Below are 57,671 nucleotides of genomic sequence, written 5' to 3' on the forward strand. Positions count from 1 at the left end.
GTGATGCGAAAGAGGCGGTCTTCATGGGCGCGGATCGGTATCAGCTCAGGCACGCGGTCATAGAACGGCAGTGCCTGCGCGGTCGCGCTGCCGGCCGTTATCGGCCTCTTCGCACACCCGGCCAGGCCAAGCATACCGACTCCTGCAAATGCACTTGACTGCCGCAAAAAATCACGCCGCTTCATTCCATCCACCCCAGGCAAGAGATAGAGACATCCGCGAACGCCGCGCGGTGCGCCAACTTCAATAACAGGTTTTCCGGATCGAGGTCGGGTCTCACCCCGATTACACCACATTCCGAGGTGTGATCAGATCTAATAGAGGGCCGGTCATGGCGGTGGTCACCACCGCCATCAACACCAGCAGGGTGAAGACCTGGGCATTGAGAATTCCTTCGCGGAAGCCCGCATTCAGCACAATCAGCTCGACCAGCCCACGAGTATTCAGCAACACACCGATCCGCAGTGCCTTCGACCATGGCATACCTGCGATGCCGGCGCCGAACATCCCTCCCACGATCTTGCCAAGCACGGCTGCAGCCAGTATCAGGAGCAGATCGGTCCAGCCGCCCGCATGAAAGAGTTCCGGCCGCATCCGCAGGCCGGTCAGGGCAAAGAACGCGGGCAGAGTCCACGTGGAAACAATCAGGAAGAGCCGTTCCATGGTGCCGGCGACATGTTCGGACGGGACACAGATGCCTGCCAGAAAAGCACCGAAGAACAGGTGAATCCCGAGCGCATTGGTGACCCAGGCGCTGATGGCAGGCAGCAGTACCAACATCACAGTCCACACTGGACGCTCCAGCGAGACACGACGCAACATTGGCCGCACGCCGACCATCATCACGATGGTGAAGGCCACCAGAAGCCCGAGCCGCACCACAATCTCAACCGCGCCGCCGCCGTGCAGCACCGCCAGCAACGCTGCCAGAACGCACCATGCAAGCGCGTCGTTCAGTGCAGCGCTCAGCAGCGACTGCTGCGCGACCTCCGCATTCACCGGCACGCCCGCGGCTTCGCGATCCCGCAGAATTCGTGCCAGTACTGGCAGCGCCGTGATGCTCATGGCCACGGCGAGAAAGATACTGAAGCCCCAGCGAGCGCCTTCGGGCACACCATAGTGCCTCAGAAGGACCGGCGCCACTAACGCTCCAAGCAGGAACGGCAGCAGGATACTGCCTGCTGTCGTCGCCACCACCCGCCGCACGTGACGCGTCACCTCGCGCAGATCCAGCTCCGCGCCGACCAGGAACAGAAATGCCACCAGCCCGACGTTACTAACCAATTCGAGCCAGGAGAGCCGTGCGGGAGCAAATAACATCGTGGTCACCGCCGGCATCCAGCGGCCCATCGCAACCGGCCCCAGCAGAATTCCGCCGGCGATCTCGCCAATGACGCGCGGCTGACGCAACCGCTGCGCCAATGCTCCGCATGCCCAGGTCACCACCAGAATGACCGCCAGTTGCAGCGGCAACAGAACGAGCAGGGTCATCGGGACTTCCGCTTCCGTTCACGGCGTGCGCTCACCACAATCGCAGCCTCAGTTAACAGCAACACCACGCCTACAGGAAGCAAACGCGCCGCCAGCATACCTGCCCAGTTGATGGTGAAGCCCGAGATGATCTCCGCCAGCCCGAGTGCGGCGCCGACACCAAACAGACCGCCGCCGGCCCATCGTCTGAACCGCGCCGAGATCTCGCTGCGATTGGCTTTGGCGCCGTGGGCCTCAAGGAGCGGAGCGCCCACCATGCCGCGGCGATCATAAACACGGGCGATCATCTCCGGGTGCTGCACCACTGCTTCGTTGGCATAACGCTCAGCAGCAACCATATCCGCAGCGACCACACAGAAAGGCCCTTCTGGAGTCGACTCTCCCTCAACCGTCGCGGGTCGGTCACCGCTAAATAGAACGGCAAACTCCCCTTCGGTCATCCGCTCATTCCAGTTTGATGGGCGATGCGAAGGGTCGTACAGAGGAAGAATGCGAAGGGAACTCACTCGAAAAGTATAGGTGCCCGACGCTACTCTTGCTCTTCGTCAATGCATCCGCCTGCTCAACAATTTCAGACGATCCCCGCATGTGCTCTCTGTAGTTTCAAAGAGAGCTCCGTCTACAGGAAACCCGTCAGCTGATGCACTTGAGGGCGTTGCGCCGGTTTCGTGCAAATACGCGTACACTTGTTCGCGGTGGCATCGAGTTGCTCCCGGTGTCTTGGAGACTTCCGAAATCCACGTCACATCCGCGATGGAAGTTAGCATGCGTTGAGAACAGATTCGTCTCGCAAGCGCATGGAGAGCTCTCCCACAACCCGGCACGCCTGAGAAGCACTTTCCTTACGCTGATCGCCGGGATATGAAACCGGCGAATAGATCCGTCCGACCGGCAGTCACCGCCTTCGGATAAAGGCCATGAAGATGAATCCCAGAGTGGTTGCGTTCGTTCTTGCCGGCGGTATGGGGAGTCGGCTGTTACCGCTGACCGAAGCCCGAGCGAAACCTGCGGTTCCGTTCGGAGGCAAGTATCGGATCATCGATTTTGCCCTCAGCAATCTCATCAACTCCGGTCTTTGCTCGATTTATGTACTCGTTCAGTACAGAAGCGATTCCCTGTTGCGTCACTTACGCGATGGCTGGCAGTTCGGAGGTCTTCTGCAGGATCAATTCATTGTTCCGGTAGCTGCCCAGCTGCATTCAGAAGAGGATGGCTGGTATCGAGGCACCGCTGACGCGATCTTCCAGAATTTGAATCTGCTGGATATCGCAGACGATAGTCTCGTCGCCATCTTTGGAGCCGACCATATCTACCGCATGGATATCCGGCAGATGATCGATTTCCACCTCCGCATGCATGCTGAGGCAACGGTTGCCGCGATTACTGTTCCCGCGCATCAGGCCATTGAATTTGGGGTCATCGAGTGTGATCCACAGGGCGTCATCAATGGTTTCCACGAGAAGCGAGAGGACGCACCCAACATTCCGGGCAAGCCAGGCAAAGTGTATGCCTCGATGGGAAACTACATCTTTTCTGCGCGAGCCCTTTTCCGAGAGCTGCAAGCCGACGCTACGCGAGCGGAAAGCCGATTTGACTTTGGCCGCGACATCCTGCCGGCGATGCTCGCCCATAAAAGCGTGTACGCCTATGACTATCAGACGAACGTGATCCCGGAGGAGTTCGACGAGACACCTGTGTATTGGCGCGATGTAGGAACTTTGGATGCTTATTTCGAGGCACAAATGGATTTGTGCGGGCCATTACCCTCGCTCAATCTCTATAACCGGCGCTGGCCTATTCGCACGGCCAGCTATCCTGATCCGAGCGCCAAGTTCAGCATCGACCAGCATGGAGAGCCGGGCAGTGCAACTCGTTCGATCATCTCGGGTGGTTGTATTCTTTCCGGCGGCACTGTTCGAAGCTCTGTTCTCGGACGTTCGGTCAAAGTCCATTCCGGCAGTGTTATCGAAGACTCGATTGTCTTCGACAACTGCGTCATCGGAGCGAACTGCAAGATTCAACGTACTATTCTCGACGAGAATGTTGAGGTCCCGGATGGAGAATGCATCGGCTACGATCTCGACCGCGATCGATCCCGGCACCATGTCACCGATACAGGTATTGTCGTTGTCACGAGCAAATCGCTGCGTTCCCCATAGAGCATTTCCCCTGTGGGTGCAGAGTAGGGCTAACGCATCTATGGGCGTTTTCCGCAATGAAAACGCCCATGCACATCACTTTCGGGCTACCCGGCAACAGAGAAAATGCTCCTGGATGTTCTGCATTTCCTCACCGCCTTGGAACGTGTCCCCTGCACACCGCTTCAACAATCAGCGAGGAATTCCTTATCCACAGGAATCTGCATCGCATTGGCCAGATTGTTCGTCTCGGCCGCCATACCGACGACCGCAAGAAACTCCGCGTATTGCTCGTCGGAAAGACCCTTCGTTCGCGCGGCGGCGGTATGTGAGTGGATGCAATAAGTGCAACTGTTGGCCGTCGAGACGGCGATATAGATCAGTTCCTTCGTAAGGGGATCGAGTGTTCCGGGCGCAACCATCACCTCTTTGATGCTGGCCCAGGTTCGCTGCAGCAGCGCGGGCTGGTTCGCGAGAGCGCGCCAGAAGTTATTCACGAAATCCGTCTTGCGGACAGCACGAATATCGTCGAAGACGGCTTTGAGTTCCGGCACCTTGTTGATCTCCTCGTCACTCCAGAGCTTTACAGTGGCCACGGCAGTTCCTCCATCCAGGAGCTCACAAAAGAGGCTCCTGTCTCATTTTCCCACTCGATGAGCAACGATCGGGCAAAACAAAAGGCAGGCCCGAAGGCCTGCCTTTCTGTGTTTCTATGCAGCCTGGTTTACGCGTGGGTTGCGGCTGCCTTGGCTGCGGCTTCCCGCAGCTCGGCAGTGTTGGCTCCGAGCTCGGCGGCGATCTTCTCGGTGGTGTACGCCTCGATCATGTCGCCGACCTTGATGTCCTTGAAGTTGAGATCGATACCGCACTCGTAGCCTTCGCGAACATCGCTGACATCGTCCTTGAAGCGCTTGAGGTTGGTGATCTTGCCCTTCCAGACCTCCTCGCCGTCGCGCTTGACGCGCACCTGCGAGTTGCGGTGGATGACGCCGTCGCGCACCGTGCAACCGGCAATCTGGCCCACCTTCGAGATCTTGAAGACATTGAGCACTTCGGCGCGGCCCTGGTACTGCTCGCGGAAGACCGGCTCCAGCAGGCCGTACATCGCCTTGGTGATCTCGTCCTGCAGCTCGTAGATGATGGAGTGCATACGGATCTGGACGTTTTCCTGCTCGGCCAGTTCGGCAGCCTTGCGCTCCGGACGAACGTTGAAGCCGATGATGATCGCGTTGGACGCGGTCGCCAGCAGAACGTCGCTCTCGGTGATGGAACCTACGCCCGAGTGCAGCACCTTCACACGCACCTTCTCGGTCGACATGCGCTGCAGCGAATCGGCCAGAACCTCGACCGAACCCTGCACGTCGCCCTTGAGGATGATGTTGAGGTCCTTCACACCGGCCTGCTTGATCTGTTCCGCCAGGCCTTCCAGAGACACGCGGCTCGACTTTGCAAGCTGGGCCTCGCGCTCCTTCATCTTGCGGTACTGCGCAATGCCCTTGGCCTTGTCGCGGTCCGCCATCACCAGGAAGGTATCGCCTGCGTCCGGAATACCTTCAAGACCGAGGATCTCCACGGGTGTCGACGGCCCAGCCTCCGGGATCGAACGGCCACGGTCGTCGAACATGGCGCGCACCTTACCGAAGGTGTTGCCGACGATGTAGCTGTCGTTGACGCGCAGCGTTCCGTTCTGTACCAGGATCGAGGCCACGGCGCCACGGCCGCGGTCGAGCTTGGCTTCGATAACGGTACCAACTGCCGGACGCTCCGGAGTCGCCTTCTGCTCGTTCGTGTCGGCGACCAGGCAGATCATCTCTTCCAGGCCGTCGAGGTTGATGCGCTTCTTCGCCGATACCTGAACGAACGGCGTATCGCCGCCCCAGCTATCGGGCTGCAGGCCGCGGTCAGCAAGCTGCTGCATCACGCGATCCGCGTTCGCTTCAGGCTTGTCGATCTTGTTCACCGCAACGATGATCGGCACCTTCGCCGCACGTGCGTGATCGATGGCTTCCAGCGTCTGCGGCATCACGCCGTCGTCTGCCGCGACCACGATGACGACGATATCCGTCACCTTGGCGCCGCGGGCACGCATGCGCGTAAAGGCCTCGTGACCCGGCGTATCCAGGAAGACGATCTCGCGGCCAAAAGCGGGCGAGCCTTCCTTGGTGACATGCACCTTATACGCACCGATGTGCTGAGTAATACCACCGGCTTCGCCGCTGGCGACATCGGAATCACGCAGCGCATCGAGCAGACTGGTCTTACCGTGGTCGACGTGACCCATGACGGTAACCACCGGCGGACGAACGATCTCCACCATGCCGGAGGTATCTTCCAGCAGGCCCTCGATGGCCTCGTTCTCAAGCTGTTCTTCCACCGAGATGATGCTGACGTCCGCGCCAAACTGGCGCGACACGTCCTTCACCAGTTCGTTGTCGAGCGACTGGTTCACAGTGACCAGAACGCCCTTCATCAGCAGGGAGGCGATCAGATCCTTACCGCGGACTTCCAGCTTCTCGGCCAGGTCCTTAACGCTGATGCCTTCAGTCACGGTGAGGTTCTTCGTGATCGGCACCGGCTCACGCGCGACCGGCATACCGCCGAAGCGCGGAGCGTTGAAGCCCTTCATCGGGCCTTCTTTGCTCTTCTCGTACTGCTGGCCACGGCGATTTCCGCCGGGGCGCTGTCCAGGACGGCCGGTCGGCGCGGCTCCTACCTCACCCGGGGGCGGGAGCATGCCCGGCGCTCCGCCAGGACGTGGACCACCGCCGAAACCGGGACGCTGTCCGAAACCAGGACGACCGCCTCCCGGACCACCGGTCGGATGCGTACGAGTCGGGTGCATGGGACGGCGCTCGCCGGGACGCAGGGGAGGACGGCCACCACCGCCACCGCCAGGACCGCCAGGACCACCACCGCCCGGTCCGGAGGGACGTGGGCGCTCAAAGATAGGCCGGCCACGCTGCACGCCGAGATTCGCCGCGCCGACAGGAGCGGTATAGGTCGGACGCGGTCCAGTCTGCGGCATGATCACGCGGCGCGCAGGCGCCGCAGGGGCAGCCGGAGCCGCTGGTGCTGCCGCGGCGGGGGCTGGAGCAGGTGCCGAAGTCTCGAGCGCCACCGGAGTAGCTGCCGTTTGTTCCACCGGAGCTGTATGAGCGGCGGTTGTGGGAACAGCCGCGGCAGGAGCTGCCGCGGGGGTTGCTGGCGCCGCCGGCGTTACATGCTGCCTGGCCACAACACCGCCCGCCGGAGGTACACCGCCCACCGCAGGACGCGGAGCCGCTACTACCGGACCAGCCGGAGGACGGCCGGCGATGGCAGGAGCAGGGGGCGTTGCCTTGGGAGCGATGATCTGGGGGCCGCGACGCTCCATCTGGGGCATGATACGCCTGGGAGCCGTCACTTGTTGTGAATGTGAAGAAGATGTTGCAGCCGGTGCGCTGGGGGAGGCCGCAGCCGGAGCTGCGGGAGCGACAGGGGTGGACGGCGCCGGTGTTGTAGCCGGGGGCGTTGCCACCGAAGGGGTGACAGCCGGGCGGGTTACCACCACGCCGGGGCGCGGCGGCGTTGCGACCGCCGGACGCTGCTGCGGCGGCGGAGCCACAGCCGGGCGCGTGTGCGCCTGCTGCTCAGCCTGTTTGCGCTCCAGAATCGCCTTCAGCGCATCGCCAGGCTTCGAGATCTTCGAAAGATCGATCTTGGGTTCGCTGGCGGCAGAGGCGGAACGCCCCCCACCTGAGGTGGAGCCACCGCGGAGGTATACGCGCACACGCTCAGCTTCATCTTCTTCCAGCGAGCTTGAATGCGTCTTCTTTTCGGTCACACCCACTGCGGTCAAAGCGTCGAGAATCGACTTGCTCTTGACCTCCAGTTCGCGCGCCAGATCATTGATTCGAACTTTACTCATCCGTCCCCTATTCGCTTCCCCTTGCAGACTCAGCCGTTCATACGCAGCCTCAACCCTTCGGGATGTTTAAAACTGTCAACACACCATTTTACCGCCGTTCGGCGCATGCCGAACGGCGTCCATAGCCTAACCACGATCGCGACCATCTTCGTCGCGCTCGTTGTCAATCGTCTCGTTCGAGATATCCTCCGACTCCGCAACCAGCGTATCCACGCTGTCGTTGTCGAGTTCAATCTGTTCTTCCCGGGCATCCGCGTCCGAGTAGGCATCCGTCCCGGAGCCTGCCTCTTCAGCATCCTGAAGCTCCTCGGTCGACTCCTCGGCCTCTTCCGCCATCAGCCCTTTTCCTTCGTTTTCTGCCGCGAGAATCTCTTCCGGTGTCTTGGTCACTGAAGATTCCTCCTCAGTGGCTTCTGATGCCGCCTGCACCAGGGCAGGACGCTCCTCACCTTCGGCATATTGACCGAAATAATGGCGAACCGCGACCGAGATCTTTTCCACGGTCTTTTCGCCGATTCCCGGAACCTCTTCCAACTGCTCCGGTGTCATGTCGGCCAGCGACTCCACCGTCGTAATTCCGGCAGCAATCAGCTTCTCCAGGATGGTCTCGCCCAGCTCGGTGACCTGTTCGATCGGGGTCGACGGTCCGCCGGAGAGTGCCTGCATGGCCTGCTCGACCTCCTGGCGCTTCTCTTCCTCGCTCTTGATGTCGATCTTCCAGCCGAGCAGCTTCGCCGCCAGACGTACGTTCTGGCCTTTCTTACCAATGGCCAGCGACAACTGCGTGTCATCGACGATCACCTCAAGCTGCTTCTCGGTCAGATCCGTAATGGAGACGCGAGAGACCTTGGCGGGCTGCAGAGCCTTCTCCGCAAACGTCGTGATCTCATCGGAAAACTCGATGATGTCGATCTTCTCGCCGCGCAGCTCGCGGATGATCGACTGAACCCGCATACCCTTCATACCGACGCAGGCGCCGACCGGATCCACATCCTTGTCGCGTGACTGTACGGCGATCTTGGTGCGCTCGCCGGCCTCACGGGCAATGGCCTTGATCATCACCGTGTTGTCATAGATCTCCGGAACCTCCGCCTGGAAGAGGCTCTGCACCAGGGCCGGAGCGGCACGGCTGACAATGACCTGCGGCCCCTTGGCGGCACGGTCCACGCGCAGCAACACGACCCGCACGCGCTCACCGACGGAAAACTGCTCCAGCCGGCTCTGTTCGCGCTTCGGCATGCGGGCTTCAGCCTTGCCGATATCGAAGATCACATCCATCGGCTCCAGGCGCTTCACCATCGCCGTGATGATCTCGCCGATGCGGTGGTTGTACTCATTGAAAACCGTATCCCGCTCTGCTTCGCGCACCTTCTGGAAGATGACCTGCTTGGCCATCTGCGCGGCAATGCGGCCCAGCGGGCTGGTGTCCTTGTAGAAACGCAGCTCACCGCCGGCCTCGACCTCGGGCGCAAGTTCACGGGCCTGCTCCAGCGTGAGCTGGTTTAGCTCGTCCTCGAGCTGATCAGGACCTTCCACCACAGTCTTGTACACATAGGCCCGAATCTCGCCCGTCTCCCGATCCAATTCGGCGCGCATGTTCTCCTGCGTGCGGTAGTACTTGCGTGTCGCCAGCGCAATCGCGTCTTCCACGGCGGCGACCACAATCTCCGCATCGATACCTTTTTCGCGGCTCAGAACCTGAATCGATTCGTACAGTGCACTTGCCATCTCTGCTTACCTCAACTTCCTCAATCTCATTCACTGCTTGCGCCAGACACTACTTGCCCCAAACACCATTTTCCTCAGACAAGCTAAATCTCTGCCACCAGTTGCGCCTTCTCTACGTTCGCGAGCGCTATCTCTACTGTGTCCAACCCGGCGGAGGCCTTCTTCGCCTTGCCCTTCTGCTTCACGGCCGACAGGTCAAGCTTCACCACACCCTCCGCGAAGCTCATCCGCCCGGTCCAGTGCCGGTTGTTATTGACCGGCTCAAAGGTCTGCACCTTCACCAGACCGCCGGCAAACCGTTCATAATCCGCCGCACCCCGCAGCTTACGCTCAAGGCCCGGCGATGACACCTCCAGCGTGTATTCCGCACCGGGAATCAGATCTTCCACGTCGAGAAGAGTTCCGAAGTCCCGTGCGAAGACTTCGCAATCCTCATGTGTGATGCCCGAGAGAGCTTCCACGGGTACGCCGCTCGGCAGGTCTTCCAGTTCCCCTGCTTTGGCCGCAGCCACAAGCTTTGCCCGCCCCTCGGCGTCCTTCTCCAGGTACACGGCGAGCGCACGGTGCTTGCCCGCTCCCTGGAAGGTGATATCCACCACCTCCAGATGATGCGAGGCCGCTACCCGCTCCGCCGTAGCCCGAATCTGGTCCATCTGTAATGCCATTGCCAAAACCTCTTTCCACCGTGGGGAGGGCGGTTTTCAGAGCAAATAAAAAGTGGGCTCATCGCCCACTCATCTCTCTCGCCAACGGCCGGCCATATCCACGGTCCCGCGCAAGATCAACGCGTCGCTATCCATTATGGTACGCTCGCCACCCCCAAAACTCAAATATTGGGGCCCGGGCAACCGGATTTATCGGATATGGAAGGTCGTCACCGAGATCTTCCCGGCGGCAATCTGGGCTTTCTTCCAGCCGCTCTTATCGTTCAGCGCCACCCAGCGGCGTTCCTCCGCCCGGTAGTGCCAGTCCTTATCGAGCTGGAAGAAGATCTGCAACCCATTGGCCTCCATGATGTTCGAGATGGAGTTGTCATGGGCATTGCGGGCGTCATAGTCGACATAGGCGTTCTGCCCCATCTCGGCATACACCGCGTTCAGCTCGAAAAGCAGATGGTTCACACTGTCTTCCATCGACTCCGCGTGCAGGCCGATGCGCTGGGCCTCCCGCAGCGTAATGGGATAGCTGTGCGAGGGATAGCCCGAGTTCAGCACATTACTGATCTTCTTGGCTTTCTGCGCATCCTTCAGGTGATACGACAGAATCTCCAGGCAGAGCTTGGTCGAAAGAGCGCTCGACCGGTCCACGGCGCCAATCACCAGCGGATGGACGTACTGAAATAGGGCTCCGTACGGATTGCTCTTTTCTCCCCTCGCCTGCCGCCGCCATAGATTGATCACGCGCTGCAGCTCGTCCTGACTTACGCTGACGCGGTCGTTATCGCGGTCGATCGGAGAAAGGTCATGCGTGAGCGAGGTGTCCACGGCGGAGAGATGGGCCAGCGGCCCCATCAGGATGTTGTCCGCGCCCAGCGCCAGCATGGTGGCGGCACTCTGACACTCGAAGGGAGCCAGCACCGTCAGTCTCTTGACGTACTGGCGCAGCAGATTCACCATCCGCAGCGAGGCCTGACCGTTGCCGCCATCGCTCTTGATAAACAGGCAGAGCCGGTCCACCTTGCCGACGCTCTGCAACAGGCCATACAGGCCAGAGACGTCGTTGTGGCAGATCGACCCCTTATTGGAGTTCCAGTAGGTGATGACCGGCTGGTCGAGCGCCACCTCCAATTGCTTGAGAATCACCTGCGTCTTCTCCAGCAACATGGGAGGCTTAATCACCTTAGGCTTCGCCTCCTCCGGGTTGGTCGCTTCCCTTTTCCTGGCCATTTAGAGCATTTTCCCTGTTACTGGGTATCCCGGAAAGATCGTGCAGCGGCGTTTTCATTGCGGAAAACGCCCATAGATGCAGAAGCCCTACTCTACTACCTACAGGGAAAATGCTCCATCTCTTATCCCGCCTATCCCGCCGCTACGATCTCCGAGAAGTCAGCAATACGCGAGAAGTCCTGCAGCACGCGGTTCAGCAGCCCCAGGCGGGCGGCACGCAGGCGCGCTTCCGGCGCCATCACCATCACCTTGTCAAAGAAAGCGTCCACATGAGGACGCAAGGTTGCGATGGTCTGCAACGCCTCGACATACTGCTTTTCACGGCGCTGACCTTCCACCCATGCAGCCAGACGACCGCTCTCCTCAGCCAGAGTGCGCTCAGCCGGTTCGACGAGGAAGTCGGGAGTCCAGGCGGCGTTCTCGCCCTTCTCGCGAGCCTGCGTCAGGATGTTCTTCATGCGCTTGAAGGCCGCTGAGATGGCCGCGAAGTCCTCCGAGCCGCGAACCTCGGTCACTGCCTGCGCGCGCGCCACGGCATCAGGCACATCGTCGGCGCCTGCAGACTGAACCGCCTTCACGACGTCGTAGGCATAGCCCTTCACGTCCTTCAGGTAGAACTCGACTCGCTCCGTAAAGAACTGTTCCACCTTGGTCGCCGTTGCCGAATGCTCGGAGCCAAGTCCGGCGATCTCGCTCAATAACAGCGGAAGCTTCGCCTCGGCCAGCATCTTCACAATGCCATTGGCGGCGCGGCGCAGGCCGAAGGGATCTTTCGATCCGGTTGGCTCCAACCCAAGACCGAACATGCCACCAATGGTGTCAGCCTTATCGGAGATGGAGAGCAGCAGACCTTCTACTGTGCGCGGCACAGCATCTTCCATCGATGCGGGCAGATACTGGTCATAGACCGCCAGCGCGACCGCCTCGCTCAACCCCTGAGCGCGGGCATACAGGCCGCCGACAACGCCCTGCAGTTCCGTAAACTCCTTCACCAGCTCGCAGGTCAGGTCGGTCTTGGCGATGGTTGCTGCTTGATCCAGAGCCGCCGCATCGGCATCGGTCTTCCGTTCCTCACACAGACGCACCAGTTCCGCCGCGACCTTGCGCACTCGTTCCGCCTTGGCGAAGTAGCTGCCGAGGTCCTTCTGGAAGGTGACGTGCTTCAGATTCTCCATGCGGTTGACCAGCGTCGTCTTCTGGTCGAACTCCCAGAAGAATCGCGCATCGTTGAACCGTGCGGACAGCACACGCTCATTGCCGGTGCGGATGATCTCCAGCCCTTCGGCATCGGGTTCAATGTTCAGCACCGTCAGGAAGTGTGCGGCCAGCTTGCCGCCTGCATCCTCGACGGCGAAGTACTTCTGGTGGTCGCGCATTACGGTCACCAGCACTTCTTCCGGAAGCTCCAGGTACCCGGTCTCAAAACTACCCAGCACCACATACGGCCATTCGGTCAGGTGTGTGACGGTCTCAACCAGTTCCAGATCTTCGCGCCAGCGGGCGCCCGAAACCGTACGCGTTACCGCATCCAGAGCCTTGCGAATCTTCTGCCGACGCACAGCGACATCGGCGAGCACAAATGCCTTCTCCAGCGCCGCGAGGTACTCAGCAGGCCGTGCGATCGTGATGGCTTCTGCTCCAAACAGGATGCGATGACCGCGGGTCGTATTGCCAGCAGAGACACCGGCGAACTCGACTGGAACGACAGCTTCGCCCAGCAGGGCGATCATCCACTTCACCGGACGGACAAAACGCTCCGGCTTCCCGGCGCGCCAGTACATGTTCTTCGCCCAGTAGACGCCCGCGATCTCCTTCGGCAGCTCAGCAGCTATGACTTCCACCGCAGCTTTACCCGGACGCGTCACGGTTGCGCCGAGGTACTCGCCTTTGGCATTAGTCACCGTCTTCAGCTCGCTGAGGCTAACGCCTGCCTTCTTTGCAAAGGCTGCGGCCGCCGGAGTGGGCTCTCCGTCCTTGTAGGCCACCTTCAGCGATGGACCAAGCATCTCTTCCACGGCGTCAGGCTGTTGTGTGCGCACACCGGTGACCACTACGGCCAGACGGCGCGGCGTCGAGTAGCTCGTTACTAACGAGCCCTCCTCCAGCAGCCGTTCACGGCCCAGCAGAGCCTCCACACGCGTTGCCAGCTCCGCCTGCGCGGACGCGATCATGCGCGCCGGGACCTCTTCCAATCCAATTTCAAATAGAAAATCAGCCATCATTCTCTCTCGCCGCGTTATGCGGGCAATGCCTCCGCCGGCGCGGTGAGTTCCTGCTGCTGTGCGTACGCCTTCGCTACGCCTACGACCAGGGTACGAATGCGAGCCATGACGCCCACGCGCTCGGTCACGCTGATCGCGCCACGCGCATCCAGCAGATTGAAGACATGCGAGCACTTCAGCGCCAGCTCATAGGCTCCCAATACGGGGAAACGGCGCTGTGCCTTCAGGCTTTCCAGCTCCGGCATGCCCTTGGAGGCGTCCAGCAACGCCAGGCACTCGGCCTCGTAAGCATTCAGGTGCTCCCACAGCTTGTTCACATCGGCATAGTCGAAGCTGTAGGTCGAGTACTGCTCTTCCTCATACAGCCGGATCTCGCCGTAGGTAGTCTGCTTACCAGTGTCGGGCTCAATCGCCCAGACGATGTCATAGATCGAGTCCACGCCCTGCAGAAACTGAGCGATGCGCTCCAGGCCGTAGGTAATCTCGCCGCACATCGGCTCCAGGTCAAGACCGCCGCACTGCTGGAAGTAGGTGAACTGCGTGATCTCCTGGCCATCGAGCATCATCTGCCAGCCCACGCCCCAGGCGCCACCAACCGGCCACTCCCAGTTATCCTCTTCAAACTTCAGGTCGTGCTTCTTCAGATCGATTCCGATAGCCCGCAGGCTGTCCAGGTAGACCTCCTGCACATCGGCCGGCGGCGGCTTCAGGATCACCTGAAACTGCGTGTGTTTATACAAGCGGTTCGGATTTTCTCCATAGCGCCCGTCGGCAGGACGACGCGACGGCTGCGCATAAGCAATGCATACCGGCTTCGGTCCCAGAACACGCAGGAAGGTATCCGGCGACATTGTTCCCGCGCCGACCTCCACATCATATGGCTGCTGCAGCACACACCCACGCTCCGCCCAGAAGCTCTGGAGCCGGAACAGGAGCTCCTGAAACGTGAGCGCCTCTTTCCCATTCGCAACAAACGGCATGCCTCAAGTCTAACTGAGGTGAAACAGGAAACCGGGAGAGGGGCAAGAGCCTCTCTCCGGTATGGCAACCATCTTTTCGGAGATTACGCAGCCCTGGACTTCCCCCGCGACGGCTTCTTCGGCGCCGTCTTCGATGTATGTGGCGTCTGCTTGCGGGTCATGGATGCCTCCCCCGCTCCCTCTTCGTCGGAGACAGTCTCAACATCTTCATCTTCCAGTTCCGCCTCATCCTGGGACAGGCCGGCTGCTTCCCCAATCAGCTCCTTTGCCATCGCCAACAACTTCTCGCTGGCAGCCTCTTCTTCCTCAAGCGTCAGGGTCAGCAGATCGACGACCTCATCCTCACCGAGCCCTCGAGCGATCTCGATGGCCGCCGAATACCCGGCGATCTCGTAGTGCTCTACGCGCAAGGCAGCGCCTGTGATCATCAGATCTCCGAATGGAGCTTCTTCGCCTTCTTCGATGGCCTCATTGCCTTCCTTCAGAAGGCCTTCCATGCCTTTGCACTGCTTCGCGGCCGCCTTCTTGCCAAGCTGCTTGAAGACCTGCTCCAGGCGCTCTACATGTCCTTTTGTCTGTTCAAAATGCTGGTTGATCGACTCAGCCAGTTCATTGTCTTCACACGCTTTAACGATCTTCGGCAGCGCCTTCACGAGCTGGCTTTCGGCGCTGTAGAGATCCTTCAACTCTTCCACCAGAACTTCTTTCAAGCTCATCGCATTTCTCCTTGAGACTCCGACGCTGGCCAGACTGGCCTTATCCGATCCTGGTCCGTCAGCGTGCACGATGAGAGATCGAGGCCCCTCTCAGGGTTGCCCCGCGGTCCTGTGGATCAAACAACAATTAAAAAAAAACGGGCCCGACTCCCCAAGAGATCGGGCCCGGGTCTACCGCGACTGCGTTACTGGCATTGAGTAAATGCCAGCGCAGACGTCACGGAGATTGTTGCCCCTCCGGCGGTCAGGGCATATGCCTGACTCTTCATCTCGGACGGTGTGCAGTTCAGCGTGCCGCCGGAGGACGGAACAAATGCAATGCCATCGACAATATAGGTGGCATAAGGAGACGACTGCATCAACGTCGCCCCCGAGGTTGAGTAAGCGCCGATGTAGACTCCAGCTGCCGGCAGCAACACCGAGTAGGTGGCGCAGTCAGTGTTATTCGGGCAACTGGATCCTGCTGCCGTTGTTACGGTAGCCGTTGCGGCGTTCTGCAATGCATTGGGGACCAGGGGAATGGTGTAGGTCGTGGCGGAGATGGTCTCCAGTGCACTCAGTGAGACATCCGTTACCGTTCCACTGTTGCTTGCATTCTGGCTGGTTACCTTTCCGGCGAGGGTTGCAGTACTCGTCCCTGCGAGCAACGGTGCGGACAGGGCAATCGTGCCGGTAGTCTCACCGTTCGCAACACCGGTCACAATCGCAGGCGCATAGACGGTGCCGGTCGATGTGATTCCCACCACCACAACGTCGTACATACCGGTTGGCAGCGGGCAAAAAGTGAACGTGCCGTCGGCATTCGTCAGGGTAGACATCACGATGCGGTCGACACCGGTCGAATCTTTCTGTTCCAGTGCAACGAGAACGTTCCCCGGAATCACCTTGCCGGAGACCTTGTCGATCACTGTTCCGTTGATGGAAGTCGCCGTCGTCGTTACTTCACCTGCGTGCAGCACCGGCTTCAGGCGGAACTGTCCGTTTCCGGTCTGCACAATCGAGGCGCAGGTGTCGAAATCGATGTTCAGATCCTTCGTCTGTCCTGCCCCAATGGTGAAGCCTCCCGATGCAAGCTGGCCGGAGGGAATCTTGATCCCGGTCTTCGCTTCACTGGAAAGCTGCAGCGCATAAGCTTTGCTGTCTGCGCTCAGCACGACGCAGTTCGCCGTACCGGCGGCGCTGCACTGATTGCTGGAGATCGACGCCGAATTGTCCGCGAGAATCACACGAATCTGCTGATACGTACCTGCCTGTAATTGTTTTGCATCTCCCAGTGTCGCCAGAAAACACTGGTTATTTGCCTGGCCAAGAAGATCAATTTGTTTGGGGGAGGAGGAGAGGTTGGGGGTTAGATCCTGCCAGCCGGAGTCGGTAGCCGAAGCCGTGGCGCTGGTATGGACCTGCACATCGACGACCGTTACGTAAACATGCAGGAAAGGACCGGATGGGCCGGCACAGGTGGCTGGATCGCTGATAGAAACGGTAGCCATTCCCATTCCTGAGGTGGAACCGGAACCTGATCCGCTTCCACAAGCGATAAGAAAGAACGTCACGAGGGATAAAAGTGCCGCACATGCGACATAAACGCCAGACTTCGACATGACTTACTCCGGGGACTTTTTTGTAGGTGAATCGCTATTAGTCCCTGAGAGGTTAGTTGCGACATAATGCGCCGTACGTTGCCAGATGAGCTGTTGCACAATGAAATACCTTTCCAATGTTGGGTGCCGTACGCAACCTTCGCCCCTTCAGAGGTGAATCGCCGGGGTGCCATACTGAAACGCGTATGATTCGCTTCACGACGCTCCTTCTGGCACTTCTCACAGGTATCACGTTCCCTCTTGCGGCACAGAACCAACAGGCAGCCGGGCGTAGTGTGCGTGTTCCGTTTGTTGGCTGCAAAGCCGATGGACAAGGAGGACCAAAGGATGCCCCTACGGGCAAGCCAATCGATATCGTTCTTCCGGCAGATCTGAGCGGGAATTTCGCCTACTACAAAGGTGAGGATGGCTTTGGGGTTCTCGGGCCAAAAGGCTGGAATTGTTTCCAGATCTACGGCCCAAACGGGGGTTCCTTATTTGTTACACCCGAACCGATTGGTCCCGAGAAATTCTTCTCCGACGCACCAACAGGGTTCTCTGGCCCAGCTATTCAACTCTCAATCGCCACCGGCGATACGTCGGGACGATTTGAGGTCGCACGCGTTATTGCACGAGTTTTCCCGCAGCGGCAGTCCTTCGTTCGTAGGCTAATAAATGCCCATGACGGCCTGCTCAGCAATTCTGACGTCGTCTACGGCCCATATAAGTCCGACAAGCTCGTTCGTCCCGATCGTAATACCGTCGAATTTCAGACTCCGGCTAACATCGATGGGCTCGGCACGATGTCACGGCTTCTCAAAAACACGCAGCCAATTGCAGGCGTAGTTGTGCTAACTGGTGAGACTCCTGACGCGGTCCAGCTTTCCATTCGTCTCAAACCGGATCAGGCTTCGCTCGCTCCTTACATCATTCATAGGCTCGAGAGAGAAGTACGATCGACCAAATGATGAATCTCCTGCTGATGCAGATTCCCTACCCTACAGCCGCGCCAACACCCGGGCGCTCCGCATCTGCCGCTCCAGGTGCCGCTCCAGAATTTCCACGGCAAACCGCCGCACCATTGCCAGAGGGCCAGCCTTTCCCCATTGCTCCTTCAGCAACTCCGCTAAAGGCCGGCGCAGCATTCGCTCGGCCAGCATTACAGCCTCCGGCGGCAGGGCTACTGAACCGGGGCGCTTGTGCACGCCGCAGGTCACGCCATCGGCTCCGGCGGCAAACCAGACTGGCTGTCCGCGCAACGCTTCCCCGCACACGATGCACACGCCAAGCTCCGGCAGCCAGCCCATCAGCCGCGTCATCCAGAGCGTGAAGTAGGTTACCGGCATCCATACCTGCCCGACCTTCACCTCGGTTAGTGTCGCCACGGTCAGGCGAAAGACATCATCCTCCACAGCGCGCTCCGGCAGTGCCTCACCCAGCACCTCGGCCAGAAACTGGAGCGCGCTCACACGGGCATAGTCCACCGGCTCGCTCATCGGCGACCAGACGATCTCGAATGAGTCCATCCGAACCAGGTCCTGCTTCGGTTTTTCGGCATAGGTGGCACGCACGTGGGTCATCGGCTCCAGAGCTCCGCCGAAGCGTTTGCGTGACCTCATGGCGTGCCGCGCCACACCCTTCACCACGCCCTGCTCGCGCGTGAAGAGGCTGACCAGCAGATCCGCCTCTTCAAAGGGCCAGGTCCGCAACACGATCGCCTCTGTCTGGTATGTGGTCACGCTGGGAAAGAGTCTTACACAAAGCAAACGCGCAGCCCCTGGGCTGCGCGTCTGTCTTGAATCCGTGCCGTCCCTCAACGGCAATTAGAGGGTTATGCGGCAATGCGCCGGATGCTCCGGTTAGCGGCCGAAGTGCGTCTTCGCCTTCTCAGCAAAGATGGCGAAGTTCTCGGGCAGGTCGTCGCCGGCATAGATTGCCGACACCGGGCAAACCGGAACGCAGGCGCCGCAATCAATGCACTCCACCGGATCGATGAAGAGCTGCTCAGCCTCGGCGTGACCAGTCTCATCCTTCTTCGGGTGAATGCAATCCACCGGACAGGCGTCCGTACAAGCCGTGTCCTTGGTGCCGATGCAGGGTTCTGCAATTACGTATGCCATCTCTTAACTCATGCCTCCAGATTGTCTCGCGTGAGTTCATCATAACAGCCATCTCGCCCGCGTCAGTACTGGCGAAATGCATTTCTATATCGGACTAAAGAAGTACGAATTCTGGTTGCCCAGTGCGTCCCGAATCAGCCTTATTTCGCCGCCTCGCGCCGCTCCCGGAACTCTGCCGGAGTCGGAATCGGCTCCAAATCGCGCCCGGCAAACATATCCGTAAACACAGCCTGCATCTCCGCCGAAATGCGGCCGTTCGTCGCCAGGACCTCACGGCTATCCAGCTTGAAAGGTGAGCCGTCAAAGCCGGTTACCGTACCGCCGGCTTCGCGCACCATCAACACGCCGGCTGCCGTATCCCAGGGGTTCAGGTTGAACTCCCAGAAAGCCTCCAGACGGCCGCATGCCGTATATGCCAGATCGATGGCGGCCGCTCCGGCGCGACGCACACCGTGCGAACGCAGGGTGAGCTGGTGGTAGAAGTGGATATTCGGATTCTCGTGGCGCTTATGGCTGGGAAAGCCGGTTGCGACCAGGCTCTCCTGCAACAGCCCAGTCTTCGAAACCGAAATGCGGCGGCCGTTCAGCCAGGCACCCTCTCCCTTACCGGTGACAAAGCATTCATCACGCAGCGGTTCGTAGATCACGCCGGCAACCAGCTCACCATCTTCCTCGGGCTTCAATCCAGGAGCGCGCCGCTCCAAACCCATGGAGACGCAGAAGTACGGAAATCCATGAGCAAAGTTCGTTGTCCCGTCCAAGGGGTCGACATACCAACGAAACTCCGCCTCCAGAGCCTGTCGCGTGCCTTCTTCCCCGTAGATGCCGTGGTCCGGGAAGACCTGACGCAGGCGCTCGCCGATCAGCTTCTCACTGGCACGGTCGGCGACCGTCACCAGGTCCACATCGCCCTTGTATTCCGCGGCGATGCCAGTCTCGTAGTAGCTCCGGAGCAGCGCCCCGGCCTCCTTGGCGATCTCAGCGGCCTTCTGCGCGACTTCCAGAGACATTACTCCACCACCTCACGGTTGCCGCTGCGCGGCTTGGTGCGGCGCTCTTCGGCTATAGTGCGAATCTGCTGCTTGTAGATGAAAAGATTGGGCTTCCCTTCGCGCGTCAGACGGATCATCGTATCGTCGAAGTACTCGATCCATCCGTTCACGCGCTCCCCGTCGCGCAGTTTGACTGTAACGGGCACCTGGCGTTCGCTCAGGCTTTTCAGGTACAACGCCTCCTGCCCGGTCTCTCCCGGCGGGGGCGACTTATGACGACGCTTTCCATTGGAGAACGGCATACCCTACATACTACCTGTGAGCCTGTGGTCTGGTTGTTTCAGGCACCCGCCCTCAGGGGCTGGTTGGCAGGGGCACATTCGTTCGGATCACAAACCTCAGCGGTAGTATCCGGTCCTGTAACGCAGCTTGTACCGCGAACCCAGCTCCGGCTGGGTCATCTCGACCCGAATGGCCCGCAGCCTCTCGCCCCCGGGTTTTCCTGGCGGTGCATAGTAGCCAATCGCATACTGCGAGCGCAGGTCTTCTGAGACCTTATCCAAGGCCTTCTGCAGGTCTTTGGGATCTTCCACATAGTAGTAACGCCCGCCGGAATCTTCGGACATCTGCATCAGGGCGTGTTCGCCGCCCACGTTACGGCCAGCATCGGCACGGATCGGCACGATGATCAGGCAGTACACCATGGCTCCGGCGCGCTGCACCTGCTCCATGGCCTGGATATAGGTCGCGCCCTTCACCGTATCGCCGCCATCGGTCACCAGCACAATGACACGGCGCCTGGTCGCGTCGCGTTTTGCATCTTCCAGGCGTTGCGCCGAGAGATAGACCGCGTCATACAGTGCTGTGGAGGGACCGTAGTCGAGATGGTTCAGGCCGTGCTCCACCCGTTTCAAGTCATTGGTGAACGGCACCACCTCGCTTACCGCATCGGAGAACTCCTCGACAGCCAGCTCATCCTGCGAGCGCAGCATCGTCCGCGCGAACTGTTTCGCCGCATCCCGGGCAAGCCGATCGTCGCGCACCATGCTCTCACTGGTATCCAGAGCGAGAACCATGCTGAGCGGAGTCCCGCTTTCGCGCTCGAAGATGGCGATCTTCTGCGGCATGCCATCCTCCATCACCTGGAACTGATCCTGTTCAAGGCCGCCGATCAACGCACCGTGCTCGTCGGTCACGTTCACGGCAACATTGACCAGACGCGTGTTCACGCGTACGACCGGAATATCTCCCGGCCGCTGCTGAACAGGCTCCTGAGCTCCGAGAAGCAGCATCGCACCCAGCGATATGGCAGCGGCAACCTTCACCCGCGCACAATCTCCTCGGGGAAAGGCTCCCCGTCGGCCCATACGGCGCCGTCTTCAAACTGCTCTTTCTTCCAGATGGGCACGGTCTTCTTCAGGGTGTCGATCAACCAGCGGCAGGCATCGAAGGCTGCGCCGCGATGCGCGCTCGCTACTACGATCAACACGCTGCTCTCGCCGACGTAAAGCCGTCCCAGGCGGTGCACCACCGCGATATCGCGTACACCGAACTTTGCAATCGCTTCCTCGGCCAGGCTGCGCATCTGGTTCAGCGCCATCTCCTCATACGCTTCGTAGTCCAGGTACAGCGTCCTGCGGCCGCGTGTATTGTCGCGCACGATCCCGTCAAAGACGCATACGGCGCCATCCGCCCCCGCTTTCAGCGCGGCGGTAATACTTCCTGCGTCAATCACTTCCCGGACAATGGCAATTTGCATGATTCCTGCATCTTAGACGGTGCCTGGCGGCGAGAGGCTTATCTTCTTCCCCCAAGTGCACTGGGCGCATCATTGGGCGCTCCACCGCTTACCGGTGGGAGCAGCGCTACTTCATCGCCGTCATGCAACTGGACCTCGTCACCGGCGTACTCCTGGTTCACCGCCATTGCCATCGACTTCCATGCCCTCTCCGGCATTCGTCCGTGAAAGACCTTCCGGAGCTCTCCGACGTTGCAGCCGGTCTCGACCTCCATGTCCTCAGACGGACAGGAGAACAACTCCTTCAGCACCCCAAAGTACAAGACCCGCACCCGCATACCCCAAGGGTACGCGAAGGCGGGTCCCTTTCCTTATTCTTACCGTCAGACACTTTGCGGAACGCGCGGCTTCGACCTCCGCAGAATCACCGCCGATCCCAGTGTCACCAACAGGGTGACCGGGAATGGTTCCAGAAATGTCATCGCGGCGTTATAGAGCGGGTTGGCATAAAGCACCTTCATCCTGGCAATGCCATCCAGCTGCTTCTGGACAGTTACGACGTCAGCGCCCGAAGCCTTGAGCTTCGTCACCTGATACGCGGCGTACTTGTCCATGAAGTCAGGCATGAAGTTGTAGTACACGACCTCCCAGACCACGACATAACAGATACAGGAGATCACCGCGATGCCCAGCCCCACCAGAAAGGCGCGGCCAAAGGTCACCGTACCGTCGCTCACATTGTCCCGGTACGACCTCACCCCAAAGAAGATCACCAGCGACGAGAGCACGATAGTCGCGTAACCGACCACAACCCCACGATCGAACCCGATCCGGTCAGCAAAGATCGTGGTGACCATCATGAGTGACGCCGAGATCGCACCGGCAATCAGACCAAATGTAAGAATGACTTTCTTCATCTCTTATTCCCTCAGCAAGGAGTCAAAGTACACCCTCACCATCGCCTGCCACCATTGCGGGTGTCGTCATTCTTTCGGATGATTTTCAGATTTTCCACGGAAATCGTGCCTTTGGGTGACGCAGAGGAGAGTTAAGGCAGAATGCCGATCTCTTTCCCCATCTGCACCGCCTGCGTCCTGCGCTCCGCGCCCAGCTTGCCGAAAACCCGGCTGCAATGTGTCTTAACGGTGTTCTCGCTGACGAAGAGGCGTTCGGCGATCTCGCGGTTGCTCAGGCCAGCCGCAACTAGTTCCAGGATCTCCATCTCGCGCGGCGTGATGCCGAGCTTACCCAGTCGCTCCTCGTTGCGGACGAAAGGGGCATCGGTGGGTACCAGCACCTCCCGCACCTCCACCTGCCGGCGACGCGAGGTCAGCTTCAGGCCAAGCCAGATGCCGAAGGCTGAGCAGATCGCCGCAACCAGGGCTCCATAGATTTCGACAGAATGGTCCACGACGAGGAACCGGTACTGGCTCCATTGCAGCAACGCAATCGCCACACCGCTCACTACTCCGCAGACCAGAAGATGCCGCATCATCGCCGTGCAGCGATGATACCCAAACGCAAAAAGGGCGGCTCCCCGCAGGAAGCCGCCCTTTGAATCTGCGATGGATTACGCCGTCAGCGCCCCATCCTGGGCGACCACAGCCTCGCGTAGAGCCTCATCGATCTGCGCCTCCTTCCGGTTTGAAGGAAGCGCAATCGCGAGGACATCTTCGATGCGCCGCGCGTAGTGGATGGTCATACCGTCAGTCTGGTCCTTGGTCAGGTCCTCGTCGACGTTGGTCTTCACATCCACCGGCAGAATCACGTCCTTCACTCCGGCCCGTTTGGCCGCGAGGAACTTCTCCTTGATTCCGCCAACCGGCAGCACATTGCCGCTCAGCGTAATTTCGCCGGTCATCGCCAGCAGCGGACGGACTGGTTTATCCGTCAGCAGGCTCACGATCGCCGTCGCCATCGTTACACCGGCGGAGGGGCCATCCTTCGGGATGGCGCCTGCCGGCACGTGCAGATGGACATCGATATCCTTCAGCACATCCTCATCCAAGCCCAGCGACACTGCGTTCGAGCGCACCCAGGTCATTGCCGCCTGCATACTCTCCTTCATCACGTCGCCGATCTGGCCGGTGATGTGGAAGTGCCCCTTACCCTTCATCTTGTTCGCCTCGATGAAGAGTATGTCACCGCCCACCGGTGTCCAGGCCAGACCTACCGCCACACCGGCGCGCTTGGTGCGCTCGGCGATCTCGGTGTCGACCCTGACCTTGTAGCCGCCCAGGAAATCCTGTACGACTTCCGGTGTCACCACAACCTTCTCCGCACTGCCTTCGGCGATCTTGCGCGCTGTTTTGCGGGCAATGGTGCCGACAAGCTGTTCGAGGCGGCGGACACCCGCCTCACGCGTATAGTGCCGCGCCACAATCGCTACGGACTCGGTAGGAATTTCCAACTGTCCTTCCTCTAGTCCGTTCTCCTTCGCCTGGCGAGGAATCAGGTAGCGCTGTGCGATGTTGACCTTCTCCTCCTCGGTATAACCGGTGAGTTCGATGATCTCCATACGGTCGAGCAAGGGCCCTGGAATCGTATCGAGCTGGTTAGCAGTTGCGATAAACAGGACCTTGCTCAAGTCGAACGGCTGATCGAGATAGTTGTCCCGGAACGTGTTGTTTTGTTCCGGATCAAGCGTCTCGAGCAGTGCACTCGCCGGGTCGCCGCGGAAGTCGCGACCAAGCTTATCGATCTCATCGAGCATAAAGACCGGATCCTTTACCTCAACCCGCTTCAAATGCTGAATAATCTGTCCCGGAAGGGCACCGATATACGTCCGGCGGTGTCCGCGGATCTCCGCCTCGTCGTGCATGCCGCCGAGCGAGATGCGCGAGAACTTCCGTCCCAGAGCCTTAGCGATCGAGCGCCCAAGCGAGGTCTTACCCACGCCCGGAGGTCCGACGAAGCACAGGATCGGCCCCTTCATATCGGGCTTCAACCGGCGCACCGCAAGGTAATCGAGAATGCGCTCTTTCACCTTCTTCAGGCCGTAGTGATCCTCGTTCAGAATCCCCTCGGCCTTCTTGATATCCACCTCTCCGCCGGAGGTTTTGGCCCATGGAAGCACCGCCAGCCACTCGACGTAGTTGCGGGTCAAGGAATAGTCCGCGGCCATCGGGCTCATCCGCTGCAGGCGGCCAAGCTCCTTCAGGGCGTCCTTCTTCACCTCTTCCGGCATTCCGGCAGCTTCGATCTTCTCCTTCAGCTCCTGGATATCCTTCTGTGTGTCGTCGGCGTCGCCCAGCTCTTTCTGGATCGCCTTCATCTGCTCGCGCAGATAGTACTCACGCTGGCTCTGCTGGACGGAGTCCTGCACTTCGCTCTGAATCTTATTGCGTAGAGCCTGAACCTCAGCCTCTTTCACCAGGTGCTTATTCAGCCGCTCCAGGCGTTCGCCGATGTCGTTGGTCTCCAGTAACTCCTGCTTGTCCTGCGTCGTCAGGAAGGGCAGCGAACTGCCGACAAAGTCGGCAAGACGGCCCGAGTCGTCAATATTCAGCGCGATGGTCTGCAAGTCGTCGGAGAGTGTCGGCGACGCCTGCACAACCTGCTGGAACTGGCTGACAACATTGCGCTGCATGGCCTCGAGCTCGGACGTCTTCTCCGGCTCCGGCTCGGGCAAACTTTCCACCTCAGCCATCATGAACGGCTGCAACTGGCTGAACTTGCCCAGACGCACACGCTCATTGCCTTCCGTAAAGACAAACAGGCTTTGATTCGGCATTTTGACAACTTTATGTATGGTCGCCAAGGTGCCGGTTTCGAACAAATCACTCGGCTGAGGGGTGTCGTTGCGAGCATCCCTCTGGGCGACCACAACAATTGTCTTTTCCTCGCCAAGTGATTGAATCAATTGGATCGAGCTCTCCCGCCCCACAGTCAGAGGAAGGACGGCGTGCGGAAACAAAACGGTATCCCGCACCGGTAACACCGGCACTACCCGTTTGCTCTGCGACTCTTCCTTCTTTTCCCCGGCGTTGGGCCGGATAACGCTTACAAAATCGCCCATGTGAGTGAACCTCTATCAAATCTTCTCATATCAGATGCCGCAGAACTGGTTTGGTCGCAAACCGGCCCACCTTCCGTTGGATGACTTATCGGCTGGACAGGTGATCCACTGAGCGGAAACTCTGCTAAAGTTCCCGGCATGAGCAACATCCGGAGCTTCTTCGTTGCATTTCTGGCGGCGGCAGGCACCCTACTCCCGGCTCAGACGCCCACGCAAACCCAGCCCAAACCGCCTGCCTTTGACGTCGCCTCGGTGAAGCAGAACAAGAGCATTGGCGACGGTAGATCCCATATATGGAGCTCCTCCGAGAATGGCAACTTCAAGACCCAGAATGTCTCCATGAAGGGCCTGCTGGAATTTGCCTACGGAATGCCGCAAACGCAGATCGTAGGCGCACTAGACAGCGTGAGCGGCATGACTTTCGATATCGACGCCAAGCTGGACGAAGAGGCGGAAACACGGTTCGAAGCCCAAACAACCTTCCTTCGACGGACACAGAAACCCGAGATGCTGCAGACCCTGCTCTCTGAGCGTTTTCATCTCATGTGTCATCGCGAGAACCGGGAGATGATGAGTTACGCGCTCATACCGGCCAAAGACGGCTCAAAGCTCAAGCCCGCACAGAAAGACGGCCTGCGATTTGACGTTGGATACGGCAAGCTCCGGGCCGAGGGCGCGACGCTGGAACAGCTTGCAGGGGTAATTGCCCAGCGGCTCAATGAACCGGTCGTCGACGCCAGCGGTATCACCGGAAGATATGACATGGAAATCAACTTCACGCCTCCGGAGGGCCCAATGAAGCTGAACGGGCAACCGATTCCCGATCCCCCTCCCTCGATCTTCACCGCCATTCAGGAACAGCTCGGCCTGAAGCTCGAAAAGCGTAGGGGCCCGGTGGAGGTCCTCGTCATCGATCACGTGGAGATGCCGACGGAGAACTAACTTGCCGCCACGTACCGACCCATCTCGCGCACCAGGTCGCAGCTCTTTGCCAGGCTGGCGACTGCCTGTTCCGCCTGCTGTTCTCCGGTAAAGCGGAAGTCCACATAAAACAGGTACTCCCAGGGCTTCCCAGGCACCGGCCTTGACTCAATCTTCGTCAGGTCCACACCGGCCTCTGCCAGCCCGTGCAGCGCCTGCACCAGTGTTCCCGGACGATGCGCCACCGAAAAAGCCAGGGAAAGCTTGTTCGCCTGCGGAATGTTGACTGCATCCGCCTTTCGTTTCAGCAGAAGAAAGCGGGTGTAGTTCTCGGGGTTGTCCTCGACGCCTGCCTCGAGGATCTCTGCCCCATACTCCGGCGCCGCAGGAGCGCTGGCGATGGCGGCGGTGGTGCGATCGCCTTTCGCCATCATGTGTTTCACACTGCCCGCAGTGTCGTAAAACGGAACCGCGTCGAGCTCACGATGGGCTGCCAGCCAGCGACGGCACTGGCTCAACGCCACTGGATGCGAGAGCACCCGTTTCACCTCACTCAGCGTGACGCCGGGCATCACCATCAGATTGTGCAGGATGCGCAGCAGCAGCTCGCCTTCGATGCGAAGGTCGTGGTTGAAGAGCAGGTCGTAGTGTTCCGCCACAGAGCCGTGCAGCGTGTTCTCGATCGGCAGCACCGCCACATCGACACCATCCCCCGCCGCCAGGCGTTCCACCACCTCCACGGAAAGAGCACAAGGCACGATAGTTACGCCTTCGCCCAACATTTTCATTGCTGCAGCGTGGCTGTTCGATCCACGCTCACCCTGAATTGCAACTCGCAAAGCAACCTTTTCCATTTCTGCTCACTATGGCTCAGGAGAAATTCCCCTGTAATTTCTGGCAACGTTCAAAGTCTATCTGGCAACTTACTCTGACGTGACGCCTGCCGTCACACAAGTTTCCCCGGCCCCGTGTGCGGGGCATTTCATCCAGGAGGGACTTCCAATGCTCTGGACAATTACCGTCATTCTTCTCGTTGCGTGGCTCGTCGGTCTGGTTTCCAGCTATACGCTGGGCGGTTGGATTCACATACTGCTGATCCTCGCGGTTATCTCGCTGATCTTCAACCTGCTTGCCGGCCGACGCTCAGCGCTTTGACTTCACACTACTCTGCGGAACGCATTCGCGTAAGCCGGAAGAAGGAGTAAGAAAGAAATGCTGCTCTTCTTGACGATTGTGTTGTTCGCTCTCTGGCTGCTCGGCATGGTCAGTACTTACACGCTCGGTGGATGGATCCATCTGCTGCTTTTTCTGGCCGTAGCCGCGCTGCTCATCCGTCTGATTCAGGGACGCAATCCGCTCTAGCAGCGGGTTGCGCCTCCCTACCAGAACGCACGACCAACCCAATGGAGTTTTCATTATGAACAAGAGCAACATAAGCGGAAAAATCGATCAGGCAGTGGGCAAGGTCAAGGAAGGTGTCGGGGAAGCCATCGGCAATGAGCGTCTTGCCAACTCCGGTGTCGCCGACCAGCTCAAGGGCCACGCCAAGGAAGCCTGGGGCAACGCCAAAGACACGGCCAAGGAGGTTCGCCAGACCGCGCGTACTGAGGCCGATGTCCGCCGCGAACAGGCACAGACCCACGCAACCAGCATGCGCGACAAGATCACCAACGCAGCCGAAAATGCCAAAGACAAAGTGAACCAGAAACTCGACGAGATCAAAGACGAACAGCGTGAGCGCCGCGACGACATTCGCCGCTCAGCTTGACATTCGCCGCTCAGCTTAAAGACGAGAAGTAATACCAACTCCCCTTCGACCCAGCCTTGTGCCGGGTCGTTATTTTTGCGCCAGCCATAGGATTGGGAACGCGATCTCGCCAACCTTTGCCATTTCGCCGCGAAGCGGAGAAATGACAAAATTGGAACAGGCCGGCATGCCTTGACTACCGCCGCAGCACATCCGCAACCACAAAGCTCATAAACAACACCGCGATAATGCCATTCAAGGTAAAGAAGGCCGCGTTCATGCGGCGCATATCCGTCGGCGAGATAATCGCGTGCTCATAACCCAGCAGCAGGGCCACTACGCCGATACCCACCCAGGCTACCGGACCGAACGAGAACAGTGTTCCCAGCCACACCAGCAGACCGAGCATGCCAACGTGCATGATGCGGGCGATCCAGAAGGCGCCCTCTACACCGAACGCTGAGGGCACCGAATGCAGCCCGACACGGCGGTCGTGGTCGAAGTCCTGGCAGGCATACAGCACATCAAAGCCGCCTACCCATAGCAGTACAGCGCCCGTCAACACAATGATCCGCGGGTCTAACGATCCGCGGACTGCGATCCAGGCAGCCGACGGCGCGATGCCTAACGCGAGGCCCAGAACGAGATGACTCCACCGGGTGACGCGCTTCATATAGCTGTACGAGAGCACCACGCCAAGCGCAATCGGTGAGAGCAGGAGGGTCAGGCGGTTCAACATTGCGGCGCCGAGCAGAAACAACGCGCAGCTCACAATCACGAACCCGGCCACAAACTTCGCACTCAACAGACCGGCAGGAATAGCGCGCATTGCCGTGCGCGGGTTCTTGCTGTCGATCTCGGCATCCACCAGGCGGTTAAACGCCATTGCCGCGGAGCGCGCCGCCACCATGCACACGACAATCCATCCGAGCTTCGCCAGCGGCGGAATGCCGCCTGCGGCCAGCACAGACGCCGTCAGCGCAAAAGGCAGCGCAAAGATGGAGTGTTCCCACTTGATCATCTCAAGTGTGACTGCCGTATTACGCCAGATTCCCTGCACGCCTTTATTGTAGTTTGTCCGGCCGATATTTCTATCGTTGTTCCTGACTCGCCGCACCCGCGACCTGCAGGTCGTTGGTCACCTTGAAGACCCCAGCCACCCCATTGGCGCGGATCCCCGCCGTATCCTTGTCCGCCTGTGTATCCACGACACCCGCCAACGTTACATTGCCGTTCACCACGACAATGCGGATCGGTTTAGCCGGGTCAATGGAGTACTTATTCAGCGATGGGAAGCCGTACACCGCTCGCGCCACAGCCATTCGGATACGATCGTCGTTCGGCGAAAGGGGCGCGACCTCGATGTTGTCCACGACATCTTTCACGCCCGGATAGTTCGATACCAGGCTCACCGCAGAATCGCGGTCCATCGGGCCATACGCGACTCCGCCGAGAGTCACTACGCCATCCTGCACACCGATGGTGAAGGAATTAAATGCGGTGGTGCCATAGCCGACTCGATCGTATGAGAGCTTCTCTGCCAGCTTGTCGCGCAACTGCACATCAGTCAGCTCGCTGCTGCTGGCAACATCAATCATGTTGCGCACAGCCAGCACATTTTTCACATGATGAGCACGGTTGTCCGCATCGGCCTTGGCGCTGTAGAGGTCCACCGTACCGCTCAGGGTGACCACACCACGGTTCACGTCGGGCTTCACTCCGCCGAACCGTTTGCTGCTGAGCTTTTCCTTTAGATCCTGAAGAATCTGGGTATCGTTGGCGCCGCTGGCAGACTCTTTCTTGCCCTGCGCATGCGCGGTGATTCCGGCAATGCCCATCGCTACCGCCAGCGCTAATCCAAGGGCGCTGACAACGTTCGTAAACCGCATCCTCTTCAACAACGCTGACGTACTCATATTTTGTTAGAAGCCGGGTTCCTGTAAATAGATGTACTTATATTACTTGTAGCGCTGCCGGATCTTGTAAACGATGCTGAAAACACCGTTTTCATCGCGGGTGGCGACGATCGCATTATTACGGTTCACCTGATATTGAAGCTGGATTAACTGCCGTGCGGACGAGTTCACGTTCGTGGCAAAGACCACCGTCAACTGTCGCGATAGCTGCTCTTCAATCGTGATGCGGGCCGACGAGTTACCCACAGCACCGGTGTAGGAGGGGTCAATCTTCACGCTTCCCGCTCCACCAAACAGCTTCGATACCCTGTTGCTGACGGTCGCATTCAGTGCGCTTCCGAGCAGTGCCGAGGTCGTCGGATCAGTTCCGCTCCGCAGTTGCTGCTCCTGGTAGATCTGGGCCTGTTCCTGGGTCCGTCCCAGAGCCAACAGGGCGAAGATATCCGCCTCGCTGAGTGGCGGTTCCGAGCGATAGGTCGGTTTCAGGCTGGTCGATGTACCGTGCAGGCCGATGGTGATGTCGTAGTTGCTGACGCGCGCCGTCGCATCCAGATCGATGACAGGATCGATTCGCACCGGGTTATTGAAGTAGACATCGCCGCGCTGCAACTGGTACTGCACACCTGCGAAGCTTGCACTGCCATCGGTAATCGACACGCGTCCCAGCACGGAAGGAACGGCCAGCGTGCCCACGACGCGCAGGTCTACCTTACCGGCAAGCTTGGCGTACGAGTTCTGGAAATCAAGCTGCGGCGATGAGGTCACCCGGATATTGAGGTGCACCTTGTTGGTCATGGCGTCAGGATCCGGCGGAGCCGACACGCCACCACTGCCGGCAAACTGCGCAAAGTCAAACTCTTCGCTGAGGCCGAAACGCGTAATCAGTACATCACCGCTCAACTGCATCGAGTTGCTGTTGCCGATCAGATGCAGGCTGGTATTCGCCGTCGTGCTGACGCCGTAGAGACGAACGCGTGCTGCATTCGTCGTCGCGGTCAGGTCAGCGTAGAAGCCGTTCCGGTAGGTCATGAATCCACCCAGCCGCAACTGTCCACCACCTGTGGTCGCCGTCAGCGACTGCACTTCCAGCCGATCCCGGTTGAAAACCAGGGTGCCGTTGATATTACTCAGGCCATTTGGGATATCTTCGTACGCCAGGTTGGCGTTCTTCATCTCGACCCGGCCGGCCAGTACGGGAGTCTGCGTGGTTCCCGAAGCAGCAACGGTAAACGTGATTCCGCCGCCCGCAAGAATACTCGGCTGTACGGTGTGCAGCACGGCCAGATCCGCCGTCCCGCTTGCCTTCACATCGAGACGGCCGCCCTTCGGGTCTGTCACGCCCAGTACCTGCGCCGTCCCTTCGACGCGCACGTCTGTCTCCGATCCCGTAATGTGAACGGGCTGCAGTCGTACCGTTCCATTCTCCAGAGATGCCCGCATCGGAGCTTCGGTCTTGAATGCCAGTCCCGCTACCGTCACATCGACATTGCGGATCTCCGCGGTACCGCGCAACTGCTCCGGCGTCTTCAGAGGGCCGGAGAAGTCTACTGAGCCGGCAAGATTCGAGGTGGCCTTGAGTTTCGCATTATTCAGCACCTTCAGGACGTTCTCGATGTTGAGATTGCTGAACTCCAGCTTGCCCTCTGAGTCGTAGTTCCCCGTGAGCTGCGCCCGAGCGTCCACATTCATCGCGGCATGCAGCAGCGTCGATTGCCCCTTCAGATAGACCGTTGAACCCTGGCTATGTGCATCTGCCGTCAACTCACCCACCGGCGAACCGTCTAACGTAACGTTGGTCACGCGCAGGTTCGCCTGGAGGTTCGGTTGATCCAGTGTTCCCTTCGCATCCAGGGTCGCAGCCAAAACCCCATCGACCGGAAGGTGCCGCTTCTTCACGTTCTCAAAGCCGGAGAGCCGCAGGTCGCGCGCCTGCACATGCGCATGCACCTGTTTGTTATCGATGTCATAGCCGGCGTCTCCGCTCAGCACCTGTACGTTGTGAGCTCGGATCAACAGGTTTTCGCCATCGATCGTGTGTCCGTGGACGCTCAGGTTCGTCTGCACCAACTGGAACGGCTCATCGTAGGCCACACCATCGCGCAACGCTACCGTACCTTTGCCGTTCAGGTTTCCAATGGTGCCGGCCAGATGGCCGTTCACGTTCAAGGTCCCGGTTACCGGCAGATTGGACTGTCCGGCCATCTGCAATGCTTCCACGACATCCGCATCGGCCAATTGCACATCGGCATCCACAACCGAATCTTTGTCCCACTCGTAGGACGAAACACCTCGACGCCCCTGGATATGGTGTGCCTTCACAGAGCCATGAGCATGCAGCAACGAGTGTCCGCGTTTCAGCGTCGAGCTCGCAATCGCCAGCCCCTGTGGTGTGTATTCCGCATCCGCGACGAGGGAATCGACAAGCAGCGTTGAGTCCGGAGCTACCTTCGCCTCTAATCCGGTCGCTTCCAGATGCCCTTTGATATCCAGCGAGGCCATCGGACCCGAAGCCGTGCCGTGGAAGGTCGCGGCTCCCTGTAAGTCGATGGGCAGCGCGCTGGCGCCACGCTTCTCCTGTGGGTCATAACCGATGGCCGTCAGCACCGAATCCAACTCGGCGAGGTTCCCCATCACGACAGTGGTGCGCAGAGCCGTGGCGGCGTCTCCTTTATCGACACCCAGCACGCCATTCGCCTCCAGCGTCGTATAGGGAGTTTTTGCCGTGAGCTGCTGGATGTTTACGATCTCTCCCTGTCCGCGATACTCAGCAACGACAGAGCCTGAGACCGGAACATTCTGTCTTCCCGGAATCTGCCGTCCAGTCGGGGACAGCTTCAGGTTCGCGTTCACAATCACAGAGTCTTCGATATGAGCGAAGTCTCCGCCCCATTCCGCTTTCGCCGGTCCTGTTACCGCCACATCCAGGCCAAGGTCGCTGAAGCCGCGGGGCTGTGTAATCTCTTCAATGGCGCGCAGGCTGACGCGCGTCAAGGTGACATCGACGTAGGCATGCGACCGCACGACCTTTGGCAGCATGCGGTTCCCTTCTGCCGGCGGCTTCGAGTTCAGTGCCTTCGCCGTCGTATTCGCCGTCTGCTGACCAGCGGCAACCGTGGGCGATTTCTGAGCTGTATCTTCGGGAATCTGCCCCAGCCAATTATTGATTCGCATATCGCCGGCGATATGGCCACCATCCGACAGATCGATCAACATCGCATTCAGCAGCAGCTCGGTCGGCGTCACGTGCAGTTTCGTATCGAGGTCGACACCGTGCACACGGACAAACTGATCCGTATAGCCTGCTCCACGCGCCTTGACGGTCCCGGCCACCAGATAGCCTTTCTGGCAATCCGGATCCGGCGGCAGTGCCTTCACGTTCGCCGGGCTTTGAGCCGGGTGACGTCTCTGCCAGAAATGCGGCTGCTTCTGTGCCTCCTGGGGCGCAACCGCACAGCTATGAGCTGTCATGTCCAGTGTGACGTTCCCTGCATTCAGGCCTGGAAAACCGCTCAACACCGAGATCTGCTTGATCTCCAGATTGCCTTTGGCCGTTGCCTCCCATACCGGATTGTCGAAGTGTTCGAGCTGCGCCGTTAGGTCCAGCTTCGAGCTCTCGCCGGTCGCCAGGTGCAGACTCTTCAGTGCCACCATCGAGCGGCCCAGCTCAATCTCGGCGGTCATGTGCGACTTCGCCTCAGGCATCTGCTGCATCTTCGTCGTTAGATCGTTGAGCGCGACTGAAATGCCATAACGATCCGACGACGAGAGATAACGCACATTTACGCCAAGCTGACGCGCAGCCATCTCGAATGGGATTGGCTTGTCATTCATCAGAACGACTCCATCCACGACCTCGGCTTTGGCAGCCTTGAGGTCCAGCAGCGTGTCCTGGATTGGGGTCGAACTTGTGGTCTTCTTCTTTGGGACTGGCTGATTCGTACTGCCGTCGGCGTTGACGATCAGGTGAAACTGAGGATGCTCGACACGCAACAGGCTCAGATGGACCTTCGACATCAGGCCGCCTGCCGCGCGCTGCAGCAGATTGCCGATGGTGATCCGCACCAGAATGCGGTCCACGGATATGTACGGAGCCTCCCCTTGTGCCTCAGTGCCGTGAATGATCAGTCCATCCACCTCGGCCGCCAGATGCCACAGGTTGAAGTGAATCGCGCGAATCTCCACACGGCCACCAGTGGCCTCTTCCAGAATCGACACCACCTGCCTCGCCGCGCGTTGTTGGAAGTCCTGAGTGTGGGTGTACAGGGTCAGCAGAGCCGTCAGCAATAGCAACAATGCGCCGGTTCCGGCAAAGATCCATGCCGCAATCCGCATGACCTTACGCCGCGGCGGATTGCCTGGGAGAAGGGGAACGTTCTGCTCGGACTGTTGATTCTGAGGAAGAAGCTCGCTCATGGCGCGACCTCCCCATCCTTGAAGATGCGCACGCTGCCCTGTTCCCGCAGGCTCTTTAACCAATCTTGCAGCATAGCGGAGACCTGCTGCTGCAACAGGACCTCGCTGATACGTGAGGAGATCTGCTCCAGCGGCGGCGGTGTTCCACCTCGCGCCTTTACCTCGGGCACAAGGGTCTTCTCGTAGTACTCCGAAATCTGCTCATCGGTAATGCTCGCCCCGGAGCGGAATCTTTGCTCAATGAAATGCAGCACTGTCATGCGTTGACGCCAATGCTCGCGCATCTCCTGCTCGGTGATGCCGTACTGCGAGAGAAACTCCTTCCAGCCATTTTCCGTCGCGCTGCACTTATAGATCTGGCACTCAGAGAGCTGCTTCTTTAACTGCTCCAGCTCCGCGTCGACCTCTTCGTCGGTCACCGGCTCAAGCTGCTGCTCCAGCGCCTGCTGATAGACGAGCGTACGGTCAATCAGGCGATTCATGGCCTGCTCGTAGGGAGTACCACCTCGAGCGATACGGAAGGGTTGAATCTCCGCAAACCGCATCTCCTGATTGACGTCACTCTCCAGGATGAGCTGCTTATTGACGATGGCGACGACGCGGTCCAGCAGTTCTCCCTGCTTCGGCGGTGTTGCCGGCGCAGGAGTCTGCTGTGCCATGGCGTTCATGGAAGCTGCCAGAGCCAGTACCGCAATCGTCCTGTGCAAACGCGTGATCATCAGAAGGTCTGCCCAATACTGAAGAAGAAATTGAAGTGACTTGCGCGTCCCGCAAATCCGTTCACCTGCGGGTAGGGCTTCGAATAGTCGTTCACGACCGGATAAAACGGCGGATTCAGGTTATAGCTGAAGTCCACGCGGAGCGGCCCGACCGGAGTCTTATACCGGGCGCCCGTGCCGATCGCATGAGAGAAATAGTTGAAGTCGCAGGTACCGGTTGTTACCCCGGTAAAGATCTTGCAGGTCTGCTCATTCGGCTGATGGAAGCGGCCAAAGCTTTTCCAGATGTCGGACACGTTAATAAATGCATTGCCCATGTCGTGGAACAACACCACCTGAAGATTGTCATTCACCAGCGGCAATACCGGCCCGGGCAAGCGCATCTCAAAGCTGTTCACAAAAACGCCGTTTCCACCAACCGGAAATCCCGTCGTCAGGTCGCGTGGTCCTGCGCCGTTGATAGGAAAGCCACGATGCGAGGTCGCACCGCCGGCGTATAAACGCTCCGGCAGCGGCACCGCAATGCAGCTCGGGTCTGTTACCAGCTTCGAGGTGCACGCCGTGTTGCCGTTAAGCTGAGGATTCTGGCCCAGCGTTGCGATAAATCCGAACCGGGTGCTCCGGGCAAAGACATAGCGGCTCTTCTTGCCGAAAGCATAATAGGTGGAGTTCGTAATATCGGTCCGGTTGAAGTCCACATCCGAACCGAAGACATGGTTGGAAAAGAAGTTCTGCACCGAGAGATAAAGTCCCTTGGTCGAGTCCAGCGGCGATGGTTGACGCGTATCGTGCAGCAGCGTAATTCCAGGGCCACCCACTTTCACCGGCTGCGATAGCAGCGGAATCAGATTCGCAGCAATCTGCAGGCTCGCCTGATCCACTGACACGCGACGATAAGTGAAGTCATAGATCAACGTATCGGCGCGGTTCACCCGCTGCGTCAGCTTCATGGAACCCTGCAACTGCTTGGACGCATAGGTCGAGATGTTACGGACATTGCTGTAGCCGCCGGAGACCGCAGCATCCAGGTTGCGCCTGTTACGGAAGTGCGGCAGCGAGAAGGTCGCCGTCGCAATCTGTTCCAGAAGGCCATAGGTCACATGCATCGACAGCGATTGATCTGTTCCGCGAAGGTTGATACGGGTGACGTCGATGCTGACGCGTGGGCTCACGCCCGCCTTCCCTTCCTGCTTACAGTCCGCACCAGGATTCAGCGATTGCTGCGCATTGCAGTTCGTCTGCGGTGTTCCAGTCTGCGCCTCAAAGCCGAAACCATACGTCACGTCCCAACGCTTTGCTTCTTTCAATTGCACCAGCACATTCTTGCGCGAGGTATGGCCGTCGGGATTCTGGACCGCTGTATTTACTTCGCTGAACAACGCGAGGTTATAGAGATTGCGCTGCGTATCCAGCAACGCTGTCTGGTCCAGCGGCTGGTCCGGCTTGAGCTCAATTTGCCGCTGCACGATACCTGGCCGGGTTTTCAACGCTCCGGAGATAAGGACTTTGTTCACAAAGACCTGCTCGCCTTCGGTGACATCCAGCGAGACATTCATCACGCTGTCGCCACCGTCGGCCTTCGACTGGTGCACTTCTACCCGGGCCTGGTCAAAACCGTGGCTGAGGTAATACCCCAGAACGGCGTCGCGATCGCCCGACAACGTAATCAACGAATACGGCTGGCCCTGCTGAGCATTCAAAAGACCGCGAATCTCAGTGCTGCGCGCCGGGTTGGCGCCATTGAGAGCGACCTCGCCAAACTTCTGCTGCGTCCCTTCTGTCACAGTCAGAAGAACCTGAATCTGGGCCGACTTCTTCTTGTCGGACTCGACATCTTTAACGTCGGTCTTTACTTCGGCATGGCTGAAACCATTGGCGCGATACAGTGCCTGAATTGAGGCAACATCGGCGGCCAGGAGTTGCTGGCTGTAGCGGCCTACACGGTTATATGCGTCCGCACGAGCCACCTGCATACGTTCTTTCAGAGTGTCGGTATCGAAGTACTGATTCCCGGCGATGTCTACCGATACAACCTTGTGTTTCCGGTTGTTGTGGATGGTATAGGTCACCGTCTCCTGCGCTGTGCCCGCACCGCTGCGCGACGCCGTTACGTCGACGTCAAAGAACCCTTTCCGCTGCAAGGCTTCCTTAATGTTGTGGGCCCCTTCGTTGACCAGGTCGTTGTCAACGGCACTCTCTTCATAAATCGGCACCAGCTTTTTCAACTGGCGGCTTGAAATCTTGTCGCCTTCCGTTACAACGCGCACAATCGCACCCTGGTTGGCATTGAACTTGTAGTCCAGTTGCTTGCGCTGGTCGTTGTACTGCGACTCTTCCAGAGCGATGGTCGCCTCCAGGCGATCTTTCTTCTGATAGTTCTTACGAAGCCGCGTGAAGGCGTTCGAGACTGTGTCGCGATTGACCTTGGTCTTTTCCTTCAGCTTGCCGCGTTTCCGAAACTCCACAAGCGTCATTCCCGGGTCGCCTGAGAGCGCCACCTGGCCGACGCGCGCCTGCGGTCCGATGTGCACCGTATAGGAGACGTCTACCTGCTTTCCCGCCTCATCGACTTTGGTCGCGGGCGTGATCGTGGGCTGGTAGTAGCCATTCTGCTGCAGCGACTGCTTGATGCCGTCCACGCCCGCTGCGACCTTCTCCTCTTGAAAAGGTGTGCCCGGTTGCAACTGCGACGCATACTCCAGAATGCTGGTCAGGCGTTCATTATTGACTTCCAGAATATCGATCCGGCCGACAAAGTAGCGCGACGTTCCGTAGAAGATCAACGTCACCGAATCGCCATGCCGCACGCCCCTGAGTTCAATATCCCGATAAAGGCCCGAGCTATACAGGCGGCGCGTCATCTCCTGCAAACTTGCCGGGTCAAGCACCTGATTTTCGTGAACAGGAAGCTCTGACACCAATCCCTGCTGCTGCTCCAGGGTCACGCCTTCGAATTCGATCTTGTCGACCTTCAGTCCGCGCAGATTCCAGATACCGCTTGTGGGCGTGGGTGTGGTGGTCGTTTGCTGATCGGATCCCCCCGCAGAGACAAAAGCCTGGTCTACCGCCTGGGAATGGGCCAGGTTTACCGCGCACCCAAGCAGCAGGCACGCGATCACGCCTCGTCTTGATGGCCATCTGCTCCTGCACCCAAACACGTCTGCCCTGCGACCCCTTCCCGGCTTTCCTGCGACGCGACGGTGCGAGGGCCCTTCAGCACCCGCACAGAACGCTTTATTACGGTCCGCTCAGTTCTCAGGTTGGATGCTTCAGCCACTCCGGATGTCAACCAACAGAGACCTGCGAACTTTCCCTATACTAAGGGTTGTCGTGTCTGTCCTTTCAGCCACTTCCGAGACGGTTGCCGAACGCTACTCCCGGCAGGTCCTGTTTGCGCCCATCGGCGAGGCAGGACAGCAGAAGATCGCCGCCGCACACGTAGCCATCGTTGGCTGCGGCGCGACCGGAGCGGCGGCCGCTGCCCTGCTGGCGCGCGCCGGAGTGGGCACTCTGACACTCATCGACCGCGACTTTGTTGAAGAGTCCAACCTCCAGCGCCAGGTCCTCTTTGAAGAAGAGGACGCGCGCAATGCCACACCGAAGGCCGAGGCCGCCCGCCGGCGCATCGCAGCCTTTAACTCCCAGATTGCCATTCACGCACACATTGCGGACCTCGTCCCCGGCAATATTCATGAACTTCTCAACGGCGCGCAGATTGTTCTGGATGCCACCGACAACTTCGAGACGCGCTATCTGATCAACGACTATTCCATCGAACAGACCGTTCCCTGGATCTATGCGGCCGCTATCGGCTCCTATGCCGCCAGCATGAACATTCTTCCGGGACAGACAGCGTGCCTCGCCTGCCTCTTTCCCAAGCCGCCTTCAGGCACGGTCGAGACCTGCGATACCGCCGGCATTCTTAATACCGCCGTCAACTTCGCTGCGTCGCTGCAGGTGACCGAGACCCTGAAATATCTCACCGGCGATCTGAATGCCATGCGCCGTACCCTGCTCTCTTACGATCTGTGGACCAATGAGCGCGGCGAAATCTCTTCGGCCAGGCCGGATTCCGAGTGTGAGGTCTGCGGTAAGCGGCAATTTGTTCACCTGGCCGGTGAGGCTCGTCCTCACATCACGCTCTGTGGCCGGAACTCCGTCCAGATCCACGAGCACAACCGGCCCGTCGATTTCGCCGAGCTGGCGGCGCGCCTGGCGCCCCACGGCACGATCCGTTCCAACGAGTTGCTGCTGCGATTTGAACGCCCGCCGTTTACGATCACGGTCTTTCCCGATGGACGCGCGCTGATTCAGGGCACCACCGATCCAGTGCAGGCCCGTACTCTCTACGCCCGTTATATCGGCTCGTAGAGCATTTTTCCTGTAGCCGGGTATCCCGGGAGGAGCGTGCGTCGGCATTTTCATTGAGAAAAACGCCAATAGATGCACAAGCCCTGCTCTACGCCTACAGGAAAAAAGCTTTATCGCTCAATGTTTTGCTGCGTTTCGCCGAAGGCCGGATGTCTTCGTCAGGCAACTCACACTTCTATCGTGGCCTCTAACAAAGTAAGCCACCGAAGGCGTCAGTTTGTTTTCAGCCAATCGTACCGCCATGCTGTACTATTGGTGTCCTGGCGCATGACTTTTATGCACGTAACCCGGTTCCACGAAGCCATAACAACCCTATGCAACTTCAAGGCAGGACGATGACCCAGACCAACGCGACGCCAGGCATGTTTAAGCGTAATCCGCCCATCGCCGGCGAGGCAGATGCCCTGGAGCGGGCCAAAAACGGTGACCCCGACGCATTTGCCAAACTCTATGCGCTTCACAAGCGGCGCGTTTACACGCTGTGCCTTCGTATGCTCGGCAATGTCTCTGAAGCCGAAGACATGACCCAGGAAGCGTTTCTGCATCTCTTTCGCAAGCTCGGCAGCTTCCGTGGGGAGAGCGCGTTTTCGACCTGGCTGCACCGTCTGACCGTCAATCTGGTGCTGATGCATCTGCGCAAGAAGGGGCTACAGCTCGTCTCACTTGAAGAGACCATCAATCCCAGCGAAGAAGATGCACCGAAGCGTGACTTCGGCACCGCTGATCCCCAGCTTTCCGGCTCCGTCGATCGCGTCGCGCTCGAACGCGCTATTGCTACCCTTCCCCCGGGATATCGTCTGGTCTTCGTGTTGCATGACATCGAAGGCTATGAGCACAATGAGATTGCCGCCATGCTTGAGTGTTCTACCGGCAATTCCAAATCCCAGTTGCATAAGGCCCGCCTCAAGCTCCGCGAATTACTTAAGCAGAATGAGATGGCTGCCCGGCAGGAGGTTGCTTAAGTGTCCGATTCCACACCAATCCGCACGATCGATTGCGCGGAGTTCCAGGAACAGCTCCCAGAGCTCTTTGCTAACTCCAAGGGAGGCAGGCTCTCGGACGATCCCGTTTATGCGACGCACCTGAGCACCTGCCCGACTTGTGCAGCTCTGGTTCGCGACCTGGAGTACATCGCAGAACAGGCCCGCATGCTGCTTGATCCTGGCAGCGATATCGATCCTTCCGAAGATGTCTGGAATAACATCCAGACGGCGCTGGCCGCCACGAACGGGGATGAAGGCGGCGGCAAACCGAACGGTCATTCACCGCACTGATCGCGTTTCAGCAGATAAGAAAAGCGCGCAGCGAATGCTGCGCGCTTTTTCTGTTTGAACCTCGTTTAGCGCATTTTTCCTGTTGCCGGGTATTCCGGGAGTAGCGTGCAGCGGCGTTTTCATTGAGGAAAACGCACAAGCCCTGCTCTACACCTACAGGAAAAATCCTCTAGCTGCTTAGGATTGCGTCCTGGCTCGCTCAATTGCCCGCACCACTGCGCGCGCCTTGTTTACGCTCTCCTGGAACTCCTTCTCCGGCACGGAATCGGCCACAATGCCGGCGCCGGCCTGGATATGCCCCTCTTTGCCATGCATGAACAACGTACGGATCGCGATGCAGGAGTCGAGATTTCCGGAGAAATCCGCATACAGCACACTGCCGCCGTATACGCCACGGCGTGACGGCTCCAACTCCTCGATCACCTCCATGGCGCGGATCTTCGGCGCACCTGATAGAGTGCCCGCGGGGAAGCAGGCACGGAAGGCGTCCATCGGGTTGAGGCCATCACGGAGGGTACCTTCGATCGAGCTGACCATATGCATGACATGCGAATAGCGCTCGACAAACATCAGATCCGTCACCTTGACCGATCCGAACTCGGAGACGCGGCCCACGTCGTTACGGCCCAGGTCAACCAGCATGACATGCTCAGCAACCTCCTTCGGGTCCTGGCGCATATGCAGCTCCAGCGCGAGATCCTCCGCCGGGTCTTCCGCCCGTGGCTGCGTGCCTGCAATCGGACGGTACTCCACCTTCGATCCGTGAACGCGCACCAGCAGTTCCGGCGATGAGCCGACGATATGCGCCGGAACACCGTCCATCGGGAAACGGAGAAAGTACATGTACGGGCTGGGATTGACGATACGCAGCGAACGATAGACCTCAAAGGCATCCACACCCGGGGTGACGTCGAAGCGTTGCGACAGAACACACTGGAATATGTCGCCCGCGGCGATATATTCCTTCGTCTTTTCCACAGCCTTAAGGAACTGAGCCTTGCGGGTCCGCGGCTTGATCTCGAGCTTCGCCTCGTTCTTCCGCTTCCGCGTCCGTTTCAGTGACGTATGCAGGCGTTTTTCCAGCGCATTCAGCCGGCTCTCAGACCGCTTGTACGCTGTCGTCGGAGAGGTTTTCGTCACGTCCGCGGTCACAATCAGGTGGATCGCCTTCTTCACATGGTCGAAAGCCAGCACCTGATCGAAGAACATCAGGCAGGCATCCGGCACATGCAGCTCGTCTGTGGCGAGCTCCGGCAGGCGCTCGATCTGACGAACGACGTCATAGCTGAAGAAGCCCACAGCCCCCGCGGTAAATGGAGGCAGGCCCGGCAGCTTGGCCGGTTTATGTGCCGTCAATGCCGCTTTCAGCTCTGCGAAGATATCGCCGGTGAAGTTCCGCGTCCGCTTCCCTTCCGTGACGGTAATCGACGTTCCGCGAGAGGTCATGCGGCGATACGGCTGAATGCCGATGAAGGTGTAGCGGCCAATGCGCTCGCCGCCTTCAACGGACTCCAGCAGAAATGCCTCCGGCTCCTCGGCGGCAATGCGCAGGAAGGCGGAAACCGGAGTCTCGAGATCGGCGGTCACCGTGCGGTAGACCGGAACCAGGGTGTGCGATTTCGCCAGACGGACGAAATCCTTCTGCAATGGAAAAGTTGTAGCGTCGGACGGCATCAAGGCTTATGGTAAATCTGCCCTGCCGGAAGGGCTTGGTAAATTCCCAAAATCCACAAAGGACGAATGCTAGAGCATTTCTCCTGTTGCTGGGTAGCCCGGAAGGGGAGTGCAGCGGCGTTTTCATTGCGGAAAACGCCCATAGATAACGAATCTCTACACGACACCTACAGGAGAAATGCTTCATGGCAACGACTGCTGTGGCTGTAAAACGGCCGGTACATCCGGACCGTATCTTCTTTCCCATGCTGTGCGGCTTGATGCTTCTCCTGGTTTGGTTCGGATTCTCAAAAACCTACTACGCCGCTGGCATGGTCCACGCCAAACTTCCCAGCCCAACCATTCACGTACACGCCATCGCGGCAACATTGTGGTTGATTACCCTGATTATCCAGATCGGCCTCGTCTCCGCCCGCAAGGTGAAACTGCACATGACGGTAGGTCTGTGGGGCTTCAGCCTGGCGGCGGGCTGGGTCGTCATCGCCATGGCTGCGGCTCTGGACGCGTTACGGCGCAACATGTCTCCTCCCGGCTCAGGTCTCGATCCGCTGACCTTCTTTATTGTTCCAGTCACAGGTGCCGGACTTTTCGCATGGTTTGCCGGATGGAGCTACCTGGCCCGCCGCACGCCCCAGGCGCACAAGCGGCTGATCATGATCGCAACCATCGCCATTCTGGATGCCGCCGTCGGCCGCTTTCCGTACACGGTATGGCCCAGCCTGACCGGTCTGAAGCAGTCACTCGTGCTTTTCGTACTGCTCGCCGCCATCATGGTCTACGACCTCATCACGCTGAAAAGAATCCATCGCGCTACCTGGATTCCGGCCCTGGCGCTCATCGTGGTGCACCTGACACGGATTCCGTTCGGACAAACTCACCTCTGGATGCGGTTCGCGGCAATGTGCCAGGGTTAGGGCGTATTTCGAGAAGCAGCTACCGCAGAATCTGTCCGAAAATCGGCTGCTACGGCAGCCGATTTTCTATATGGGCTCCCACTGAGGCCCTGTAGCAGAAATCAGCGCGGTATCCTAGAAGGAGCGTGCAATCTCCGGCAACAACTCAGGATCTGACGGGCTCCGCCGCGGCCTCACGGTTTCGCGAGTGGATGATGGACTATGCGGAGCTGTTCAAGGCCCGTGTCACCCTGCTCGTCGTCATCACCGGCGCCGCCGGCTTCTATCTGGGCTCGCTCCGCAGCGGCATCAGCCCCTTCAACATGGGCCTGCTCAACACCCTGGGCGGCATGGCCGTGGTTACTGCAGGCTCCGCGGCGTTGAACGAGGCCCTGGAGCGCCGCAGCGACGCACAGATGCGACGCACAGCGCGTCGTCCCATGGCAGCCGGCCGTATCGGTCTGCTGCATGGCCTGCTTCTGGGGTTCGCTGCCGTCTTCTTCGGGTCGATGTTCCTGGCGCATGAGACCAATCTTCTGACGGGTACCCTCACGCTCATCACCGCTGTCGGCTACGTCGGAATCTATACGCCGTTGAAACGTATGACCACGCTGGCGACCTTCATTGGAGCCTTCCCGGGCGCCCTGCCGCCGCTGATTGGCTGGACAGCCGCCCGCGGCATGATCGAGTGGCCCGGTGTCGCCCTGTTCGCTGTGCTCTTTGTCTGGCAGTTCCCGCACTTCATGGCCATCGCCTGGATGTACCGGGAAGACTATGCCAGCGCCGGCATCAAGATGACGCCCGTCGTCTCGCCCAACGGGCTGACGACCGTGGCCCAAAGCCTTTTCTACGCCGTACTCATGATTCCCGTGAGCTTGTGGACGACATGGCTGGGAGTGACCGGAATTCCCTACTCCATCGCCGCAACCATCCTGAGCCTTGGCTACCTGTGGTACACGGTGCGCTTCGCCAGGATTCTGAAAGAAACAGACCCACTGAAATCGCGAGCCTATGCACGCGATCTGCTGAAAGCGTCTGTCATCTATCTGCCGCTGTTGCTGGCGGCCATGATGCTGAACGCCCAGGGAAGGATCTTCTTCTAATGGCAACAACTCCTGCCGGAGCTCCTAGAATCCACACGCCGGCGAGCGTGATCTGGACGATTATCGCGGTCAGCGCCGCTGCCAGCGCCTTCATCTTCTGGCTTGTCTATTTCCACCAGCCGGTCGATATGGCAGGCACACAGCTTGCTTTTTTGCCGGCACTGAATGGCTTGCTGAACGGGCTCAGCGCCATCTGCATCCTGATCGGCGTGCGCTTCATCATGGCCAAGAAGGTCAAGCAACACCGCACGATGATGTTTGCGGCGTTCTTCTTTTCCACACTCTTCCTGGTCAGCTACCTGGGCAATTTTGCATTGCATGGCGAAACCAAACTGCCGATCGCGCACACTGGCGGCGTCTGGTGGACTTACCTGTTGCTTCTGATCTCGCACATTCTTACCAGCGTGGTTGCGCTGCCGATTGTGCTGATTACCTTCTTCCTGTCGCTGACAGAACGCTTTCCACAGCATCGTGCTCTGGCGAAGTACACCTACCCTCTGTGGATGTACGTCTCGGTCACTGGTGTCGTGGTTTACCTCATGCAGGCGGCGATCAGGCGCTAAGGATATTGCACCTAACGGTGATGTGCGAATTCGAGAGATGAAGAAAGACACGAAAACCCTGTTGCAGTACGGCGGCGGCATTCTGCTGGTGGGACTTCTGTCCGCGTTGCTGACGGCCACTGTCTTCGGTGGACTTACGCGGCAGGGCCCTCATACCAATACGGGCTGGCTTGGCCTGATGGTAGCCATGTGCTGCCTGCCGATGGGTTGCCTGCTCTTCCTTTTGGGGATGGCAAAGTGGCTCAAAGATTTGAGGGAATAGGATTTGAGGGAATAGTTCGATCCTAGTATCCTCGGTGCAACCGATTAGAGAGAGAAGTGGAGAAACGATATGGCGCGTGGTGTAAATAAAGTGATCCTGTTGGGCAATGTGGGTAAGGATCCCGAGATCCGCTCGACCCCCAGCGGCACGATGGTGGGAACGTTCGGCCTGGCCACAGCCGAACGCGCGAAAGATCAGACTGGCAACTGGGTTGATAAGACCGAATGGCATAACCTTGTCTGCTTCGGCCGCACCGCGGAGATCGTTCGCGACTACGTCAAGAAAGGCACACAGCTTTTCGTCGAAGGCAAGATCCAGACGCGAAGCTGGGATGACAAGGAAAGCGGACAAAAGAAGTACCGCACCGAGATCCTGGTGAATGAGCTCACGCTGCTTGGTGGCGGCGGTGGTCAGGGCGGTCAGGGTGGTGGCAACTACTCTCGCGGCAATACCGCCAGCTTTGGCTCCAGCTCGCCTGCACCGGTGGACGACTTCGCCGGGACCGGTATTACCGACGACGATATCCCTTTCTAAGCGGAATTTTCTCCGTTCCTTTCGCCGCGCCCGGCCTCTGTGCCTGGCGCGGCTTCGTCTTTGGCCGGGGATTGGTAGACTGAAACCATGCTGGACGAAGCCGCATTTCGCAGGGAGAGTGACAACGCTCTCGAGAGCCTGAAGCAGGCGTTAATTGAAGCCGAAGAAGATGGCGGCTTCGAGGTGGAAGAGAAGAATGGCGTGCTGAATGTTCTCTTTGAGGACGGCAGCGCAAAGTTCGTCTTTACCCCAAATACGCCTGTCCGCCAGATCTGGATCTCGGCTCTGTCGACCTCGTTCAAGCTGGAGTGGCACGATGGCCAGTTTGTGCTGCCAAAAACGGGCGAAGCACTGCAGCCGCTGACGCAGCGCCTGCTGCGCGAGCACCTCAGCGACGATTCCATCGTGCTTGGCTAATTTTTATTACCCAGATCGCCCGGGCGCGGTTAGTCTGAGCGTACGATGACGCTTTCTGTCGCCATCATTACCCTGAATGAAGAAGAGAACCTCCGCCGGACTCTGCCCTCGCTGCAGTTCGCCGATGAGGTCATTGTGGTGGATTCCGGATCCACCGATAAAACCGTCGAGCTGGCTCGCAGCTTCGGCGCCAAGGTCTACGAAGAACCCTGGAAGGGCTATGCCGGACAAAAGAACTCGGCGATTGCCAAGTGCACTGGGGATTGGATCCTTTCGCTCGACGCCGATGAACTGGTAAGCCCAGAACTCGCCGAGCAGTTGCATATTCTGCTGCCATCTAACCCTCCTCACGACGCTTACTATCTGCCGCGCAGGAACGTCATCTTCGGCCGCTGGATCAGGCATGGCGGCTTTTACCCGGATAGCAAGCTTCGACTTTTCCGTCGCGGCGCTGCCACCTTCGGTGCCCGCCTGGTGCACGAGACGATCACCTTTGAGGGAGAATCGGATGAGCTGGAAGGCGCACTGGTTCACTATCCCTATCCCACCATCGCCGACTTCGTGGAACACATGAACCGCTATAGCGGGCTTGGTTCGGAGATGCTCGCCCAACAGGGCGTGGTCAGCCGCGGGTATCTCACCTTCGTCTGGAACGTGGTCATCCGGCCATTGCTTCAGCTGAAATGGAACTTCTGGTTCCGCCTCGGCTTCCTCGACGGCCGCGAAGGCCTGATGCTCCACCTCTACCATGCCGCCTATGCGAGCTGGAAGTATGCGAAGGCGTGGGAGGTCGGGAAAAAGAAAGTTGCCAGTTAACAGTCTCCAGTTGCCAGTTTAAGAACGACGCCGCGGGAAGACATACACAGTGTCTTCCTGCGGCTTTTACTGGCGACTGTAAACTGGCAACTGCCTTACCAAGGCAGCGTCTGGTCCATATGGAAGTAGCCGCCTGTCGGGCCGTCTGCGGACAGTGTGGCGAGGCGTACTGAGGTTTTCGCGCCGTCAGGAATCTCCATCGGAGCGGCACTAGTGCCCATGTCGGTCTTGACCCAACCGGGATGAGCGGCGTTGACCTTGATCGGCGTATCCTTCAGCGCCGCCGCCAGATGAATGGTGTAGGAGTTCAGCGCGGCCTTTGAAGCGTTATACGCAACCATCTTGCTGCCGTAGATCGGCGAGGCCGGATCGGCGTGCAGCGTGAGTGACCCCAGAATGCTGGAGAGATTCACAATGCGCCCGGCAGGGCTCTTGCGGACGAGTGGCAGTAGTGTCTGCGTCAGCTCAATCAGGCCAAAGAAGTTGGTATCGAAGACATCGCGCAGCTGTTTCTGTGTCACGGTCGGCGCTGTGTTCGCCATCCAGTCGTCACCGCCTTCACTGACACCGGCGTTGTTGATCAGGATGTCGAGTTTGCCGAAGGTCTTATCGAGGAAGTCGTACACCTTCGGGAAATCGGAGGAGCGGGTAATCTCCAGCACAACAGGATAGGCATCGATACCGGCAGCCTTCAGCTTCTGCGCGGCGCCATCGGCCTTCTGCTGGTCGCGGGCGGCAACCACGACAGTGATTCCCTGCTCGCCGAGCTGTTTGGCGGTCTCAAAACCTATCCCTTTGTTTGCTCCGGTAATGAGCGCAACTTTCTTCGTCTCTGCCATGGCATCTCTCCTTGTAGTACCTGTTGTAGGTGCGAGAGGTTAGATCACGATAAAACCGAAAGAGATGCAAGGATCTCTCTGTAGTGAGACTACAAACTCTCTAGGCTTTTTTAGTCTCCAAACGCAACCTTCAGACCTACACCAATGAAAGTAGTCCCGGCGAGGCGATCAAGCCACACGCCTGCCTTTGGGTTCCGCTTGAGCCACGCGCCTACTGTTCCGGCAAAGATGCCGATCGTGCTGAAGACGAGGAAGGCCATCATCATGAAGATGCCGCCGAGAATCATCATCTGGATTGCCGGCGAAGGTCCATTCTTCTGCACGAACTGCGGCAGAAAGACAAGGAAGAAAAGCGTCACCTTAGGATTCAGCATGTTGCCGATCACACACTGACGGAAGACCAGCCAGAGCGACTTCTTCGGTGCATTCCCTGCTACCGAGAGCGAGCCGCTACGCCAGCTCTTAATGCCGATCCAGAACAGGTAGGCCGCGCCGGCGTACTTGATCATCTGAAACGCAACCGGTGAGGCCCGCAGGACGGCGGCCAGACCTACAGCCGCAATGGTCGTGTGGAAGATGACACCGAAAGCAAAGCCGCAGGCAGCGACAAAGCCGGCCATACGTCCCTGTGAGATGCCGCGAACAAGAACCTGAATGTTATCCGGCCCGGGCGCGATAGCCAGAATAAAGACCGCGCCAATATAGAGGGTCAGTTGGGAAGCGTGCATACCAGAACCCTACCAGTTGAACGTCTCTGCTTGCCAGCAGAATGAAACAAGGCGGGTTCAGCAGAGTCTTCCCAGAACGTATGGCCTGTTCGAACGTAGTTCGAACAGGGTGGGAGCCGTGGGCTTCAGCCCACGGTTTACAGCCCTGCACAAGAATGGGCTTCAGCCCTGGGCCTTTGCTCGGCAGAATCGAGAGACCCAGGGCTAAAGCCTAATGTCACTTACTTTGTACCTGTGAGTTGAAAAATTGTGTGCAGGAGAGGGAGATAAGAAGCAATCTGTAAGAGCTCTGGGAATCGCGTCAGGTCTGGATGGAGATCAAGGCGGAAGCAGAAAACCTACTGAAGCTGTTTGAACGGGTTGTTCCTGTTATCTCGTGGGGGGAATTTGGCGGTGGTGGCCAAATCTACACGTTGCCAGTAGTGGTGGAGATGATGTTGCTGCAGCGTCTGAGTGAACACGGGACGCAGCAGGAAGCTGTTCATGCGCTGTTGGGTGGTCGTCTGGATAGGCTGCTACCCAACAGCAAGCGCGTGCAAGGGGGACGTATTTCAGCCAACACTGGCGGCTACGCCCGGGCATGTGGGCGAATCAGCCCCGAGACGGTGGAACAGGTCTGCGATCAGACGTTGGCCGCACTGAGCGATCAGATCGAAGCGGAGGCGAAATGGGGTCGCCCGGTGCTGCTGCTGGATGGCAGCAGTGTGCGCCTGGAGCATACAGCCGATATCTTGAAGGCATTTCCAGCGGGCCGAAACCAGCACGGTCTCGGTCACTGGGGGATCATGAAGTGGGTCTGCCTGCATGATGTGCGGACAGGGATCGCACAACGTCCAGCCTGGGGACCGATGTATGGACCGGAGGCGGTGAGCGAGCAAAACCTTGCGAAGAAGGTTCTGAGCCGGGCCCCCGCCGGCAGTGTGATTATCGGGGATGGCGGCTTCGGGATCTTCGCTTTTGCGCAGGAAGTGATCGGCAGCGGGCATCAAGCTCTGTTCCGTCTGAGCAAGGCACGGGCCCTCTCCCTGGGAGGTAAATCTCTGCCGGCTCAGGGGGAGTTTTTGGTGTGCTGGAAACCCAGCGCGCAGGAACGCAAAAAATACCCAGAGCTGGCGGATGCTGAAATAAAAGGCCGCTTGATCGTGCGTTCGGCCAAGGGTTTTCGCGACAGCCTCTATCTGTTCACTACGCTGGAGCAGGAGGCCGACGAGATCGTCGCTCTGTACGGAGAACGCTGGAATCTGGAACTGGATCTCAGAACCCTGAAGGGAACTCTGCGGCTGGAGCACCTGCATGGCAAAAGCCAAGCTGCGGTAGAGAAAGAGTTGCTTATCGCCGTCGTAGCCTATGGGTTGGTCAGGGCTTTTATGGCCACCGCCGCCCGCAGGGCCGGCGTCGATCCACGAATCTTGAGCTTCACCCAGGCCTACGGCCTGATCAATGCCATGAGCCCGAAACTCTGCTCTCCAAACCCAGTCCTCAGACAACAAACCTACGACCGGCTACTCGATTACATCTCCAAAGCAAAGCTGCCTCAACGAAAGAAAAAACGTTCTTACCCCAGAGAAGTCTGGGGTAGAGGCAAATCCTTCCCCTCCAAACATCACTTCGGCCCTCTACCAAAAACAAAAAGTAAGTGACATTAGGCTAAAGCCCGTCGTTTATGTGCTCCAAATCAGCGGGCTGAAGCCCGCTGCTCCCACCACGTTTCCGCGTGGAGATGAGCAGGCTATTTGAAGACCACACCATTCATCGATACAACCTCGATACGCCTACTTCTTCCCGGTATAGCTGACCCGCCAGATAGTGCGGGAGCCATCGTCACTCACCAGCAGGGAGCCATCCTTAGCCGTGGTAACACCTACCGGCCGTCCCCAGACCTGGCCCTCGGACGTAACGAAGCCGGTCAGGAAGTCCTCGTATTCACCGGTAGTGGGCTTGCCGTTCTTCATCGGGACACGAATCACCTCGTACCCTGCACGAATCTTGCGGTTCCAGCTTCCATGCTCTGCCGCAAAGATATCTCCAGTGACGCCCTGGAACTGTCCACCGGGATAGAACATTATCTGCAGCGAAGCCATATGAGGCTGCACCAGGACGTCCGGCGTAATGACCTTCGCCTTCAGCTCCGGATGCTTGCCTTCGTGGCGTGGATCCTGATGACCGCCCATGTAAAACCAGGGCCAGCCATAGAAGCCGCCCTCTTTCACGCTGGTGATGTAGTCCGGCACCAAGTTGTTGCCGAGGTTGTCACGCTCATTGGTCGAACACCACAGCTCGCCTGTCGTGGGATTGACGGCCTCACCCACGCAGTTACGAATGCCTGCGGCATACACCTTCACGAACTTACCCTCGGGCGTGAACTCGAGCACATCGGCACGATGCTCTTCCTGGGGATGCGTATCCATGTCATCCACATTCGAGCCTGAACCCACGGAGATAAACATCCGCTTTCCGTCCTTCGAGAAGACAACATCACGTGTCCAATGACCGCTACCGGGAGCCATCGGATAGAGCTTTTCAATCAACTGCTCGCTCTTATCCGCGGCCTTTAGATCGCCATTCTTGTACGCATAGCGATAGAGCGACTTCGTCGTGGCCACGTAGACATACTGAGGATTCGGTCCCAGCGGATAGAAGGCAATTCCGAACGGACGGTCGAGTCCGCTGGCAAAGGTTTCTACCGTCACGGCTTTGCCATCAGCACCTACCCCGCGCAGCACCTTAATCGTGCCGGCGCCGGAGTCCGCCAGAAACACGTCTCCATTGGGAGCTGTACGCATCAGGCGCGGGATATCAAATCCCTGAGCGTAGATCTCCACCTTGTAGCCCGTGGGCGCCTGCGGCCAGGCATTCTGCGGACGGTCCACGAGATGCGGTCCATTCCCCACTGCCTCGGCTTCATTCGGCTCCGGCAGATCGGCGACGGTGATCTTCCAGCGCTGACCGGGTTTCTCATCGGCATAGCCGGCCCAGGCCTGCTGCCCGGTCCGAATCTGCTGGGCTACGGAAGCAGAAGTAACAAGAGCCATCGCTGACGTCAGGGCGAGCAAGGAACGGTGCTTCATTCCGGAATCCTCCGACGGGAATATTTGGAGCGACTCCATTCTCCCCCGAACGATAGATATCCGTCATCTCGCACAGATTCAGTTCATGCTTGATTATGTGTTCACATCGCAAAAATCCAGGGTTTAAAGCCCACAGCCCGCCTCCGGGTACTCTCGGAGACGGGCCATTAGCAACGTCAGGATGGTTTTAGAAGGCCCAGGTGAGCCCGAACTCGGGATAGCGATTCATCTGGGTCAGTTCGTAGGGCTGGCAATACTGGCAGTGCGGAATCATGACGTACTGGTAATAATTCTGGTTATTGAGTGCGTTATCGAGTCCGCCGTACAGCTTCATACCACGGCCCTCTTTCTGGAAATTCACTTCATAGTGAACGTCGACGCGTTGATAGTCCGTGCCACGTGCCATGTTGACACTGGTGATGTCATAGATCGGCCGCTGCTGGAGCTGCGACTGCTGCACCAGGTACGGTGTGTACGGCGTACCCGTGTGCGAGGAGTAGCGGGTTGTGAAGACCTGCTTCTTGCCCATGCGGACACCGGCAATCAGGTTAGTCCGCAGAGGCATGTCATAGTTGGTGCGACGCGAGACGCCATCCAGGGCCGTCGCGAACGAACGTCCCAGGCTCACGTTGGTGCGAACGAAGAGCTTGCGGTTGAAGCTCGAGTTGAATTCGACCTCGACGCCATTGGAGATACCCGATCCTTTGCTGACCATCGGCATATACAGGAAGGGCTGTCCGAAGGTATCCACAATGTTGGCCAGGCTGAGGGTTGGATGCTCCACCGATACCGGATACATGGAGTACACCTTGTGATATCCGCCGAGGCTCAAGCGGTCTCCACGCTCAGTCTCGTAGACCACCGTCGCCTGATACTGCACATCGGAGATCGGCTTCAGAGTGCGGTTCGATGCGATGCCAAGCACGGTGGGCAGCGGCGCCTGTTGGCTATAGTTCGCAACTCCGCCGAAGAAGCGCACGCCCTTGGCAAGCTGCACCATCACACTGGCCTGCGGCGAAACTGCTGTTGCTCCACTCAAACCGAACCGCTGCATGCGAGCGCCGAGAGTCGCCTCAAGCTTGCGGAACTTCTTCCAGGTGAACTGACCGTAGGCTGCCTGGTCCATCGGGTTTCCGTTGAACTGGATATCGCTTGCATTCACCGGAAGAGGTTCGACGTTATAGGGGCTGGGGAAACCTTTCGCCTGGTTGATCGTGTAGTCAAGCTGACGAACACCGAAGGTCGTCCCCAGAAGCATTTTGTAATTGCGCCTGTCAGAGAGCCATTCAAAGCGGCCGTTGCTGAGCCCTTCCTTCAGGTCATCGCTGTACACCGGAGCGTTGTTCTGCATAGCGTTCACCTGCGAGGTCGTGGTGTGCGATGACGCGTAGCTCACCTGGCTTGTCAGTAGCGTGCTGCCAGAGACGATGTGGTTCCACGTAGCAGCATAGATACCGCGATTCCCTGTGTACGTCGTGTTGACGTATCCCGGGTCCTCATTGTCCTGAAGATTCGGGCGCAGGGCGATCTTGTCATTACCACCGATATACAGGCCGAAGACCGTGTCTTTTCCAGTAGGATGCGTATCCACACGAGCGAGTGTTCCGGAGTAGACCGGCGCACCGCCGATACCGATGTCATCGGTAAAGTAGTTGATCACGCTGCGACGATACTGTGTGAGGAATGCGGCCTTTTTCCCAACGGGATGACTGAAGATCGCGCCCACACCGGCGTAGCCCATATCCATCTGAAGATGACGCTTCTGCGCAGCGGGCGCAGCCGTATTTACGCTGAGAACAGAAGACAGAGCTCCGGTGTATTTTGTGCTGTACAGCGCCTTGTGCAGGCTGACCGACGAGACCGCGTCTGTATCCAGCATCGAGACGAAACCGCCCGAAGAGTTGCTCGTGCTGAGGTGGTTGATGTTCGCGATCTCAACGCCGTCGACGACATACAGATTCTCGATCGGATTACCGCCGTTCACCATATAGGTGTTTCTGGAATCAGTATCGAAGGTTACGCCCGGTTCCGTCATCAGGAAGCGAGGGATGTCGTTATAGGTGCCAGGCGCTGCCTGCATCTCGGCGCTTGTTGCCTGCAATGCAATAGCGGTGTCGGCCTGCAGAATCTCGTCCGCGGATCGGCCTTCTACCGTGATGGAAGCAACCGCCGAGGGTATGACAGCGGGCGCTTTTGTCGTTGAGGATGACGCAGATGATGTGGTTGCAGCAGACGATGTGGTTGCAGCAGACGATGCGGTTGCAGCGGTTGATGCAGTTGCAGCGATCGCTGCTGCTTTGGTTTTCATCGCAAGCGACGCTGTCTCACTAAGGTGTAACGGCATTGAGTTCTTCGCGATCTCCAGCGGAGAGGGCGTCTTATGTTTCGAAGTCTGTCCAATAAAAGACAGTGGCAGCATTACAACCAGGACTGCTACAGCTTGATTTTTTAATTTATACGTAGTCATCTCGTCCTCTCCTTCAAAGAACCGGGGAGACATGCAGCAAGCAGCTATGGCTGTAACGAAGCAATCGCTATGCCACGAAAACTGCACTCTGGAGAGGCGCAGGAATCGAAATTCCTCACGCAACCGCAGGTAACGTGCAATCCTTTGCAGACTTTTCCCCCACCTGGCGACACGTCGGGCTCGAACGGAACACTCGCTAAGAGGGGGATTCTTTGCAGCATCTTCTTCCCGTCACATAACTCTTCGGCGCGGGGCAAAGAGACTTTAGAGGTGACTCGATTCGCTCAACTTTTCCCGCGATTGAGTCTCTTCATGTCGTAACAACCACAGAGACTTGCGGTGCAGCGAGCAAAAGAAAATGCGCCCTGTTACGGGCGCATTCGCGTTACATCTTCCTGATTCAGGCAATCAACCGCGAGCGGATTTACCTCTAATAATTCTTATGAAGGTCCATGCCGTTGTATAAGCCGGCGACTTCACTTCCGTAACCATTAAAAGAAAGGGTTGGGACCGTTTTGGGAAAGAGCGAAGCATCGATCTTGCGTTCGCTCGCCTGGCTCCAACGCGGATGATTGTGCTGTGGATTCACGTTGGCGTAGAAACCGTATTCGTTTGGAGCAAGATCATTCCATGATGTGTGCGGCTGCTTGTCGAGGAAGCGAATCTTCACGATCGACTTGGCGGACTTGAAGCCATACTTCCATGGAATGATGATGCGGATGGGAGCGCCCTGCTGATTCTCGAGCGTCTGCCCATACGAGCCGAAGGTGAGCAGCGTGAGCGGATGCATCGCTTCATCCATCCGCAAGCCTTCAGAATATGGCCAGTAGATTCCCGCCGAGTCCGGCAGGTCCATCTGTTTTCGATCTGCCAGCGAGATGAACTGGATGTACTTCGCGCTTGGCAGAGGATTGCAGGCCTTCACGAACTCTGAGAACGAGTAACCCACCCAGGGAATCACCATGCTCCATGCCTCAACACAGCGAAAGCGATAGACGCGATCTTCCAGCGGGCGGTAGTTCATGATGGTGTCGATGTCAAAGGTCAGCGGTTTCTGGATCTGCCCTTCTACCTGCACGGTCCACGGGCGTGGCTTCAAGCGATGCGCGTTGGCTGCAGGATCTCCCTTGTCGACTCCGTACTCGTAAAAATTGTTGTAGCTGATTGCCTTCTTCAGAGGCGTCGGCGTTTCACTGAGTGAAAACTTTCCCGGTGTCGTCTGCAGCTTGGTTGCACCCCAAAGTCCCTGTGGCGCAATCACGCCGGCACCCGCCACGGCAGCCGCTCCCGCCAGAAACCCTCGACGGCTCAGGAACTTCTCCTGCGGAGTGATCTCCGAAGATGGAATCCCGGTGGTGGTCTTAATCAACATGGCTGTCTCCTCGTCCGGTTGTCTGACGCTCTGGACGGCTTTTTTGTTACAGGTACGCCTTTGGATTGTTCGGATGTCACCAAATCCCAGCGTCGGCCAGTATGCTTAGGGTGCCATGCTTTCGGCAGAACTTCTTTCAGCGTTTCTCGAAATCGTCGGTCCGCGCGGCCTGATTACCGCACAGAACCAGCTGCAAACCTATGAATGTGACGGCCTTACTGCCTTCCGCGAAGCTCCTTCTGCGGTTTTGCTGCCGGAGACCACCGGGCAGGTACAGGCGATCCTGCGCCTCTGTACCAGGCACAAGGTTCCCTTTGTAGCCCGCGGGGCCGGCACGGGACTCTCCGGCGGTGCGCTGCCTACCCAGGGTTCCATCGTCATCGGCTTCTCCCGCATGACGAAGATTCTGAACGTCGATCTGGTCAACCACCAGATCACGGTGCAGCCTGGAGTCATCAATGCAAATGTTACGGTTGCGGTCGCAGGCGCCGGATTCTTCTACGCTCCCGATCCTTCTTCGCAGACGGTGTGCACCATCGGCGGCAACGTTGCCGAGAACGCCGGCGGAGCCCACTGCCTGAAGTACGGCTTCACCGTCACCCATGTTCTGGAGGCAACGGTCGTTCTGCCCTCCGGAGAGCTGGTGACGCTTGGCAGCAAGTCACCGGATGCTCCCGGCTATGACCTTCTCGGCGTCTTTATCGGAAGCGAGGGCACGCTGGGCATCGCCACCGAGATGACCCTGCGCATCGTACGGAAGCCGGAGGCCATCCAGGTGCTTTTGGCCGCCTTCCCCTCGATCTCAGCCGCGGCGCAAACGGTCAGTGACATCATCGCCGCCGGGCTTTTGCCTTCGGCTATGGAAATTATGGATCGGCTCGCCATCGTCGCTGCGGAAGCAGCCGTACATCCTCAGTACCCAATGTGCGATGGCCTACTGATCGTTGAGGTCGATGGTCCACTAGCCGAGGTGAAGCTGCAGGCAGAACAGGTACTGGAACTCTGCCGTAAAAATGGCGCGATCGAGACACGCCATGCCATCGACGAGGGTGATCGCCTCCTGATCTGGAAGGGGCGGAAAGCGGCCTTTGCCGCGGCCGGCCGTCTGAGCCCGAATTACATCGTGCAGGACGGTGTCATTCCCCGCACGACTCTTCCTGTCGTTCTGGAGAAGATTGCCGCCATGGCCAATGCGGAAGGGCTACGGGTGACGAATGTCTTTCACGCCGGCGATGGCAATCTGCATCCCATCGTGCTCTATCGCCGTGACAATCCTGGCGAAGAGGAGCGCGCGATCGATCTTTCCATGCGCATCCTCGACCTTTGCGTTGAGACCGGCGGCTCCATCACGGGTGAGCACGGGGTAGGCCGCGAGAAACAGTGCAGCATGAGCTATATGTATGCCCCTGCCGATCTGGCAACGATGCAGCGCGTACGCCGCGCCTTCGACCCTGACAATATCGCCAATCCGGAGAAGCTCTTTCCCACACCACGCCTCTGCGGCGAGCAGAAGCGCGGTCATTATGTTCCGCACCCGGTGGAAGCCTCGGGCATTGCGGAGGTCTTCTAATGCTGCTCCTCACCAATCTCGCTGAACATCTGGCTCCGCTCGTTGGCGCTGAATTTGTCGCAGAACGCAATGGCGTCTTCGTCGTTTCTCCAAAGGACACCCAGGAAGTCGCCGCGGTGATGGGCTTCGCCGACCAGCATGGGCTGAAGGTACGGCCTACCGGCGGCCGTACCAAACTCTCCTGGGGATCGCTTGCTGAAGTGCAGATTGAGCTGTCGCTTTTGCGCTTGAACCAGGTCGTCGATCATCCGTGGCAGGACCTCACCTGCACCGTACAAGCGGGCTGCACCTGGGAGACGCTGCAGCAGACCCTGGCACGTCACGGTCAGTTTGTCGCGCTCGATCCACTATGGCCTTCCACGGCCACGGTTGGAGGAGTCTGCGCCACTAACGACTCTGGAGCCCTGCGCCATCGCTACGGTTCCCTGCGTGACATGGTGCTGGGCATGACCATTGTGTTGGCCGATGGCACCATTGCCCGCACTGGC

General features: G+C 58.7%; 53 protein-coding genes (2 of these 53 only partly in view). 19 read left to right on the plus strand and 34 right to left on the minus strand.

Features of this window, described 5'->3' with window-relative positions; genetic code table 11:
• The 3 genes from FTW19_RS19510 to FTW19_RS19520 form a co-directional block, all read right to left on the minus strand.
• A protein-coding gene (locus FTW19_RS19510; protein ID WP_147649243.1) for an FAD-dependent oxidoreductase crosses the window boundary here: on the minus strand, positions 1-185 show its 5' end (the start). Its footprint begins 1,057 nt before the window's first position; the window shows 185 of its 1,242 coding nt (coding positions 1-185); it begins with the start codon at positions 183-185; its stop codon lies beyond the left edge, outside the window.
• A gap of 100 nt (positions 186-285) precedes the next feature.
• Complete coding sequence (locus tag FTW19_RS19515) at positions 286-1,491, minus strand: cation:proton antiporter (RefSeq protein WP_147649244.1); 1,206 nt, start codon at positions 1,489-1,491, stop codon at positions 286-288.
• Complete coding sequence (locus FTW19_RS19520) at positions 1,488-1,931, minus strand: hypothetical protein (protein ID WP_147649245.1); 444 nt, start codon at positions 1,929-1,931, stop codon at positions 1,488-1,490. Before FTW19_RS19520 ends, FTW19_RS19515 begins: the two co-directional genes overlap by 4 nt.
• A gap of 477 nt (positions 1,932-2,408) precedes the next feature.
• Between FTW19_RS19520 and glgC the strand changes: the two genes are divergently transcribed.
• Positions 2,409-3,650, plus strand: coding sequence for a glucose-1-phosphate adenylyltransferase (glgC, locus tag FTW19_RS19525; protein ID WP_222705478.1), 1,242 nt, complete (start codon positions 2,409-2,411; stop codon positions 3,648-3,650).
• A 164-nt stretch (positions 3,651-3,814) separates the two neighbouring features.
• Here the strand turns inward: glgC and FTW19_RS19530 are convergent, their stop codons facing one another.
• The 9 genes from FTW19_RS19530 to FTW19_RS19570 all read right to left on the minus strand — a co-directional run bounded on the left by FTW19_RS19530 (position 3,815) and on the right by FTW19_RS19570 (position 16,558).
• The gene (locus FTW19_RS19530) at positions 3,815-4,225 is read right to left on the minus strand and encodes a carboxymuconolactone decarboxylase family protein (protein WP_147649246.1); all 411 of its coding nucleotides are present in this window, start codon (positions 4,223-4,225) and stop codon (positions 3,815-3,817) included.
• 128 nt (positions 4,226-4,353) lie between these two features.
• Positions 4,354-7,536 (minus strand): translation initiation factor IF-2, encoded by a 3,183-nt coding sequence (gene infB, locus FTW19_RS19535; protein ID WP_147649247.1) that lies wholly within the window; start codon positions 7,534-7,536, stop codon positions 4,354-4,356.
• A gap of 126 nt (positions 7,537-7,662) precedes the next feature.
• On the minus strand, positions 7,663-9,264 hold the full coding sequence (nusA, locus tag FTW19_RS19540; RefSeq protein WP_147649248.1) for a transcription termination factor NusA: 1,602 nt from the start codon (positions 9,262-9,264) through the stop codon (positions 7,663-7,665).
• 83 nt (positions 9,265-9,347) lie between these two features.
• Positions 9,348-9,929 (minus strand): ribosome maturation factor RimP, encoded by a 582-nt coding sequence (gene rimP / locus FTW19_RS19545; protein WP_147649249.1) that lies wholly within the window; start codon positions 9,927-9,929, stop codon positions 9,348-9,350.
• Positions 9,930-10,118: 189 nt separating this feature from the next.
• Positions 10,119-11,150, minus strand: a complete 1,032-nt coding sequence (locus FTW19_RS19550) for an SDH family Clp fold serine proteinase (RefSeq protein ID WP_147649250.1) — start codon at positions 11,148-11,150, stop codon at positions 10,119-10,121.
• Between the two features lie 131 nt (positions 11,151-11,281).
• A complete protein-coding gene (gene glyS / locus FTW19_RS19555) occupies positions 11,282-13,369 on the minus strand; it encodes a glycine--tRNA ligase subunit beta (protein ID WP_147650752.1) in 2,088 nt (695 codons plus the stop codon).
• Between the two features lie 17 nt (positions 13,370-13,386).
• Entirely contained in the window at positions 13,387-14,352 is a 966-nt protein-coding gene (locus FTW19_RS19560; RefSeq protein WP_147649251.1) for a glycine--tRNA ligase subunit alpha, read from the minus strand.
• Between the two features lie 83 nt (positions 14,353-14,435).
• A complete protein-coding gene (locus tag FTW19_RS19565; protein WP_147649252.1) occupies positions 14,436-15,068 on the minus strand; it encodes a ferritin-like domain-containing protein in 633 nt (210 codons plus the stop codon).
• Positions 15,069-15,253: 185 nt separating this feature from the next.
• Positions 15,254-16,558 carry a DUF4382 domain-containing protein gene (locus FTW19_RS19570; RefSeq protein WP_147649253.1) on the minus strand — a complete coding sequence of 435 codons (1,305 nt, stop codon included), beginning with the start codon at positions 16,556-16,558 and terminating at the stop codon, positions 15,254-15,256.
• 227 nt (positions 16,559-16,785) lie between these two features.
• Here FTW19_RS19570 and FTW19_RS19575 point away from each other — a divergent pair, with 227 nt between their 5' ends.
• Entirely contained in the window at positions 16,786-17,616 is an 831-nt protein-coding gene (locus FTW19_RS19575) for a hypothetical protein (RefSeq protein ID WP_187143065.1), read from the plus strand.
• Between the two features lie 30 nt (positions 17,617-17,646).
• Here FTW19_RS19575 and recO read toward each other — a convergent pair whose 3' ends face one another.
• From recO to lon, 10 genes are all read right to left on the minus strand, one after another.
• The gene (gene recO, locus FTW19_RS19580; protein ID WP_147649255.1) at positions 17,647-18,387 is read right to left on the minus strand and encodes a DNA repair protein RecO; all 741 of its coding nucleotides are present in this window, start codon (positions 18,385-18,387) and stop codon (positions 17,647-17,649) included.
• A gap of 120 nt (positions 18,388-18,507) precedes the next feature.
• A complete protein-coding gene (locus FTW19_RS19585; protein ID WP_147649256.1) occupies positions 18,508-18,768 on the minus strand; it encodes a 4Fe-4S dicluster domain-containing protein in 261 nt (86 codons plus the stop codon).
• Between the two features lie 140 nt (positions 18,769-18,908).
• Entirely contained in the window at positions 18,909-19,778 is an 870-nt protein-coding gene (locus FTW19_RS19590) for an inositol monophosphatase family protein (RefSeq protein WP_147649257.1), read from the minus strand.
• The gene (locus FTW19_RS19595; RefSeq protein ID WP_147649258.1) at positions 19,778-20,062 is read right to left on the minus strand and encodes an RNA chaperone Hfq; all 285 of its coding nucleotides are present in this window, start codon (positions 20,060-20,062) and stop codon (positions 19,778-19,780) included. The genes FTW19_RS19590 and FTW19_RS19595 overlap by 1 nt, the downstream gene beginning before the upstream one ends.
• A gap of 96 nt (positions 20,063-20,158) precedes the next feature.
• Positions 20,159-21,085: a VWA domain-containing protein gene (locus FTW19_RS19600; protein WP_246153406.1), complete on the minus strand. Its 927-nt coding sequence runs from the start codon at positions 21,083-21,085 to the stop codon at positions 20,159-20,161.
• Positions 21,082-21,519, minus strand: a complete 438-nt coding sequence (locus FTW19_RS19605) for a molybdenum cofactor biosynthesis protein MoaE (protein WP_147649260.1) — start codon at positions 21,517-21,519, stop codon at positions 21,082-21,084. Before FTW19_RS19605 ends, FTW19_RS19600 begins: the two co-directional genes overlap by 4 nt.
• A 38-nt stretch (positions 21,520-21,557) precedes the next feature.
• On the minus strand, positions 21,558-21,836 hold the full coding sequence (locus FTW19_RS19610; protein WP_147649261.1) for a MoaD/ThiS family protein: 279 nt from the start codon (positions 21,834-21,836) through the stop codon (positions 21,558-21,560).
• Between the two features lie 45 nt (positions 21,837-21,881).
• Positions 21,882-22,415, minus strand: a complete 534-nt coding sequence (locus tag FTW19_RS19615; protein ID WP_147649262.1) for a DUF4199 domain-containing protein — start codon at positions 22,413-22,415, stop codon at positions 21,882-21,884.
• 131 nt (positions 22,416-22,546) lie between these two features.
• Complete coding sequence (locus FTW19_RS19620; RefSeq protein ID WP_147649263.1) at positions 22,547-22,993, minus strand: response regulator transcription factor; 447 nt, start codon at positions 22,991-22,993, stop codon at positions 22,547-22,549.
• Positions 22,994-23,068: 75 nt separating this feature from the next.
• On the minus strand, positions 23,069-25,516 hold the full coding sequence (gene lon, locus FTW19_RS19625) for an endopeptidase La (protein WP_147649264.1): 2,448 nt from the start codon (positions 25,514-25,516) through the stop codon (positions 23,069-23,071).
• Between the two features lie 138 nt (positions 25,517-25,654).
• On the opposite strand from lon, the gene FTW19_RS19630 reads away from it, so the two are divergent.
• Positions 25,655-26,458, plus strand: a complete 804-nt coding sequence (locus tag FTW19_RS19630) for a TIGR03435 family protein (RefSeq protein WP_147649265.1) — start codon at positions 25,655-25,657, stop codon at positions 26,456-26,458.
• Here the strand turns inward: FTW19_RS19630 and FTW19_RS19635 are convergent.
• Positions 26,455-27,291 (minus strand): prephenate dehydratase, encoded by an 837-nt coding sequence (locus FTW19_RS19635; protein WP_147649266.1) that lies wholly within the window; start codon positions 27,289-27,291, stop codon positions 26,455-26,457. The two genes, FTW19_RS19630 and FTW19_RS19635, sit on opposite strands and share 4 nt — an antisense overlap.
• Positions 27,292-27,439: 148 nt before the next feature.
• Between FTW19_RS19635 and FTW19_RS19640 the strand changes: the two genes are divergently transcribed.
• The 3 genes from FTW19_RS19640 to FTW19_RS19650 are packed head-to-tail and all read left to right on the plus strand — an operon-like array spanning position 27,440 to position 28,205.
• Positions 27,440-27,592 carry a lmo0937 family membrane protein gene (locus FTW19_RS19640; protein WP_147649267.1) on the plus strand — a complete coding sequence of 51 codons (153 nt, stop codon included), beginning with the start codon at positions 27,440-27,442 and terminating at the stop codon, positions 27,590-27,592.
• A 57-nt stretch (positions 27,593-27,649) separates the two neighbouring features.
• Positions 27,650-27,799, plus strand: a complete 150-nt coding sequence (locus FTW19_RS19645) for a lmo0937 family membrane protein (protein ID WP_147649268.1) — start codon at positions 27,650-27,652, stop codon at positions 27,797-27,799.
• Positions 27,800-27,854: 55 nt separating this feature from the next.
• Positions 27,855-28,205 carry a CsbD family protein gene (locus FTW19_RS19650; RefSeq protein WP_147649269.1) on the plus strand — a complete coding sequence of 117 codons (351 nt, stop codon included), beginning with the start codon at positions 27,855-27,857 and terminating at the stop codon, positions 28,203-28,205.
• Between the two features lie 175 nt (positions 28,206-28,380).
• On the opposite strand, the gene FTW19_RS19655 is transcribed toward FTW19_RS19650, so the two are convergent.
• The 5 genes from FTW19_RS19655 to FTW19_RS19675 form a co-directional block, all read right to left on the minus strand.
• Positions 28,381-29,205, minus strand: coding sequence for a UbiA-like polyprenyltransferase (locus FTW19_RS19655; RefSeq protein ID WP_147650753.1), 825 nt, complete (start codon positions 29,203-29,205; stop codon positions 28,381-28,383).
• 70 nt (positions 29,206-29,275) lie between these two features.
• Positions 29,276-30,073: a BON domain-containing protein gene (locus FTW19_RS19660; RefSeq protein WP_147649270.1), complete on the minus strand. Its 798-nt coding sequence runs from the start codon at positions 30,071-30,073 to the stop codon at positions 29,276-29,278.
• A gap of 69 nt (positions 30,074-30,142) precedes the next feature.
• Positions 30,143-34,513, minus strand: a complete 4,371-nt coding sequence (locus FTW19_RS19665) for a translocation/assembly module TamB domain-containing protein (RefSeq protein ID WP_147649271.1) — start codon at positions 34,511-34,513, stop codon at positions 30,143-30,145.
• Positions 34,510-35,232, minus strand: a complete 723-nt coding sequence (locus FTW19_RS19670; protein ID WP_147649272.1) for a SurA N-terminal domain-containing protein — start codon at positions 35,230-35,232, stop codon at positions 34,510-34,512. The genes FTW19_RS19665 and FTW19_RS19670 overlap by 4 nt, the downstream gene beginning before the upstream one ends.
• Positions 35,232-38,351: an outer membrane protein assembly factor gene (locus FTW19_RS19675; protein WP_246153407.1), complete on the minus strand. Its 3,120-nt coding sequence runs from the start codon at positions 38,349-38,351 to the stop codon at positions 35,232-35,234. Before FTW19_RS19675 ends, FTW19_RS19670 begins: the two co-directional genes overlap by 1 nt.
• A 211-nt stretch (positions 38,352-38,562) precedes the next feature.
• Between FTW19_RS19675 and FTW19_RS19680 the strand changes: the two genes are divergently transcribed.
• The 3 genes from FTW19_RS19680 (at position 38,563) to FTW19_RS19690 (ending at position 40,877) form a co-directional block, all read left to right on the plus strand.
• Positions 38,563-39,603, plus strand: coding sequence for a ThiF family adenylyltransferase (locus FTW19_RS19680; protein ID WP_246153408.1), 1,041 nt, complete (start codon positions 38,563-38,565; stop codon positions 39,601-39,603).
• Positions 39,604-39,917: 314 nt separating this feature from the next.
• Positions 39,918-40,565: an RNA polymerase sigma factor gene (locus tag FTW19_RS19685; protein WP_147649274.1), complete on the plus strand. Its 648-nt coding sequence runs from the start codon at positions 39,918-39,920 to the stop codon at positions 40,563-40,565.
• On the plus strand, positions 40,566-40,877 hold the full coding sequence (locus tag FTW19_RS19690; protein WP_246153409.1) for a hypothetical protein: 312 nt from the start codon (positions 40,566-40,568) through the stop codon (positions 40,875-40,877).
• Positions 40,878-41,054: 177 nt separating this feature from the next.
• Here the strand turns inward: FTW19_RS19690 and trpE are convergent, their stop codons facing one another.
• Positions 41,055-42,551 carry an anthranilate synthase component I gene (trpE, locus tag FTW19_RS19695; protein WP_147649275.1) on the minus strand — a complete coding sequence of 499 codons (1,497 nt, stop codon included), beginning with the start codon at positions 42,549-42,551 and terminating at the stop codon, positions 41,055-41,057.
• Between the two features lie 185 nt (positions 42,552-42,736).
• Between trpE and FTW19_RS19700 the strand changes: the two genes are divergently transcribed.
• From FTW19_RS19700 to FTW19_RS19730, 7 genes are all read left to right on the plus strand, one after another.
• Complete coding sequence (locus FTW19_RS19700; protein ID WP_147649276.1) at positions 42,737-43,465, plus strand: hypothetical protein; 729 nt, start codon at positions 42,737-42,739, stop codon at positions 43,463-43,465.
• Between the two features lie 125 nt (positions 43,466-43,590).
• The gene (gene cyoE / locus FTW19_RS19705; RefSeq protein ID WP_348641832.1) at positions 43,591-44,547 is read left to right on the plus strand and encodes a heme o synthase; all 957 of its coding nucleotides are present in this window, start codon (positions 43,591-43,593) and stop codon (positions 44,545-44,547) included.
• Positions 44,547-45,110 (plus strand): DUF420 domain-containing protein, encoded by a 564-nt coding sequence (locus FTW19_RS19710; RefSeq protein WP_147649277.1) that lies wholly within the window; start codon positions 44,547-44,549, stop codon positions 45,108-45,110. Before cyoE ends, FTW19_RS19710 begins: the two co-directional genes overlap by 1 nt.
• A gap of 37 nt (positions 45,111-45,147) precedes the next feature.
• Positions 45,148-45,372 (plus strand): hypothetical protein, encoded by a 225-nt coding sequence (locus tag FTW19_RS19715; RefSeq protein WP_147649278.1) that lies wholly within the window; start codon positions 45,148-45,150, stop codon positions 45,370-45,372.
• 69 nt (positions 45,373-45,441) lie between these two features.
• On the plus strand, positions 45,442-45,906 hold the full coding sequence (locus tag FTW19_RS19720; RefSeq protein ID WP_147649279.1) for a single-stranded DNA-binding protein: 465 nt from the start codon (positions 45,442-45,444) through the stop codon (positions 45,904-45,906).
• A gap of 87 nt (positions 45,907-45,993) precedes the next feature.
• Entirely contained in the window at positions 45,994-46,323 is a 330-nt protein-coding gene (cyaY, locus tag FTW19_RS19725) for an iron donor protein CyaY (protein WP_147649280.1), read from the plus strand.
• Positions 46,324-46,368: 45 nt separating this feature from the next.
• Positions 46,369-47,139, plus strand: a complete 771-nt coding sequence (locus FTW19_RS19730; RefSeq protein ID WP_147649281.1) for a glycosyltransferase family 2 protein — start codon at positions 46,369-46,371, stop codon at positions 47,137-47,139.
• 95 nt (positions 47,140-47,234) lie between these two features.
• On the opposite strand, the gene FTW19_RS19735 is transcribed toward FTW19_RS19730, so the two are convergent.
• Together FTW19_RS19735 and FTW19_RS19740 are read right to left on the minus strand one after the other, a co-directional pair.
• Positions 47,235-47,978, minus strand: coding sequence for an SDR family oxidoreductase (locus tag FTW19_RS19735; protein WP_147649282.1), 744 nt, complete (start codon positions 47,976-47,978; stop codon positions 47,235-47,237).
• A gap of 110 nt (positions 47,979-48,088) precedes the next feature.
• Positions 48,089-48,706 (minus strand): LysE family translocator, encoded by a 618-nt coding sequence (locus FTW19_RS19740; protein WP_147649283.1) that lies wholly within the window; start codon positions 48,704-48,706, stop codon positions 48,089-48,091.
• A 311-nt stretch (positions 48,707-49,017) separates the two neighbouring features.
• Here FTW19_RS19740 and FTW19_RS19745 point away from each other — a divergent pair, with 311 nt between their 5' ends.
• Positions 49,018-50,346, plus strand: a complete 1,329-nt coding sequence (locus FTW19_RS19745) for an IS4 family transposase (RefSeq protein WP_147649284.1) — start codon at positions 49,018-49,020, stop codon at positions 50,344-50,346.
• Positions 50,347-50,478: 132 nt separating this feature from the next.
• On the opposite strand, the gene FTW19_RS19750 is transcribed toward FTW19_RS19745, so the two are convergent.
• The 3 genes from FTW19_RS19750 to msrP form a co-directional block, all read right to left on the minus strand.
• Positions 50,479-51,774 (minus strand): PQQ-dependent sugar dehydrogenase, encoded by a 1,296-nt coding sequence (locus tag FTW19_RS19750; RefSeq protein ID WP_147649285.1) that lies wholly within the window; start codon positions 51,772-51,774, stop codon positions 50,479-50,481.
• Positions 51,775-51,961: 187 nt separating this feature from the next.
• Positions 51,962-54,193, minus strand: coding sequence for a TonB-dependent receptor plug domain-containing protein (locus FTW19_RS19755; RefSeq protein WP_187143066.1), 2,232 nt, complete (start codon positions 54,191-54,193; stop codon positions 51,962-51,964).
• A 478-nt stretch (positions 54,194-54,671) separates the two neighbouring features.
• Positions 54,672-55,613, minus strand: a complete 942-nt coding sequence (gene msrP, locus FTW19_RS19760; protein ID WP_147649287.1) for a protein-methionine-sulfoxide reductase catalytic subunit MsrP — start codon at positions 55,611-55,613, stop codon at positions 54,672-54,674.
• Positions 55,614-55,728: 115 nt separating this feature from the next.
• Here msrP and FTW19_RS19765 point away from each other — a divergent pair, with 115 nt between their 5' ends.
• Both FTW19_RS19765 and FTW19_RS19770 read left to right on the plus strand, forming a co-directional pair.
• Positions 55,729-57,183: an FAD-linked oxidase C-terminal domain-containing protein gene (locus FTW19_RS19765; RefSeq protein WP_147649288.1), complete on the plus strand. Its 1,455-nt coding sequence runs from the start codon at positions 55,729-55,731 to the stop codon at positions 57,181-57,183.
• Positions 57,183-57,671 carry the start of an FAD-binding oxidoreductase gene (locus FTW19_RS19770; RefSeq protein WP_147649289.1) on the plus strand. Its footprint extends 786 nt past the window's final position, so the window shows 489 of its 1,275 coding nt (coding positions 1-489); its start codon is at positions 57,183-57,185; the stop codon falls past the right edge of the window. Before FTW19_RS19765 ends, FTW19_RS19770 begins: the two co-directional genes overlap by 1 nt.

The organism is Terriglobus albidus (assembly GCF_008000815.1).
In the GTDB taxonomy this organism is placed as follows: domain Bacteria; phylum Acidobacteriota; class Terriglobia; order Terriglobales; family Acidobacteriaceae; genus Terriglobus; species Terriglobus albidus_A.

Bases quoted from the DNA above. Each gene is read 5' to 3' on its own strand.
- FTW19_RS19515 (WP_147649244.1), bottom strand. From the start codon at position 1,491: ATGACCCTGCTCGTTCTGTTGCCGCTGCAACTGGCGGTCATTCTGGTG.
- FTW19_RS19520 (WP_147649245.1), bottom strand. From the start codon at position 1,931: ATGACCGAAGGGGAGTTTGCCGTTCTATTTAGCGGTGACCGACCCGCG.
- glgC (WP_222705478.1), top strand. From the start codon at position 2,409: ATGAAGATGAATCCCAGAGTGGTTGCGTTCGTTCTTGCCGGCGGTATG.
- infB (WP_147649247.1), bottom strand. From the start codon at position 7,536: ATGAGTAAAGTTCGAATCAATGATCTGGCGCGCGAACTGGAGGTCAAG.
- nusA (WP_147649248.1), bottom strand. From the start codon at position 9,264: ATGGCAAGTGCACTGTACGAATCGATTCAGGTTCTGAGCCGCGAAAAA.
- rimP (WP_147649249.1), bottom strand. From the start codon at position 9,929: ATGGCATTACAGATGGACCAGATTCGGGCTACGGCGGAGCGGGTAGCG.
- FTW19_RS19550 (WP_147649250.1), bottom strand. From the start codon at position 11,150: ATGGCCAGGAAAAGGGAAGCGACCAACCCGGAGGAGGCGAAGCCTAAG.
- glyS (WP_147650752.1), bottom strand. From the start codon at position 13,369: ATGGCTGATTTTCTATTTGAAATTGGATTGGAAGAGGTCCCGGCGCGC.
- FTW19_RS19560 (WP_147649251.1), bottom strand. From the start codon at position 14,352: ATGCCGTTTGTTGCGAATGGGAAAGAGGCGCTCACGTTTCAGGAGCTC.
- FTW19_RS19565 (WP_147649252.1), bottom strand. From the start codon at position 15,068: ATGAGCTTGAAAGAAGTTCTGGTGGAAGAGTTGAAGGATCTCTACAGC.
- FTW19_RS19570 (WP_147649253.1), bottom strand. From the start codon at position 16,558: ATGGCTACCGTTTCTATCAGCGATCCAGCCACCTGTGCCGGCCCATCC.
- FTW19_RS19575 (WP_187143065.1), top strand. From the start codon at position 16,786: ATGTTGGGTGCCGTACGCAACCTTCGCCCCTTCAGAGGTGAATCGCCG.
- FTW19_RS19585 (WP_147649256.1), bottom strand. From the start codon at position 18,768: ATGGCATACGTAATTGCAGAACCCTGCATCGGCACCAAGGACACGGCT.
- FTW19_RS19590 (WP_147649257.1), bottom strand. From the start codon at position 19,778: ATGTCTCTGGAAGTCGCGCAGAAGGCCGCTGAGATCGCCAAGGAGGCC.
- FTW19_RS19595 (WP_147649258.1), bottom strand. From the start codon at position 20,062: ATGCCGTTCTCCAATGGAAAGCGTCGTCATAAGTCGCCCCCGCCGGGA.
- FTW19_RS19605 (WP_147649260.1), bottom strand. From the start codon at position 21,519: ATGCAAATTGCCATTGTCCGGGAAGTGATTGACGCAGGAAGTATTACC.
- FTW19_RS19610 (WP_147649261.1), bottom strand. From the start codon at position 21,836: ATGCGGGTGCGGGTCTTGTACTTTGGGGTGCTGAAGGAGTTGTTCTCC.
- FTW19_RS19615 (WP_147649262.1), bottom strand. From the start codon at position 22,415: ATGAAGAAAGTCATTCTTACATTTGGTCTGATTGCCGGTGCGATCTCG.
- FTW19_RS19620 (WP_147649263.1), bottom strand. From the start codon at position 22,993: ATGATGCGGCATCTTCTGGTCTGCGGAGTAGTGAGCGGTGTGGCGATT.
- lon (WP_147649264.1), bottom strand. From the start codon at position 25,516: ATGGGCGATTTTGTAAGCGTTATCCGGCCCAACGCCGGGGAAAAGAAG.
- FTW19_RS19630 (WP_147649265.1), top strand. From the start codon at position 25,655: ATGAGCAACATCCGGAGCTTCTTCGTTGCATTTCTGGCGGCGGCAGGC.
- FTW19_RS19635 (WP_147649266.1), bottom strand. From the start codon at position 27,291: ATGGAAAAGGTTGCTTTGCGAGTTGCAATTCAGGGTGAGCGTGGATCG.
- FTW19_RS19640 (WP_147649267.1), top strand. From the start codon at position 27,440: ATGCTCTGGACAATTACCGTCATTCTTCTCGTTGCGTGGCTCGTCGGT.
- FTW19_RS19645 (WP_147649268.1), top strand. From the start codon at position 27,650: ATGCTGCTCTTCTTGACGATTGTGTTGTTCGCTCTCTGGCTGCTCGGC.
- FTW19_RS19650 (WP_147649269.1), top strand. From the start codon at position 27,855: ATGAACAAGAGCAACATAAGCGGAAAAATCGATCAGGCAGTGGGCAAG.
- FTW19_RS19655 (WP_147650753.1), bottom strand. From the start codon at position 29,205: ATGATCAAGTGGGAACACTCCATCTTTGCGCTGCCTTTTGCGCTGACG.
- FTW19_RS19660 (WP_147649270.1), bottom strand. From the start codon at position 30,073: ATGCGGTTTACGAACGTTGTCAGCGCCCTTGGATTAGCGCTGGCGGTA.
- FTW19_RS19665 (WP_147649271.1), bottom strand. From the start codon at position 34,513: ATGAGCGAGCTTCTTCCTCAGAATCAACAGTCCGAGCAGAACGTTCCC.
- FTW19_RS19670 (WP_147649272.1), bottom strand. From the start codon at position 35,232: ATGATCACGCGTTTGCACAGGACGATTGCGGTACTGGCTCTGGCAGCT.
- FTW19_RS19685 (WP_147649274.1), top strand. From the start codon at position 39,918: ATGCAACTTCAAGGCAGGACGATGACCCAGACCAACGCGACGCCAGGC.
- trpE (WP_147649275.1), bottom strand. From the start codon at position 42,551: ATGCCGTCCGACGCTACAACTTTTCCATTGCAGAAGGATTTCGTCCGT.
- FTW19_RS19700 (WP_147649276.1), top strand. From the start codon at position 42,737: ATGGCAACGACTGCTGTGGCTGTAAAACGGCCGGTACATCCGGACCGT.
- FTW19_RS19710 (WP_147649277.1), top strand. From the start codon at position 44,547: ATGGCAACAACTCCTGCCGGAGCTCCTAGAATCCACACGCCGGCGAGC.
- FTW19_RS19715 (WP_147649278.1), top strand. From the start codon at position 45,148: ATGAAGAAAGACACGAAAACCCTGTTGCAGTACGGCGGCGGCATTCTG.
- FTW19_RS19720 (WP_147649279.1), top strand. From the start codon at position 45,442: ATGGCGCGTGGTGTAAATAAAGTGATCCTGTTGGGCAATGTGGGTAAG.
- cyaY (WP_147649280.1), top strand. From the start codon at position 45,994: ATGCTGGACGAAGCCGCATTTCGCAGGGAGAGTGACAACGCTCTCGAG.
- FTW19_RS19730 (WP_147649281.1), top strand. From the start codon at position 46,369: ATGACGCTTTCTGTCGCCATCATTACCCTGAATGAAGAAGAGAACCTC.
- FTW19_RS19735 (WP_147649282.1), bottom strand. From the start codon at position 47,978: ATGGCAGAGACGAAGAAAGTTGCGCTCATTACCGGAGCAAACAAAGGG.
- FTW19_RS19740 (WP_147649283.1), bottom strand. From the start codon at position 48,706: ATGCACGCTTCCCAACTGACCCTCTATATTGGCGCGGTCTTTATTCTG.
- FTW19_RS19745 (WP_147649284.1), top strand. From the start codon at position 49,018: ATGGAGATCAAGGCGGAAGCAGAAAACCTACTGAAGCTGTTTGAACGG.
- FTW19_RS19750 (WP_147649285.1), bottom strand. From the start codon at position 51,774: ATGAAGCACCGTTCCTTGCTCGCCCTGACGTCAGCGATGGCTCTTGTT.
- FTW19_RS19755 (WP_187143066.1), bottom strand. From the start codon at position 54,193: ATGCTGCCACTGTCTTTTATTGGACAGACTTCGAAACATAAGACGCCC.
- msrP (WP_147649287.1), bottom strand. From the start codon at position 55,613: ATGTTGATTAAGACCACCACCGGGATTCCATCTTCGGAGATCACTCCG.
- FTW19_RS19765 (WP_147649288.1), top strand. From the start codon at position 55,729: ATGCTTTCGGCAGAACTTCTTTCAGCGTTTCTCGAAATCGTCGGTCCG.